The sequence below is a fragment of the Paenibacillus sp. EPM92 genome, assembly GCF_016586185.1.
GTDB lineage: Bacteria > Bacillota > Bacilli > Paenibacillales > NBRC-103111 > Paenibacillus_G > Paenibacillus_G validus.
Map to the genome: position 1 here is coordinate 1 of NZ_BCPS01000031.1, position 44,985 is coordinate 44,985.

45 protein-coding genes and 1 pseudogene are annotated in these 44,985 nt (G+C 52.1%); 35 read left to right on the top strand and 11 right to left on the bottom strand.

The features are described from left to right. Positions 1 to 114: 114 nt before the first annotated feature. On the bottom strand, positions 115 to 723 hold the full coding sequence (locus JMF85_RS05910; protein WP_127608906.1) for a P-loop nucleotide/nucleoside kinase family protein: 609 nt from the start codon (positions 721 to 723) through the stop codon (positions 115 to 117). A 324-nt stretch (positions 724 to 1,047) separates the two neighbouring features. Between JMF85_RS05910 and JMF85_RS05915 the strand changes: the two genes are divergently transcribed. From JMF85_RS05915 to JMF85_RS05935, 5 genes are read left to right on the top strand one after another with little or no spacing between them, the layout of a single operon-like run. Beyond that, positions 1,048 to 1,842: an IclR family transcriptional regulator gene (locus tag JMF85_RS05915; protein ID WP_054796479.1), complete on the top strand. Its 795-nt coding sequence runs from the start codon at positions 1,048 to 1,050 to the stop codon at positions 1,840 to 1,842. Between the two features lie 60 nt (positions 1,843 to 1,902). After that, a complete protein-coding gene (locus tag JMF85_RS05920) occupies positions 1,903 to 2,541 on the top strand; it encodes a bifunctional 2-keto-4-hydroxyglutarate aldolase/2-keto-3-deoxy-6-phosphogluconate aldolase (RefSeq protein WP_054796480.1) in 639 nt (212 codons plus the stop codon). Positions 2,542 to 2,587: 46 nt separating this feature from the next. Continuing rightward, complete coding sequence (locus JMF85_RS05925) at positions 2,588 to 3,064, top strand: tripartite tricarboxylate transporter TctB family protein (RefSeq protein WP_164751896.1); 477 nt, start codon at positions 2,588 to 2,590, stop codon at positions 3,062 to 3,064. A gap of 13 nt (positions 3,065 to 3,077) precedes the next feature. After that, a complete protein-coding gene (locus tag JMF85_RS05930; RefSeq protein ID WP_127608904.1) occupies positions 3,078 to 4,583 on the top strand; it encodes a tripartite tricarboxylate transporter permease in 1,506 nt (501 codons plus the stop codon). 41 nt (positions 4,584 to 4,624) lie between these two features. Continuing rightward, complete coding sequence (locus tag JMF85_RS05935) at positions 4,625 to 5,617, top strand: tripartite tricarboxylate transporter substrate binding protein (RefSeq protein WP_127608903.1); 993 nt, start codon at positions 4,625 to 4,627, stop codon at positions 5,615 to 5,617. Between the two features lie 106 nt (positions 5,618 to 5,723). Here JMF85_RS05935 and JMF85_RS05940 read toward each other — a convergent pair whose 3' ends face one another. Next, positions 5,724 to 6,659, bottom strand: a complete 936-nt coding sequence (locus JMF85_RS05940; RefSeq protein ID WP_201317906.1) for an aldo/keto reductase — start codon at positions 6,657 to 6,659, stop codon at positions 5,724 to 5,726. A 218-nt stretch (positions 6,660 to 6,877) separates the two neighbouring features. Between JMF85_RS05940 and rpoN the strand changes: the two genes are divergently transcribed. Next, a complete protein-coding gene (gene rpoN / locus JMF85_RS05945) occupies positions 6,878 to 8,185 on the top strand; it encodes an RNA polymerase factor sigma-54 (RefSeq protein WP_201317907.1) in 1,308 nt (435 codons plus the stop codon). Positions 8,186 to 8,218: 33 nt separating this feature from the next. Here the strand turns inward: rpoN and JMF85_RS05950 are convergent, their stop codons facing one another. Further along, positions 8,219 to 11,116, bottom strand: coding sequence for a transporter substrate-binding protein (locus JMF85_RS05950; RefSeq protein WP_236595748.1), 2,898 nt, complete (start codon positions 11,114 to 11,116; stop codon positions 8,219 to 8,221). A gap of 452 nt (positions 11,117 to 11,568) precedes the next feature. On the opposite strand from JMF85_RS05950, the gene JMF85_RS05955 reads away from it, so the two are divergent. From JMF85_RS05955 to ureG, 14 genes are all read left to right on the top strand, one after another. Beyond that, positions 11,569 to 12,810: a transporter substrate-binding domain-containing protein gene (locus JMF85_RS05955; protein WP_230876116.1), complete on the top strand. Its 1,242-nt coding sequence runs from the start codon at positions 11,569 to 11,571 to the stop codon at positions 12,808 to 12,810. A 71-nt stretch (positions 12,811 to 12,881) separates the two neighbouring features. Beyond that, a complete protein-coding gene (gene urtB / locus JMF85_RS05960) occupies positions 12,882 to 13,739 on the top strand; it encodes an urea ABC transporter permease subunit UrtB (RefSeq protein ID WP_054799448.1) in 858 nt (285 codons plus the stop codon). A 6-nt stretch (positions 13,740 to 13,745) separates the two neighbouring features. Continuing rightward, positions 13,746 to 14,819 (top strand): urea ABC transporter permease subunit UrtC, encoded by a 1,074-nt coding sequence (gene urtC / locus JMF85_RS05965; protein WP_127608900.1) that lies wholly within the window; start codon positions 13,746 to 13,748, stop codon positions 14,817 to 14,819. Positions 14,820 to 14,838: 19 nt separating this feature from the next. Continuing rightward, a complete protein-coding gene (gene urtD, locus JMF85_RS05970; protein ID WP_054796496.1) occupies positions 14,839 to 15,588 on the top strand; it encodes an urea ABC transporter ATP-binding protein UrtD in 750 nt (249 codons plus the stop codon). Continuing rightward, entirely contained in the window at positions 15,581 to 16,279 is a 699-nt protein-coding gene (urtE, locus tag JMF85_RS05975) for an urea ABC transporter ATP-binding subunit UrtE (protein WP_141334376.1), read from the top strand. Before urtD ends, urtE begins: the two co-directional genes overlap by 8 nt. A 48-nt stretch (positions 16,280 to 16,327) precedes the next feature. Beyond that, the gene (locus JMF85_RS05980; protein WP_127608897.1) at positions 16,328 to 17,374 is read left to right on the top strand and encodes an aliphatic amidase; all 1,047 of its coding nucleotides are present in this window, start codon (positions 16,328 to 16,330) and stop codon (positions 17,372 to 17,374) included. A gap of 133 nt (positions 17,375 to 17,507) precedes the next feature. Beyond that, positions 17,508 to 18,602: an AAA family ATPase gene (locus JMF85_RS05985; protein WP_127608896.1), complete on the top strand. Its 1,095-nt coding sequence runs from the start codon at positions 17,508 to 17,510 to the stop codon at positions 18,600 to 18,602. A gap of 18 nt (positions 18,603 to 18,620) precedes the next feature. Further along, a complete protein-coding gene (locus JMF85_RS05990; protein ID WP_127608895.1) occupies positions 18,621 to 19,439 on the top strand; it encodes an urease accessory protein UreD in 819 nt (272 codons plus the stop codon). 13 nt (positions 19,440 to 19,452) lie between these two features. Next, positions 19,453 to 20,121: an urease accessory protein UreF gene (locus JMF85_RS05995; protein ID WP_141334378.1), complete on the top strand. Its 669-nt coding sequence runs from the start codon at positions 19,453 to 19,455 to the stop codon at positions 20,119 to 20,121. A gap of 30 nt (positions 20,122 to 20,151) precedes the next feature. Then, positions 20,152 to 20,502: an urease subunit gamma gene (locus JMF85_RS06000; protein WP_054796501.1), complete on the top strand. Its 351-nt coding sequence runs from the start codon at positions 20,152 to 20,154 to the stop codon at positions 20,500 to 20,502. A gap of 15 nt (positions 20,503 to 20,517) precedes the next feature. Continuing rightward, positions 20,518 to 20,937 (top strand): urease subunit beta, encoded by a 420-nt coding sequence (locus tag JMF85_RS06005; protein WP_372814465.1) that lies wholly within the window; start codon positions 20,518 to 20,520, stop codon positions 20,935 to 20,937. Further along, a complete protein-coding gene (gene ureC / locus JMF85_RS06010; protein WP_141334380.1) occupies positions 20,927 to 22,639 on the top strand; it encodes an urease subunit alpha in 1,713 nt (570 codons plus the stop codon). Before JMF85_RS06005 ends, ureC begins: the two co-directional genes overlap by 11 nt. A 36-nt stretch (positions 22,640 to 22,675) precedes the next feature. Continuing rightward, a complete protein-coding gene (locus JMF85_RS06015) occupies positions 22,676 to 23,296 on the top strand; it encodes an urease accessory protein UreE (RefSeq protein ID WP_141334381.1) in 621 nt (206 codons plus the stop codon). A gap of 162 nt (positions 23,297 to 23,458) precedes the next feature. Beyond that, a complete protein-coding gene (gene ureG / locus JMF85_RS06020) occupies positions 23,459 to 24,073 on the top strand; it encodes an urease accessory protein UreG (protein ID WP_141334382.1) in 615 nt (204 codons plus the stop codon). A gap of 42 nt (positions 24,074 to 24,115) precedes the next feature. Here the strand turns inward: ureG and JMF85_RS06025 are convergent, their stop codons facing one another. Next, the gene (locus tag JMF85_RS06025; protein WP_305781541.1) at positions 24,116 to 25,078 is read right to left on the bottom strand and encodes a DNA-3-methyladenine glycosylase family protein; all 963 of its coding nucleotides are present in this window, start codon (positions 25,076 to 25,078) and stop codon (positions 24,116 to 24,118) included. A gap of 528 nt (positions 25,079 to 25,606) precedes the next feature. On the opposite strand from JMF85_RS06025, the gene JMF85_RS06030 reads away from it, so the two are divergent. The 3 genes and pseudogenes from JMF85_RS06030 (at position 25,607) to JMF85_RS06040 (ending at position 28,508) form a co-directional block, all read left to right on the top strand. Then, on the top strand, positions 25,607 to 26,542 hold the full coding sequence (locus JMF85_RS06030; protein ID WP_230876114.1) for a FecCD family ABC transporter permease: 936 nt from the start codon (positions 25,607 to 25,609) through the stop codon (positions 26,540 to 26,542). 1 nt (position 26,543) lies between these two features. Next, positions 26,544 to 27,566 (top strand): FecCD family ABC transporter permease, encoded by a 1,023-nt coding sequence (locus tag JMF85_RS06035; RefSeq protein WP_155614688.1) that lies wholly within the window; start codon positions 26,544 to 26,546, stop codon positions 27,564 to 27,566. 15 nt (positions 27,567 to 27,581) lie between these two features. Further along, a pseudogene (locus tag JMF85_RS06040) lies at positions 27,582 to 28,508 on the top strand (iron-hydroxamate ABC transporter substrate-binding protein). A 59-nt stretch (positions 28,509 to 28,567) separates the two neighbouring features. Here the strand turns inward: JMF85_RS06040 and JMF85_RS06045 are convergent. Further along, the gene (locus JMF85_RS06045; protein ID WP_141334387.1) at positions 28,568 to 29,380 is read right to left on the bottom strand and encodes an AraC family transcriptional regulator; all 813 of its coding nucleotides are present in this window, start codon (positions 29,378 to 29,380) and stop codon (positions 28,568 to 28,570) included. 216 nt (positions 29,381 to 29,596) lie between these two features. Between JMF85_RS06045 and JMF85_RS06050 the strand changes: the two genes are divergently transcribed. The 4 genes from JMF85_RS06050 to hmpA all read left to right on the top strand — a co-directional run bounded on the left by JMF85_RS06050 (position 29,597) and on the right by hmpA (position 33,409). Further along, positions 29,597 to 30,046, top strand: a complete 450-nt coding sequence (locus JMF85_RS06050) for an SRPBCC family protein (RefSeq protein WP_127608889.1) — start codon at positions 29,597 to 29,599, stop codon at positions 30,044 to 30,046. A gap of 312 nt (positions 30,047 to 30,358) precedes the next feature. Further along, positions 30,359 to 31,582 (top strand): ROK family transcriptional regulator, encoded by a 1,224-nt coding sequence (locus tag JMF85_RS06055; RefSeq protein ID WP_164751894.1) that lies wholly within the window; start codon positions 30,359 to 30,361, stop codon positions 31,580 to 31,582. A 274-nt stretch (positions 31,583 to 31,856) separates the two neighbouring features. Further along, positions 31,857 to 32,009 carry a (2Fe-2S)-binding protein gene (locus tag JMF85_RS28625; RefSeq protein WP_127608887.1) on the top strand — a complete coding sequence of 51 codons (153 nt, stop codon included), beginning with the start codon at positions 31,857 to 31,859 and terminating at the stop codon, positions 32,007 to 32,009. A gap of 140 nt (positions 32,010 to 32,149) precedes the next feature. Next, on the top strand, positions 32,150 to 33,409 hold the full coding sequence (gene hmpA, locus JMF85_RS06065; RefSeq protein ID WP_127608886.1) for an NO-inducible flavohemoprotein: 1,260 nt from the start codon (positions 32,150 to 32,152) through the stop codon (positions 33,407 to 33,409). Positions 33,410 to 33,416: 7 nt separating this feature from the next. On the opposite strand, the gene JMF85_RS06070 is transcribed toward hmpA, so the two are convergent. Continuing rightward, positions 33,417 to 33,926 (bottom strand): Crp/Fnr family transcriptional regulator, encoded by a 510-nt coding sequence (locus JMF85_RS06070; RefSeq protein ID WP_127608885.1) that lies wholly within the window; start codon positions 33,924 to 33,926, stop codon positions 33,417 to 33,419. A 267-nt stretch (positions 33,927 to 34,193) separates the two neighbouring features. Here JMF85_RS06070 and JMF85_RS06075 point away from each other — a divergent pair, with 267 nt between their 5' ends. From JMF85_RS06075 to JMF85_RS06105, 7 genes are all read left to right on the top strand, one after another. After that, on the top strand, positions 34,194 to 34,556 hold the full coding sequence (locus tag JMF85_RS06075) for a hypothetical protein (RefSeq protein WP_127608884.1): 363 nt from the start codon (positions 34,194 to 34,196) through the stop codon (positions 34,554 to 34,556). A gap of 23 nt (positions 34,557 to 34,579) precedes the next feature. Then, entirely contained in the window at positions 34,580 to 35,416 is an 837-nt protein-coding gene (locus JMF85_RS06080) for an electron transfer flavoprotein subunit beta/FixA family protein (protein WP_127608883.1), read from the top strand. A 17-nt stretch (positions 35,417 to 35,433) separates the two neighbouring features. Beyond that, the gene (locus JMF85_RS06085; RefSeq protein ID WP_127608882.1) at positions 35,434 to 36,555 is read left to right on the top strand and encodes an electron transfer flavoprotein subunit alpha/FixB family protein; all 1,122 of its coding nucleotides are present in this window, start codon (positions 35,434 to 35,436) and stop codon (positions 36,553 to 36,555) included. After that, complete coding sequence (locus JMF85_RS06090; protein WP_127608881.1) at positions 36,552 to 37,862, top strand: FAD-dependent oxidoreductase; 1,311 nt, start codon at positions 36,552 to 36,554, stop codon at positions 37,860 to 37,862. Before JMF85_RS06085 ends, JMF85_RS06090 begins: the two co-directional genes overlap by 4 nt. Next, a complete protein-coding gene (locus JMF85_RS06095; protein ID WP_054796509.1) occupies positions 37,859 to 38,143 on the top strand; it encodes a ferredoxin family protein in 285 nt (94 codons plus the stop codon). The genes JMF85_RS06090 and JMF85_RS06095 overlap by 4 nt, the downstream gene beginning before the upstream one ends. Positions 38,144 to 38,541: 398 nt before the next feature. Further along, a complete protein-coding gene (locus JMF85_RS06100; RefSeq protein WP_155614683.1) occupies positions 38,542 to 38,739 on the top strand; it encodes a hypothetical protein in 198 nt (65 codons plus the stop codon). A 24-nt stretch (positions 38,740 to 38,763) separates the two neighbouring features. Continuing rightward, positions 38,764 to 39,105, top strand: coding sequence for a hypothetical protein (locus JMF85_RS06105; protein ID WP_155614682.1), 342 nt, complete (start codon positions 38,764 to 38,766; stop codon positions 39,103 to 39,105). Here the strand turns inward: JMF85_RS06105 and JMF85_RS06110 are convergent, their stop codons facing one another. The 5 genes from JMF85_RS06110 to JMF85_RS06130 form a co-directional block, all read right to left on the bottom strand. Further along, positions 39,106 to 39,831 carry an ABC transporter permease gene (locus tag JMF85_RS06110; protein WP_155614681.1) on the bottom strand — a complete coding sequence of 242 codons (726 nt, stop codon included), beginning with the start codon at positions 39,829 to 39,831 and terminating at the stop codon, positions 39,106 to 39,108. Between the two features lie 28 nt (positions 39,832 to 39,859). After that, on the bottom strand, positions 39,860 to 40,588 hold the full coding sequence (locus tag JMF85_RS06115) for an ABC transporter permease (protein ID WP_127608877.1): 729 nt from the start codon (positions 40,586 to 40,588) through the stop codon (positions 39,860 to 39,862). Then, the gene (locus JMF85_RS06120) at positions 40,585 to 41,493 is read right to left on the bottom strand and encodes an ABC transporter ATP-binding protein (protein ID WP_054796515.1); all 909 of its coding nucleotides are present in this window, start codon (positions 41,491 to 41,493) and stop codon (positions 40,585 to 40,587) included. The genes JMF85_RS06115 and JMF85_RS06120 overlap by 4 nt, the downstream gene beginning before the upstream one ends. 82 nt (positions 41,494 to 41,575) lie before the next feature. After that, positions 41,576 to 42,979 carry a HAMP domain-containing sensor histidine kinase gene (locus JMF85_RS06125; protein WP_155614679.1) on the bottom strand — a complete coding sequence of 468 codons (1,404 nt, stop codon included), beginning with the start codon at positions 42,977 to 42,979 and terminating at the stop codon, positions 41,576 to 41,578. Further along, positions 42,976 to 43,695 carry a response regulator transcription factor gene (locus tag JMF85_RS06130; RefSeq protein WP_127608919.1) on the bottom strand — a complete coding sequence of 240 codons (720 nt, stop codon included), beginning with the start codon at positions 43,693 to 43,695 and terminating at the stop codon, positions 42,976 to 42,978. The genes JMF85_RS06125 and JMF85_RS06130 overlap by 4 nt, the downstream gene beginning before the upstream one ends. A 521-nt stretch (positions 43,696 to 44,216) precedes the next feature. Between JMF85_RS06130 and JMF85_RS06135 the strand changes: the two genes are divergently transcribed. After that, a complete protein-coding gene (locus JMF85_RS06135) occupies positions 44,217 to 44,930 on the top strand; it encodes a FadR/GntR family transcriptional regulator (protein ID WP_201317908.1) in 714 nt (237 codons plus the stop codon). The last annotated feature ends 55 nt before the right edge of the window (positions 44,931 to 44,985 follow it).

Consider the following 44,985-nt stretch of genomic DNA (forward strand, 5'->3'; position numbering starts at 1 on the left):
ATTCGCTTCTATACGGACTTTTTTATGTTACTCTCGCCTGGGCGCTATCTAGTCCCGAATGGCGAAGGCAGCCGTAATCAAGGCTTTAGACAAGGGTATCACATAGCCGTTCGTTCAGGGCCGCGGAGGGAGAGCGGAGGAACCTTGGGCAGGTGTAAAAGGCAATATGTGATATAGCTTGTCCAAGTCGACCGTTGCAGAACTATTATCAAATTGTAAGATTTCAATGCCTTCCCATAAACACTGCTTTTCTTGAATGCTTTGTATAAAGGTGTCCCAATTGCTGAATTTCCAAGCGTCTCTTTCCAGCGCGCGGGCTTGCATTCTTTCTTTCAATACTGAAAAATCAACGGTGACTTGCAGGACTAACGGTTTGACGTTCTGCCAGTCATACTTCTCTTTTAGCTCATGAATATAATTTCTGTTAGAAAAGTAGCCAAGGAAAGGGGCATCCAATACTACGGACCTGCCAAGTTGCAGGTTGTCATTGGCTATATCAAGCAAGGTTTGGTATTCAAGATCCATAACGACATCGCTGTAAAACGTGCAGCCGTCCCGCTCATGAGGCGAATACCCGTTCGATTCCAGGATGAGGCCGGTTAATTTGTTGCAAACCACATCTTTATCAAGATAACAACAATTGTACTTAGATGAGATCAGTTTACCGATAGTCGATTTTCCAGATCCCGCAGGACCAATCAAAAAAATGACGGTAGGTTCCAAGTTACGTTCCTCCAAGAAGTCATGTTAAAAGGCATCGGCGCTAATAAAGCGCTTCTTATTTGTTGTTCGCATATGTGAACTTAATTCGTGATTGTGAATCGTTATATATAGAGTATATCAATTCCACTAAGTATTTCAATCCCGTTTTACACTTTTCATATAGAGAACATGCATAATGTCCCAGCAGAACTCCGTAGAAATATTTTTGAAGGAGGATATTGAATTCATCAGTGTTTCTATTTATAATTACGTTGAAAGTTCTAAATGGCGAAATTGATTCACATATGCGAACCGAATGTATATCATGATTCAAAAGGAGAGTCTATGGAAAAGTTTCGTATGAATAAATCGGCTGAGAGGGTGGTAGATCTTTTATACTTACTTGCTAATAGTGGTTCTTCCTTAACCCTGAATGAAATCTGTACGGGGTTAGGCCTCCCTAAAAGCAGTGGTTTTGAATTGGTGCAAACCTTGCTCTATAAAGGTTTTATAGAGATGGATGACGTGCGGTTAAAAAGTTATCGTCTAGGGTTGGGTGCATTTGAAGTGGGCAGTAAGTATCTGTCCAACTTGGGACTTCCGCAGCGAGCAAGGCCTTTTCTGGAAGAATTAAACAAACAGACCGGCAGCACCGTTTTTCTGGGGATTGAAGACAAAGGTAAGATTGTTTACTTGGATAAAGCGGAAAATTACTCGGTCATGCGACCGACTGCCAAACTGGGTTCTCGACGATTCATGCACACTACAGGTCTTGGGAAAGCCTTGTTGGCAGCGTTTCCTACGGATAAGATTCAATACATCCTGGGTGATGGTGAAATTGAGGGGAAGACACCGTATTCGAAAGTGACTTTGCCGGATATTTTACAGGATATGAAGGAAATACGCGAACGAGGTTACTCGATTGATGACCGTGAAGATAATTTGGAGATGTATTGTATCGGTTCGGCCATATATGACCAATCGAATAATCCGGTTGCTGCGATTAGTGTGGCCAGCATCCGTTCTAACATGACGCCAGAGCGTGAAGAGATGATCGTGAAATTGGTCAAAGAAACGGCGTTGAAACTTTCTCGTCAGCTCGGTTACAGCGGCGAGAGGCTGTATATGGATCCTATGTAAGGTAAGCGGAAACGGATGGCATTATTCAAATGAAATATTAAACAACGTGGAGGACATACTATGTGGAGAAAGCTAGAGAACCTAAACAAGATTTATGAAAGCGGAATCGTCCTCATTATCCGTTCCGATAACGAACAGGAAGCGCTGGCTGTTGCGGAAGCTGCGATAGAAGGCGGAATTAAAGTACTGGAAATCACGATGAGTGTGCCGAATGCACTCCAAGTGATTCGCACGTTAGCTGACAAATATAGCGACGTTTTAATTGGCGCGGGTACGATTCTGGATGGCGAAACCGCCAGAGCGGCTATATTGGCGGGGGCTGAGCTTTTAGTAAGTCCGCAGCTGAATCCGGAAATGATCAAGATGGCCAATCGCTACCAGGCCATTACGATAAGCGGCGCTTTCACTCCGAAAGAGGTATTGGAAAGTATAGAAGCGGGTGCAGACATTGTGAAGCTATTCCCGGCCGAAGTAGTCGGACCGCAGTATATAAAAGCCGTCAAAGCTCCAGTACCGCAAGCTCCGATTGCACCGACAGGCGGAGTTACCCCACAGAATGTTCACGAATGGCTGCAAGCCGGCTGTGTAGGGGTCGGGGTAGGCAGCTATATTAGTAAAGCGGCGCAAAAGGATGGTGACTATCGCAAGGTTACGGCTGCTGCCAAAGAGTTTCTTCAGGCGGTTGCCGCAGCACGCTAGTCTTCCGATTCGACCTGAACCACATCAATAAAAGGAGGTGAACGGCTTGGATCATGCGAAAGAAAGCGGTTTAGTAAAAAATGCGGGATTTTGGACAGGTATTGTGTTGCTTATTTTCGCTTCCATTGTTTTTTGGCAATCCTTCTCTCTGAAATATTACACGGCTTTCGGACCTGGTCCCGGTATGTTTCCCAGATGGCTGAGCGGCATTCTGATCATTATTTCTATCGTTTATATCTGGCAATCGGTAAAAAAAGAAGTGTTCCAATTTAAAGATATTTTTCCCAAGGGTCGAGAGTTAGGAAATATTTTGTCCGTTCTGGCGTCGGTGGTTGTGTTTATGCTCATTGTGAATTTTACCGGCTTTATTATTGCAAGCACCGTATTGCTTTTTATTCTGCTTGTTCGCGAATATAAGTGGTATTCGGGGCTCGCCATCTCGGCAGTAACATCCATCATATTGTTTATAGTGTTCAAATCATTCTTTGATATTCCGCTTCCAGTCAACATGTTTGGATGGTAATAGGAGGAAGTAAATGGAATCTCTTATGCAATTGCTTGCAGGTTTCGAGACAGCGCTTACCTGGTGGAATTTGCTGTATTGCTTGATTGGCGTTACTGTAGGGATGTTTGTAGGCGTATTGCCCGGGCTTGGCCCGACAACGGCTACAGCCTTGCTGATTCCGGTAACCTTTGGGATGGAACCGGTTTCCGCCATTATTATGTTGGCTGGGATTTATTACGGCGGTATGTATGGAGGGACCGTCACTTCCGTTCTAATTAACACGCCCGGAGAGGCAGCATCCGTTATTACCTGCTTGGACGGCCATCCTTTGGCTAAGCAGGGAAGGGCAGGGGTTGCCCTTGGTGTGGCGGGGATCGGCTCCTTCATCGGAGGGACCGTATCGATCATCGGCCTGGCATTGATCGGCCCGGTCTTGGCGGACTTTGCCTTGCGGTTCGGTCCGCCGGAATTTTTCGCTCTGATGGTATTCGGTCTCATCATGGTCATTGGTTTAATGGGCAAGTCGCTCGTTCGGGGTTTGATTGCGGCGTTCATCGGGTTAACATTGTCTCTGGTCGGGATGGACCCTGTTTCCGGAGCGGTCCGGTTCACTTTCGGCGAGCCGTATTTAATGAACGGGTTTGATTTAGTCACTATCGCGATGGGCTTGTTCGGGCTCTCGGAGATCCTGCTTGGTATGGAGAACCTCACAAATTCGGAGAAACCGGCCAAAGTGAAAGGGCTTCTGCCCAGACGCGAAGAATGGAAACCGACGGTGAACTCTATAGGCCGGGGAACCGTGCTTGGATTTATAACGGGCTTGATCCCGGGCACGAACTCTGTCATCCCGGCTCTGCTTTCCTACTCATTGGAAAAGAAGATTGCCAAAGATCCTTCACGTTTCGGGAAAGGTGCAATCGAAGGTGTTGCCGGTCCTGAAACCGCCAACAATTCGTATTGCGGAGCAGCGCTTATTCCATTGTTCACGCTGGGAATTCCAAGCTCACCGACCATTGCGATTCTTTTGGGAGCTTTCATCATGCATGGGCTGACTCCAGGGCCAGTGCTGTTCCAGAATAACCCGGGCTTCGTCTGGGCGATTATCGCAAGTATGTTTATCGGCAATTTCTTTTTGCTGATCATGAATTTGCCTTTGGCGGGGATGTGGGCAAAAATTACGATGGTTCCTGCCAAGCTCCTGTATCCGATTATCCTGATCATTTCTGTACTAGGGGCATATACCGTCAATAACAGCCTCTGGGATGTTGGCGTCATGTTTGTTTTCGGCATCATCGGCTACGTCATGAAAAAACTCGACATTCCCATGGCACCCATTGTATTGACGTTTGTATTAAGCAAGCTCATGGAAAGCTCTTTATTGCAGTCGTATAAAATGTTTCATGGCAACTTGCTGGAGTTGTTTCAACGGCCGTTATCCGGCTCCTTGTTAGTCATTTCTCTTATTGTGCTAGTTCTTAGCGTCATCGCCGAAATCAGGAAAAAGAAATCCGGTTTTGCCGCGGATATCGAGATGTAACATGCATTAAACCATAAAAAACCTTCATGGGGGAACGAACAATGAAAAAAATCGCATTAATTGCAAGCTTGTCTTTAGGTTTGTTGGCTGGTTGTGGCACACAAGGTACACAGGGAACAGAGGGAACGCAAGGGGGACAAGCCTCACAAGCAGCATTCCCGGAAAAAGAAATTACGTTAGTTGTTCCATTCGCTGCAGGCGGCGCTTCAGACGCCACAGGCCGTATGGTTGCCAAGGGCATGGAGGAAAAACTTAAGAAGCCCGTAGTAATCGTAAATAAACCAGGCGGCACAGGCGGCGTAGGGATGTCCTTCGTTCAAGCCAGTCCCAAAGACGGATACACCATAGGATATGTTCCTGCGGAGTTCGCTATGCATAAACCATTAGGACTCTCTGATTTGGAGCCAAGCAAGTTCGATCTCATTGGGCAAGCAACGATGGTTCCTGCAGCCGTTACCGTTGCAGCAAACGCTCCTTATAACACGATTGAAGAGTTTATCGAATTCGCCAAGAAAAATCCGGAGCAAGTCAAAGTGGGCAATTCGGGATCAGGCTCCATATGGCACGTTGCCGCCAGCGCATTTGCCAATAAAACAGGCGTTAAATTCACCGATATTCCTTTTGATGGTGCTGCTCCCGCTGTAACCGCATTAATGGGAGGCCATGTCGATGCAGTCATGGTCGGCACCGGGGAAGTGAAAAGCGGGCTGGAAGCCAAGAAGCTGAAGGTTCTTGCCGTTATGACTGCTGAACGGGATAAAAATTTACCGGATGTCCCGACACTGAAGGAAAAAGGGATTGATGTTCAGTTTGCAGGATGGGGTGGATTTGTAGTGCCAAAAGGTACTCCGAATGAAGTGAAAACCGTGCTGGCTGACGCTTTGAAATATGCCGTTGAATCGGATGCGTTCAAAAAGTTTGCGGACGAACGGAGTATGCTCGCGATCTATAAAGGACCTGAAGATTTTGGCAAGTTTGCAGATGAACAATTCAAATATTTCTCTGAACTGATTCCTACTATGAAACTTAAGTAAATTAAGCTGAACCCCTTTCCAAATTGGAAGGGGGTTCTTTGCTGTACGCCCCGCTTGCAGCGTTCTTGTCGAAACCGCAAGCGGAGTCAGAGCCGCAGTTCGCGGGTTACGCCGGAAAAATTTGGTCGATATTCCTGATATCCTCGGGGGTCAGCGATACCTCTAGGGTTTTCAGGTTGTTAAGCACCTGCTCGGGTCTTTTCGCGCCGGGGATCAGCGCGTCGATCGAGTCGCGGGTAAGATACCAGGCGAGCACGACGTGCGCCACGTCCGCATGTTTGGCTTCCGCGATTTGACGGACCTGCTCCACCTTGTCCAGATTGCGGACAAATTCCTCGCCTTGGAACAGCGGGTTTTTGGCGCGGCTGTCCTCGAATTTCGAGTCCTTGTTGTATTTGCCGCCCAGCAGTCCGGCAGCCAGCGGGAAATAAGGGACGAACGAGATGCCGTTGGCTGCCGTATAGGGCAGGATTTCCTGCTCGACGCCGCGTTTGAACAGGTTGTATTCGCTTTGCAGCACGTCCACGTAGCCGTCCTTATTGGCTTCCTTCAGCTGTTCGATCGAGAAGTTGGATACGCCGATGGCGCGGATTTTCCCTTCATCCTTCAGCCGCTTCAATGCGCCCACGGCTTCGTCCTTAGGCGTATGCTCGTCGGGAAAGTGGATATAAAACAAATCGATATAGTCCGTTTGCAGCTGCTTCAGGCTGTTTTCGACCGCTTGCTTCAGGAAGGCGGGGGAGTTGTCCACCGTCATCTTGCCGTCGACCGGTTTGTGCGCGCCTTTGGTGGCGATAACGACATCTTCGCGGCGGCCCCGTTCTTTGAGCACTTCGCCGATCAATTGCTCCGAGCGTTCGGGACCGTATATGTAGGCCGTATCGATAAAGTTGATCCCGTTGCCGAGCGCGGTGCGCACCACTTCTTTTCCGGTTTCGTCGCTAAGATTCGGAAACAGGTTATGGCCGCCAACCGCATTGGCGCCGAGCCCGATCGGATTGACGTACAGCCCGGTTTTCCCCAAACGTGTCTTTGTTCCCATGTTACCACTCATCTCCTTTTTTTGGAATATATTCATTATACCAAAAAGAAGAAAGAAAACCGAAACCGGAAGGCTGTCATCTATTAATGTTATATATAATAACATAATAAGTTATTTTCTTCTTGAGATTGCGCCGAAAATGATTATAATTGATGTTAATTAATGAAGAAAAAGAGGGTTTATGTTATTTTCTTGTAAGAAAGGGGCCTGGGATCACTGTGAACAACAGACTCGTACTGACACAAACCCAGAAGCTGGCGGTCACCGCCAACATGCAGCAAAGCCTGTATATTCTCCAAAGCTCCAATATGGAGCTGATCGAATTTATCAATCAGCAGGCCGATGAAAACCCTGTTTTGGAAGCCGATTTCGGGACGATGCTCCATAATCGGGGGGTAGCGGGGAGCTCCGCAGCTGCTCCGGAATACGATCCCATTGCGATGGCGGCGAACGCTGCCCCCACGCTGGAGCAGCATCTGCTTCGCCAGCTGAACTGTCTGACAGGCCTCCCTGCGGGAGTGTACGAGGCGGCGAAGTATATGATCGGCAATTTGGACGATAACGGCTATTTGGCGCTGCCGCTCGAGCAGGTCGCCGGGGATCTCGGAATCAGTCCGGCGATCGTCGACCTTGCCCTTAACCGGGTGCAGGAGCTGGACCCCGCCGGCGTAGGGGCGCGGAATTTGAGAGAATGCCTGCTTATTCAACTGCGGCTTACGCACGGAGTGGACAGTCTCGTTTACCGGCTCGTCGAGGGACATTTGGAGGATCTGGCGGCCAATCGTATCAAGCGGATCGCCAAGGAGCTGAGGGCCGATGCCGACGAGATCCGCGAGGCGGCCTGCCGGCTTACGGCGCTGGTTCCCCGCCCTGGGGCGATATTCCAAGCCGACAAGCCCCACTATGTGATACCGGACATCGTCATCGAACAAAGGGAGGAAGGTTTCGATATTCGTGTCCGCTCGATATCCAAGTCCGTAAGGATCAACGGCTTTTACAAGGGAATGTCGGAGCTGGCGGCGGCGGGAGACCCGGAGCGGCAGTTTTTGAAGGAGAAGCTTTCTTCCGCCGAATGGCTTCTGAAATGCCTGTCCCAGCGCGAGAAGACGCTGCGGCTCGTGGCGGAAGCCGTCGTGGAAGCGCAGGCGGAGTTTTTCCGGACGGGAAAGGGCAGCCTGGCGCCCCTTTCGCTGAAGGAAGTCGCGGAGCGGATTGGCATGCACGAATCCACCGTCAGCCGTTCGGTTGCCGGGAAGTTCGCGCAGACGCCGAGGGGGATATTCGAGTTGAAATATTTTTTCGCATCGGGCGTTTATGCCTCAGAAGGGCAGGCCGTGTCGGCGGATCATATCAAGCGGAAAATCAAAGAGTTGATCCGGTTGGAAAACGCAGCCAAGCCCTTGTCCGACCAGCAGCTGGCGGAAGCTCTTCTGGCGGCCGGGCTCAGCATCTCCCGGAGAACCGTCGCCAAGTACAGGGAGGAGATGGGCATCGCCCCGTCGAGCCGGCGCGCGGCCCGCTCGTAATGTCTGCTCGGCGGCAGCGGCAAGGGGGGCAGTTCATTCCTTGCCGATCTTGATTTGGTACTCCTCCAGCTTCCGGTACAGTGTAGTTCGCGAGATCCCAAGGCTCTTGGCCGTCCTGCTGATATTCCCCTTGTTTCTTATCAACGCCTGGATATACACATTCCGCTCGCTTTCCTCTCCCTTTTGCTTGATTTCCTTGATGTGGTCGAAGTTTTGGAACATTTCCGCGAGATTCGGCTGATTTCCGGGCTGTTCGTTCTGCAGGCTGTGCACAATGTACTGCGGCAGATGGATGACCTTGATATGGGGCGAACGGTCGGATAAATAAAACGCCCGTTCCATCACATTGTGCAGCTCCCGGATATTCCCCTGCCAGCTATAGTCCATCAGCACCTTGATGGCTTCCGGGGAAATCTCTTTTGCCGGGCGGCCGGTTTCGATCGACAGTTCCTCGATGAAATGGGCGGACAGCTCGGCGACATCGCCGATCCGTTCGCGCAGGGGCACGAGCTCGATGGTAAACACGTTCAGCCTGTAAAATAAATCGCTGCGGAACGACCCGTTATACGCGATTTCCTGGTTCAGGTTTTTGTTGGTTGCCGCAATGATGCGGACATCCACGGGAATCGGCTTGTGCCCTCCTACGCGGATCACTTCCTTCTCCTGAAGGACACGCAGCAGAGTGGCCTGAAGCTCGAACGGCATATCCCCGATTTCGTCGAGAAATAACGTTCCCCCGTTGGCGGCTTCGAACTTGCCGGCATTTCCCCCTTTTTTGGCCCCTGTAAAAGCTCCCTCCATATAACCGAACAATTCCGCATTGATCAGCTCTTTGGGAATAGCGGCGCAATTGATGGCGATAAAAGGCTTATCTCTTCTCGCGCTTTCATTATGAATGGCGCGGGCGAACAATTCCTTGCCTGTACCGCTTTCCCCGAGCAGCAGCACGTTGGCGTTCGTCTTCGCTGCGGATTTGGCCAGGGATACGGTCCGCAGGAAATTGCCGTCAGAGCCGATCAGCTCTTTGGTCGTAAGCTTGTTTTTGTCCCTCCGGCCGGGTGTGGCGCGATGGCCCAACTGTTTGAAGTAGACATAGTGAAACTCCGTTTTTTTGACGATCTGAATTTCGTATAAGCTGTCGGAGTCCTGCTTTCTCATCATGTAGTTCGCTTCCTCGCGGTTGTCCGAAGCAATATCCGACAGAGCCGAATGCACCAGATCGCGTTTTCTCGATAACAAATTCCGGCCCGCCTCGTTATGGAACGCGATTTTTCCTTTGCGCAGCACGAACAGGCTTTTGGAAAGCTGGTCGGACACATCCTGCATCATTTTCGATAAGGAAAAGTAGTCGTCGTGTTTGCGGGTAAGCTCGGCGCAGGCTGCGGCTAACCGGGACAAGCTTTCGAGCGGGTAACCGGCATCGTCTTCGCCGCCCTTTTTGATAAAGACGCCGAGCACCCCCATAGGGACGGTGTCCGCTTCGCTTTTGACAGGCAGCCCCGCGGAGGTCCAGGACGGCAGCCCCGGTATTTCCCGCAAATCGGCGCTTGTGTAAGACGGCGTATGCCCGGTCAAGGCCAGGCCGATGCCGGATTTGTCCAACGGATGGCGAATCCACTGGCTGCCGCCCAGGCGCAGCAGTCGGAGCAGTTCCGGGTCCGGCGGTGTCTCGTCCGGAAAAACGTCCAGCAGTACGCCCTCGGGATCGAAAAAGGCGAAGGTGAAGGGCAGAAATCCGGTCGCCTTTTTTAATTCCTTCAGCAGAAACTCGTTGCGCGTCAACCGCTTCTCCAGTACGTCCCGGAACAGCTCCTCCTGTCCGGCGTCCGTCTGCTTCTGTTCCGCTTCAAAGAACGGAACGGGAGGCAGGGGCGTCTCCGATTCCCACACGATTTGAAACCGGCCGCTGTCATCGACCCGGGCGATACGGGAGTTTAACCACAAATGCTGGTTTTTGTGGTCGACGACGATTTGCCCCTGGGGCGCCTCGAGCTTGAGTCCGGACAGGGCGCGGCGGATGGCGTCCGTGGACGTTTCCTTGGACCGGCGCAGCGCCTCAGCCAGCAAAAACACCGAGTTATAGGCGTTTTCCATCACCGAGCTTATCGTATCCGTGCCGTAGGTGCGCCTGTATTCCGAAACGAACTGCCGGTTGGCGGGATTGTCGATTGTATTAAAGTAAGGAAAGCTGGAGTAATGTCCTGCGGCATAGGAAGGCTGGATCGCGGAGATTTCGGTTTCCGCCGTAATCGAACTGGCGATCGGCTGCTTGAAGCCGTATTGGTAATGCTGCTGGTAAAAGGCCCCTGCGCTGTCGCCGACCAGCGTGGAGAAGATAACGTCGGGACTGGCTCGGCGGATGTCCTGCAGGTGCTGGCTGAACTTCGTGTCCCCCAGGGCGACATAGGTTTCGCCGATTATCGATCCCCCGCAGCTGTCAACCAGGTGCCGGATATACCGGTTCGTTTCCCGCGGATAAATGTAATCCGATCCGATCAGATAAAAGCTTTTGCCCAGATGTCCGATAATCCAGGGGATAAAATGCAGCAGCTGCTGGTTGGGGAGTGAACCGCAGTAGAAAATATTCCGGTGCTGCTCGGCTCCTTCATATAAGGTCGGATAGAAAAGCAGGGTGTCGTGTTTCTCCAATACAGGGATAGCCATTTTGCGGCAGGCCGACGTATATAAGCCGACAATGGCGGCGACCCGGTCGGATACGATCAGCTTTTCCGCCTTTTGGGCCGCGAGGCAAGGGTCCGACGCAATATCCTCCACAATCGGAATGAGCCGTTTGCCGTTGGCGCCGCCCTGTTCGTTGATTTGCCGGATCGCCAGCAGGCTGGCCTGATACTGCCCCCGTTCCGTAATCCCCGTAGGTCCTGTGAGGGAAAACAAAATACCCACCTTCAGTTCCCCGCCCTGCATGTTCATGTCACATAACGCCCCTTTTTAGTTCGTAATAGGATATGACGCACTCTTGGTGTCCATGAAATGTAATAAAAGTGAAACACGGTAAAAAGCAATAATATTACAATGTGTCAGTTATTATAACACAACTTTTGTTCATTTTGTGTTCAATCCCTATTATTTTTTAATTTCGGCGTGGAGAGGGGTTAAAATTAAATAAATATATAACCTTTAATGTAATATATATTCCCGCATAAAAACTGTGTTTGGGAAGGGCGGAATCATTTTTTTTAATTTTTTTCAATTATTTCGATCGGTTGGCACAAGATTTGCTTATTAAATAGATCGAAAGCACAAATCGCCGTTTGTATCTAATCTGAATGCGTAAGATTAGTTAACAAATCAGGGAAGGGGTTTGCAGTGTGTTGTTAGAAAGGCTGGGCATAAAAAAGAAAATGGGAGTGGTACTTGTGAAAATGTTCAAAAAACAAACCGTATCGGCGCTTTTATCCATGATCCTGACATGTTCCGTCCTCGCGGGGTGCGCGGGAGGACAGAGCGGCACAGCCGCCACGAATACCGCAGCCGGCGGCGATGCGATCAAGGTGGGCGTCCTGTTCTCGTTGAGCGGCTCCCTGGCCGTAACGGAAAAAGGAATGGCGAACGCGGCCCTGCTTGCCATCGAGGAGATCAACAAAAACGGCGGCGTCAACGGAAAAACCATCGCCCCCGTACAGGAAGACTATGCCTCCGAGCCTTCCGGCGCCGCGACGAAGGCCAAGAAGCTGCTCCAGCAGGACAAGGTTACGGCGATCGTGGGCGGATACAGCTCCGCAAGCCGCCAGGCGATGCTGCCGATCGTCGAGCAGTACAAGGGCGTGCTCGTTTATCCGACCTACTATGAAGGCGAAGAATACTCCAAAAACATTATTTACACCGGCACCACACCCAATCAGCAGCTTCAGGATTTCGTTCCATGGCTGACCAAGAATGTAGGCAAAAAAGTTTATTTCATCGGTTCCGACTATGTATACCCGGTTGAAACCAACAAACAGGTAAAGGAGCTGCTGAAGCAAAACGGCGGCGAAGTGGTCGGCGAGCAGTACGTGCCGCTCGGCCAATCGGAATTCGCGTCCGTGATCAACAAAATCAAGGAAGCCAAGCCGGATGTGATTTTCTCCGATCTCGTCGGCGACAGCGTGGCCGCCTTCTATAAGCAGTACAAGAGCTACGGTTTGGACCCGGCCGTTATGCCGATCGCGAGTCCCGTTACCGCCGAATCGGAGATCGTATCGATGGGCGCCGACGTAGCGAAGGGGCACATCTCTTCGGCCGCTTATTTCCAAACGGTGGATACGCCGGAAAACAAAAAATTCGTCGATGCCTATCAGGCGAAATACGGCAAGACGGAGCCGATCACGCAGGTGATGGAAGCCTCCTACTTCTCGACGCTGCTGCTCGCCGAAGCTTTGAAAAAGGCGACGGATCTAACGAACTCCGAGACGATTATCAGCGCGTTTGCCGGACTTGAAATCAAAGCGCCGCAGGGAACGGTCAAAATCGATGCGGAAAACAACCACGCCTGGTTGAACTCGCGGATCGGTAAAATCAATGCGAGCGGCCAATTCGAAATCGTTCAAAGCACTACAGAGCCGATCTATCCCGAGCCTTGGGCCAAAGCTTTGTTCCCTAATCACGAAGAACCCTGGAAAAAGTAAAAGGGTGACGGACGGGGCGGAAAAGGAACATGCCTTTTCCGTACTCCCTTCCGAGCCGAAAGGAGGACAAGATGGGCATCATGCAGCAGTTTGCCGACGGAATCAGCGTGGCGGGTATTTTATTGATCGTCGCCATCGGTTTGGGAATCACCTTCGGGGTGATGAAAATTATTAATATGGCTCATGGAGAGCTCATCATGATCGGAGCTTACACGACCTATATGATCTGCACGGTGGGGCATATGCCGTTTGTCGTCGGCATGATCGTCAGCTTTATTGTGACGGCGCTGGTCGGATTGCTGCTGGAAAAGTTTGTGCTGCGCCGTTTGTACGGGCGACCGATGGAAACCTTGCTCGCCACCTTCGGTATCTCCATTTTTCTTCAGCAGCTGATCCGGATGATCTTCGGTCCCGATGGTAAATCCGTGACCAGCCCGTTCCAGGGCGTGATGAACGTGGGGGACGTAGCCTTGCCGTATTACCGGCTGTTTATTGCAGGGATCGCCTTATTGATGGTGCTGGCCACAGCCTTCGCCATGTTCAGAACGAAGTTCGGCATCCAGCTCCGTTCCGTGTCGCAAAACCGGGATATGTGCGAATGCCTGGGCATCAACACCTCCCGTATCGACGCCTATACCTTCGCTTTCGGAGCGGGGCTGGCCGGACTGGCCGGGGCGATTCTGTCGCCGATCAAGAGCGTGTCGCCCACGATGGGCCTCGACTATATGATCGATTCTTTCATGGTCGTCGTGCTGGGCGGCGTAGGGTCTCTCATGGGCGCGGTGTTCGGCTCCGCCGCAATGGGCGAAAGCAACCAGCTGCTGACCACATTTATGGGCGAAACCGGTGCGAAAATTGTCGTGTTCCTGCTCATTATTCTAGTCATTCGGTTTAAGCCGGAAGGTTTGTTCCGGATGGAAAGGAGGTAGAAGGCTGTGCCAACGAACAAATTCGGTCTCAACCATACTTTTGCGGCGCTGACTCTCGTATTCCTGGTCGTCTTTCCATTGTTCGCTTCGGAATTCCGCGTCGAGTTAATGGGAAAATTCATCGTGTTCATCCTGTTCGCCTTTTCATTGAACCTGATCTGGGGCTATACCGGGCTTTTGAGCCTGGGGCACGCCGTATTTTTCGGGCTCGGGGGTTATATGCTGGCCCTCGCTTACAGCTTGCAAAAAGGGATTCCGTCCTTTATGTCCCGCTTCAACATTACGGAAATTCCGCTGGTGATGAAGCCGCTGCAAAGCATTCCGATGGCGCTGATTCTCGGATTGGCGCTGCCGGCGGTGCTGGCGGCCCTCATAGGATTTTTCGTATTCAAGAGCCGGGTGAGCGGGGTGTACTTCTCCATCATTACGCTGGCGCTGGCCAAATTGTTTGAAATGCTGGTCATCAACCTGCAGGCCTATACGGGCGGCTTCAACGGATTGATGGGACTGCCGCGGTTTCCGATCAACGGCGAGCCGTTAAGTCTTACTTCCTATTATTATGTCGTGCTGGCCGTCACGGTCCTGGCCTTTTTCTTCACCCGCTGGCTGGCCCAATCCCATTTCGGCAAAGTCATCAAGTCGATCCGCGAGGACGAGAGCCGCATCCGCTTCCTGAGCTACAATCCGGCGAACTATAAAATTTTCATCTTTACGGTTTCCGGACTGCTGGCGGGGCTGGCGGGCATGCTGTACGTGCCGATGAACGGCTTTATTTCGCCGCAGGATACGGGTATCGCGATGTCGACGGGCCTTGTGATCTGGCTGGCGATCGGCGGCAGAGGCACGCTGATGGGGCCGATCGTCGGGGTGTTCGTGGTCAACTGGCTGTCGAACCTGCTGTCCGAGCAGTATCCGACGCTATGGCAGCTGATTCTGGGCGCCGTGATGGTGCTGATCGTGCTGTTCCTGCCGAACGGCATCTACGGAACGCTGGAAAATTGGTGGAACGACCGGAGTTTACGCAAGAAGAGCGCGACAGTGGAAGAGCCCCTTCTTTACGGCAAGGGCGAAGTTCTATAAAGAAAGCCAGGTGGCAAACATGGGCGACAAAATACTCGAAACAATCGGGCTGACCGTGCAGTTCGGCGGGTTCAAGGCGATCTCCGATTTGAACTTTTCGGTGAACCAAGGCGAGCTGCGGGTCATTCTCGGGCCCAACGGGGCCGGCAAAACGACGCTGATGGATCTGATAACGGGCAAAACGAAGCCGACGTCGGGGCGGATCCTATACGACAACCACGAAATTTCCGGTATGGAGCCCTATCAGACGGCCAAGCTCGGCATCGGGCGGAAATTTCAGAACCCGCACGTGTTCGACAACATGACGGTGATGGAAAACATCGAGGTGGCGTTCCGGGGGTTCGACCGCGTATTTCAAGCCCTTTTCTATCAAAAGAAGGCGGACATCAAGGACCGCATCGAGCATATTTTGTCCACGATCGGTCTGAAGAGCAAAGCCGACCGGATGGCGGCCAATTTGTCACACGGCGAACGGCAGTGGCTGGAGATCGGCATGCTGCTCGCCCAGGACCCCAAGCTGATCATCCTGGATGAGCCGACCGCAGGCATGACGGCGGAGGAAACCTACAAAACCGGCGAGCTGATTCTGACGGTGTTCAAGGATCGTTCCGTTATCGTAGTCGAGCACGATATGGCGTTTGTCCGCCAAATTTCCAATATCGTCACCGTACTGCACCAGGGGAAGTTTCTGGCCGAGGGGCCGCTTGCCGAAATCGAGCAAAACGCGAAGGTGCAGGAGGTTTATTTGAAGGAGGATGCCCATGCTTAACGCTAACGCACTCCAAGTCTCATACGGAAAAAGCCGGGTGATCAACGGGGTAAGCCTCGAGGTAGGCAAGAGCGACAAGGTTTGCCTGATGGGGCGCAATGGAGTCGGCAAGACCACGCTGCTGAAAAGCCTGATCGGCCTGCTGGCCCCCAAGGAAGGCGCCATTACCTGGGAGGGCAAGGAAATAACCCGTACCCGGGCCAACGAGAGATCGCGGATGGGCATCGCCTATGTGCCGCAGGGCAGGGAAATTATCCCGATGCTGACGGTCAAGGAAAACCTGGAGCTTGGGGCCATGGCCCATCATCCCAAGGAAACCGCCCGGCTGATGGAAGAAATGCTGGAATATTTCCCGGCATTGAAGGAGCATTTGCCACGGAAAGGGGGTGTATTGTCAGGGGGACAGCAGCAGCAGCTTGCCATTGGCCGCGCTTTGATGTCCAAGCCGAAGGTTCTGTTTCTGGATGAACCGTCGGAGGGCATCCAACCGAATGTGGTCGCCGAAATCGCCAGAACGCTGAACCGGGTCCATGAGGAAAAGTCGCTTTCGGTTTTTATCGTCGAGCAGAATCTGGACTTCGCGTTCAAGATCGCGGAGAGGTTTTACGTCATGGAAAAAGGGCAGATCGTCAACTCGGGAAATACCCGGGAGGTTTCCACGGATACGATTAAAAAGTATTTAACCATCTGATTTTCGATTTTCATCAAATAAACCATACATGTGAGAGGAGATTTTACAATGAGACATGGGGACATTTCGAGCAGCGCAGATACGGTAGGGGTAGCGGTAGTCAACTATAAAATTCCACGTCTGCACACCAAGGAGGAGGTTCTGGAGAACGCGCGTAAAATTGCGGATATGGTCGTCGGCATGAAAAAGGGTCTGCCGGGCATGGATCTGGTTGTATTTCCGGAATACAGCACGATGGGCATCATGTATGACAACGACGAAATGTACGCTACAGCGGCGTCGATTCCCGGCGAAGAGACCGCTATTTTCTCGGAGGCTTGCCGAACAGCGGGCGTTTGGGGCGTGTTCTCCCTGACCGGCGAGAAGCACGAGAACCATCCGGAAAAAGCGCCTTACAACACGCTGATCCTGATGAACGACAAGGGCGAAATCGTGCAGAAGTACCGCAAATGCATTCCGTGGTGCCCGATCGAAGGCTGGTATCCGGGAGACACCACTTATGTGACCGAAGGGCCGAAGGGCATGAAAATCAGCCTGATCATTTGCGACGACGGCAACTATCCGGAAATTTGGCGCGATTGCGCGATGAAGGGCGCCGAGCTGATCGTCAGATGCCAGGGCTATATGTATCCGGCCAAGGACCAGCAAATCATGATGTCCAAATCGATGGCGTGGGCGAACAATGTGTATGTGGCTGTCGCCAACTGCACCGGCTTCGACGGCGTATATTCCTACTTCGGGCACTCCGCGCTGATCGGCTTTGACGGACGGACGCTCGGCGAGTGCGGAACGGAAGAATACGGCGTGCAGTTCGCCGAGTTGTCGGTATCGCAAATCCGCGATTTCCGCAAAAACTCGCAGTCCCAGAACCACCTGTTCAAGCTGCTTCACCGCGGATATACCGGCGTGCTGAACTCCGGCGACGGCGAGCGCGGAATTGCCGACTGCCCGTTCGACTTCTACCGCACATGGGTGATGGACGCAGAGAAGGCGAGAGAAGACGTGGAGAAAATTACGCGCTCCACGCTAGGCACGGCCGAATGTCCGATCGAGGGCATTCCGAACGAAGGCAGGCTGCAGGAAGCGGGCAAGTAAGCCTCACGGTCATGAGGATAACGGAAGGAGCGGCTGCGCCAAGCGGCCGGTCCTTCCAGATCATGGCCGTCCTGTTTTATCTGAAAAGCCGGTTGGACCGAGCGAATGATAAGGTAAAAGGGGGAAACACCTTATGCCGTTTATTAACGACAAGCTTCAGGACCTGGAACAAAAGCGTTCCGCTTCCCCCGGCACAGGCAACAAGACGCAAACCCGCTTCAGGTTCGATGTGGAAGACGTCATGGGCAAAATGCGCAGCCGGATTTACGGGCAGGAGCAGGCGATGGAATCGATCGAGAACATGCTCAAAATTGTCCGGTCCGATATCGCGGACCCTGACAAGCCGCTGTATGTCGGCCTGTTTCTCGGGCCTACCGGCGTGGGGAAAACGGAGATCGTGCGCACGCTCGCGGAAATTATTCACGGCTCCAAGGACGGGTTCTGCCGGGTGGACATGAACACGCTGGCCCAGGATCATTACGCCGCGGCCTTGACGGGCGCGCCCCCGGGCTATGTCGGGAGCAAGGAAGGCTCCACCATTCTGAATAAAGAGAAAATCGAGGGCAGCTTCAGCAAGCCGGGCATCGTGCTGTTCGATGAAATTGAAAAAGCGGGCCCCCAGGTGCTGCTGACGCTGCTCAATATTTTCGATAACGGCATCATGACGATTTCCAGCGGCGATAAAGTCATCGATTTCCGGAATACGATAATTTTCATGACGAGCAATATTGCCGCTTCGGATATTTACCGGTTTACCGACCGGCAGCTGTCGTCGGCCCCGGCGTTATTCTCGTATTACGCCAATCCGGCCAACTGGGTCCGCCGCGAGCAAAACCTGCTCGAGAGGATCGTGATGAGAAAGCTGGAAAGGTTCCTCAAGCCGGAGTTTATTAACCGGATTGACGATATCGTCATCTTCAACTGGCTGGCGCAGCCGACGCTGGAGAAGGTGACGGGCGTGTTGACGGAGCAGCTGAACCTCAGGCTTCGCAAGCACCGCTGCACCCTGCGGATAGACAATGCCGCCAGGGACTTTCTGGCCGAGCAAGGCTATAACAAGAAATTCGGGGCCCGGGCTTTGAAGCGGGCATTCCGGACGTACATCGAGGTGCCGCTGGCGGAGCTGTTGATGGAGCGGCCGCCGGGAGAAGCGCCGGGCGTGTATACCGCAAGCTACTCACCGGGCGGGGCGCATGTCGTTTTTCAGCATTCATCGGCTTCGGAGTGACACGCGGGGAGGAACGGCATGCGCGGCACATTGGATTTGGGCATTACCGCAAACCGGCGGAATCAAAGCTTTATTTCCCGGATGAACTACACCTTTCCTTTAAAAGTATTGCGGCCCTTCTATCTGGACGGGATCGGCACCGCCTACATCTATTTGCTGGATACGGCGGGAGGGATGCTGGCCGGAGACAGCCTGGATTACCGGATTCGCGTGGAGGACGGCGCCCGGCTTTACTTAACGAACGCCTCCGCCTCCAAGTCGTACGTGATGAACGGGGGCGGGGCGCAAGTGCATCAGTTTTTTTCCGTCGGACGGCAGGCCAGCATGGAGTTTTTTCCGGAGGAGGTCATGCTGTTCAAGGATACGACCCTGGAGACGGCTACCCGCATCGAGGCCGAGCGCGATTCGGTGTTCGCTTTCTGCGACATGTACGCGTGCGGGCGGAAGCATAAGGGCGAACGGTTCGAGTTCCGGAGTATGGGAAATCTGCTCGAAATCGTGATCGACGGCAAGCTGGCCGTCTGGGAGAAGTACCGTGTGGACGGGCATCGGCTGCAGTCGGGCCAGCCCGGTTACCTGGAGGAATATACCCATTGGGGCACTTTATACATGTACAGCAGCGAGACGGACGGCGCTATGCTGCAGACCGCCCGGGAATGCCTGGCCGGCATCGGCGAAGGCGGGGTGTGGGCGGGCTGCTCGCTTCATCCGAGCGGAGTGCTGACCGTGAAAGCTTTAAGCGCGGAATACGAGGCGGTCAAGGACTGCTTTCAACAAGTATGGGCGCAGCTGCGGCCCCGGATGCTGAAGGAGGCGCTGCCTTATATCCGCAAATAACAGACCGAACGCTTTGCTGACCTGGCTGCAGCTTGCCGGGGGCACCTTCCCGACAGGCAGCTTTAACCATTCCTACGGTCTGGAAACTTATATACAATCGGGGCGGGTGCGCAGTGCGGCGGATGTGGAAGCGATCCTGCTCGCCTATATGGATGTGTACATCCAAACCGATCTGATTTTCGTGAAGCAGGCGTATGAGGCGATCCGCAGGAACGATACGGAGGCTATCGAAACGCTGCAGTCTTATTACTCCGCAACCAAGCCGGCCAGCGAGCTGCACGCCGCCAGTCTGAAAACGGGACGATCCCTGCTGCTCGGCGTGAGAAATCTGTATGCGGGCCAAGCGCCCGAGTCTTTCGGCCGCTTGAAAGATCCCGCGATGATGTACCATTACGCTTTGGCTTACGGTCTTTCGGCCGCCATTATGGAGCTGCCCTTTCATGAAACGGCGCAAACCTATATGTACGCGGGACTGGCCTCGCTCGTGTCCGTAGCGACGCGAATTATCCCGCTCGGGCAAAACGAATCCCAGCTGGTTTTGTTCCGGCTCGGCCGGCGGCTCTCGGAGCTGGAAATCGATGATCAAGAGCTGACGCTGGAGAAGATGAACACCTTTTCACCGGGGCTGGAAATCGCCTCCATGGCCCATGAAACCTTATATACCCGGTTGTGCATGTCTTGATAAACAAATCTGACGAGGCGGTGATGCAAGGTGCATCTTACTCCGAGGGAGAACGAGAGACTGCTTATTTATACGGCTGCCGAACTGGCAAGAAGAAGACTGAAGAACGGCATCAAGCTGAACCATCCCGAAGCGGTTGCGGTTATTTGCGACGAGCTCCTGGAGCAGGCCCGGGAAGGGAAAAAGCGTCTGGCCGACGTCATTGCGTTCGGCTCCCGGATTTTGGCTCAGGAGGAAGTGCTGGAGGGCGTGGAGCAGCTGATCCCGATGATCCAGGTGGAAGGGATGTTCCCGGACGGTTCCAAGCTGATCACGGTTCACGATCCCATCCGTTTCTCCACCCGCAAGGAAATGAACGAGACGGCATATCTGACATTGTAACGGAGGTTGCGGACGATGCATGCAGAGCGATTCGAGATCGGCGCTATGATCTACAGGGAAGAACAAATCGAGCTTCGTCCCGGACGCAGAAGAACGGATATCCGGGTTCGGCATTGCGGGGATCGTCCTATCCAGGTCGGTTCCCACTTTCACTTTTTTGAAGTGAACAAGGTGCTGGAATTCGACCGGCGGCAGGCCTTCGGCATGCATCTTGACGTGCTGTCGGGGACGGCGGTCCGCTTCGAGCCGGGCGAGGAGAAGGACGTCAGGCTGGTAGCTTACGGCGGTGCGCAAAAGCTGATCGGCTTTAACGGATTGACGATGGGCGACCTGAACGACGAAGCGGTCAAGGAGGCCGCATACGGGCGTGCCGAAGGCCGGGGTTACATCAAGGAATGCCGGGACGACGGACAAGGGGGACGCCATGCGGATTAGCAGAAAGCATTACGGGGAGCTTTTCGGGCCGACGGCCGGGGACAAGCTGCGGCTGGCGGATACGGACCTGTGGATCGAAATCGAAAAGGATTACAACGCTCCCCATTATGGGGACGAAGCCGTATTCGGGGGCGGCAAGACGCTGCGCGACGGCATGGGGCAGTCGAGCATACCGAATGCCGAAGGAGCGCTCGACTTTGTCATTACCAATGTCATCGTGATGGACCCGATACTCGGCATCGTCAAGGGCGATATCGGGATCAAGGAAGGGAAAATCGTCGGCATCGGCAAAGCCGGCAATCCGAACACGATGGACATTACGCCGGGACTGATCGTCGGACCCGGTACCGATATCATTTCGGCCGATCCGGGCATGATCGCCACGCCGGGCGGCATCGATACGCATGTGCATTTCGATTCCGCGCAGCTTGTCGCGGAAGCTTTAAGCAGCGGCATTACGACGATGATCGGCGGCGGCACAGGGCCGAAGACGGTGGGCATCGAGGCGCCGGGGGCGTTCAATATCCAGCGGATGATCGCCGCTTTCGAAGCGTTTCCGATGAATATGGGCATGCTCGGCAAAGGCAACGCCAGCGAGAAAGCGGCGCTGATCGAGCAGATCGAAGGCGGCGCGATCGGCCTGAAAATTCACGAGGACTGGGGCAGCACGCTGGCCGTTATCGATACCTGCCTGCAGGTGGCCGACGAGCTGGACTTTCAGGTGCAGATCCATACGGATACGTTAAACGAATCCGGGTTTGTCGACGATACGCTGGAGGCCATCGGCGGCCGAACGATTCACGCCTACCATGTGGAAGGGGCGGGAGGCGGCCACGCGCCCGACATCCTGAAAGTAGTCGGCTATCCGCACGTGATTCCGTCCTCCACCAATCCGACCAACCCGTTCACCGTCAACACAGTCGATGAGCATCAGGACATGATCATGGTCTGCCATCATTTGAATCCGGCAGTGCCGGAGGATGTGGCCTTCGCCGATTCGCGGGTTCGCGAGGAGACGATAGCGGCCGAAGACGTGCTCCACGATATGGGCGCGATCAGCATTATGGGCTCCGACTCCCAGGGAATGGGGCGGATCGGGGAAACTGTCCTGCGCGTCTGGCAGCTGGCCTCGAAGATGAAGCGTCAGCGCGGGCCGCTGCCGGAGGAGCAGGGGGAGAACGATAACTTTCGGGTTCTCCGCTATTTGGCCAAGTATACGATCAACCCGGCCACGGTGTTCGGCGTGCAGGATTACGTCGGCTCGCTGGAGCCGGGGAAGCTGGCCGATATCGTACTGTGGCGGCATACGTTTTTCGGCGCCAAGCCGGAGACGATTATCAAGGGAGGCTTTATCGCCTGGTCGACGATGGGTGAGGCGAACGGTTCGCTGATGACCTGCCAGCCGATTATGTATCGTCCGCAGTACGGCGCTTTCGGCGGCAATCCGAACAGCCTCTCGTATATTTTCGTGAACCGGGCCGCTTTGGATAAAGGCATCGCGCAGAAGCTCCCGGCTTCGGCGGGCAAGTTCGTGCCGGTTAAGAACACCCGGAATCTCGGCAAAAAGGATATGGTGCGCAACGATTATTGCCCGAATATCACCGTCGACCCCGAGCTGTACCGCGTGGAGATCGACGGGGAGCCGGTAACCTGCGAGCCGCTGGAAGAGGTTCCGCTGAGCAAGTTGTATTTTATTCGATGACATTGATTTCGACGAGCAGAAAAGAGGCGGACATCCATGATATGTACCGAAATATTGGGCAATTCCTTTGAGCTGGAGCTGGCGCAGGATAACGAAGAATTGTACGGATTCGAGATCGTGGCGTTGACGTGGGATGAATGCGCCAAGCGTATCCTGCGCAAGAATACCGATCTCGGCAAAGTGATCGGCATCTCCCTTCCGCTGCAAACGATGCTGCGGCACGGTGACATTTTATTCCGCGATGAGGAGCATACGGTGCTTGTTTTCGTTCAGCCCTGCGAGGTTCTGGTTATTTTCGCCGAATCGGTGCGGGAGCTGGGGACGCTTGCCTACGAGCTCGGAAACCGCCATCTGCCGCTGCAGGTTACCGAGAAGGGCGAGATCGTCGTCCTTCCGGACGATCCGACGGAGGCGCTGCTGACCAAGCTGGGCGCCCGCTATGAAAGGCAGAGCCGACGGTTCCAGCCGATTCCCAAGGGCGGCGGACACCATCACCACGATGATCGCACGGGCCACGGCAGCAGTCATGAACACAGTCACACGCATGCAGCCAGCCATGGTCACAGCCACCATCACGATCACAGTCATGCAGCCGGCCACGATCATGATCACGATCATCATCGAAACCGTGAAAACGGGCTTCGCGTCGGTTTCTGACGTGCAGGAGGCGCGGGTTTGGCCGAAAAAACAGCGGCCGAGAGGTGACAACGGTGCAGGGCAGCGGCATCCGCAGGCTTTCCGCGAGAAAGCCGCTTCGTAAGCTTGCGCTGCCCGTACCCGAGGTTTGTTCACCTCAATTTCCACAGGAGGAGTTAGCATATGGGTTATATACGAGTCGGAATCGCCGGACCGGTCGGTTCGGGAAAAACAGCGCTTGCCGAGAAGCTGGCCCGTCATATGTCCGGGCAGTACAGCATGGCGGTCGTAACCAACGATATTTATACGAAAGAGGACGCGGAATTTCTGGTGCGCAGCGGTGTTTTGCCGGCCGAGCGTATTGTCGGCGTAGAGACGGGCGGCTGTCCGCATACGGCTATCCGCGAGGATGCATCGATGAATCTGGAAGCCATCGACGGTCTTGTCCGACGTTTCCCGGATGTGGAGATCATCCTGGTGGAAAGCGGCGGGGACAACCTGTCGGCGATCTTCAGCCCGGAGCTGGTGGACGCCTTCATCTATGTGATCGATGTGGCCGAAGGCGACAAAATCCCCCGCAAAGGCGGCCCGGGCATCACCCGGTCGGATCTGCTGGTCATCAACAAAATCGATTTGGCCCCTTATGTAGGCGCCGATCTGTCGGTCATGGACCGCGATTCGCGGAAAATGAGGGGAGAGCGTCCCTATATTTTTACGAACCTGAAAAGCGAGGAAGGATTAGAGCAGGTCATCGCGTGGATTCAAAAAGAGGTGCTGCTGGAGGATTTGGCGGGCTAGGCCGAAGCCCGGCGGCGCCCGGCGTTTCAAGATGGGCTTATCCTAATAAAGAAACCTCCACAAGTAAAACGTGGCATAGGACTCCCAATTCGTCCATCCGGAGGACAGCTTCAAAATTTCATCCTTCGTCGGTTTCTTCTCCGTCCCCAGTAGAAATTTGATGGCATTATGCAAGCCGACATCGTCAATCGGAAAGGCGGAAGGCATCCGAAGGCAGCGCATGAGTACATAATTGGCCGTCCATGGACCGATGCCTCGAATGGCGACAAGCTTTTTTTCGACCTTTTTGATGTCGCCTGCGTCGATCAGCATGTCACGGGTCAGCTGCCCTTCCGCCATCAGCTTGGCCACGCCGATCAAGTATTCGCATTTCTTGACCGTCATGCGCAGTACATCCAGATCTTCCACCGTTAGAGCTGCAATAACCTGCGGGGTGGGGAATATCCAGTAGGTTTCCCCTTCGCACTCCACGCGTCGGCCAAAATTCTCGACAAGCCTCCTTTTCAGCGTGTACGCATAGGTCAGGTTGATTTGCTGTCCGATGATTCCCCAGCTGATCGCCTCGAACAAATCGGGAATGCCGACATTGCGCAGGCCGTAGAAGCGCTCCACCGCTTGTTTCAAGAGCCTATCGCGGCGCGCCATGCCGTAGAACGGAAGCAGATCCGTATCCAGATCAAACCAGTCCCTGACATAACGTGCGACCGCGGCCCGGACCCTCTGCTCCTTCGGGATCGTATCCCCCAAAAAACGGATGAGGATCGCACCGTCCTGATCCGCGCTTATTTCAACTACGGGCGTTTCCTGTTCCACCGGAATCGCTTTATACAGTCGCCGATCTTTCGTGTGAAACAAGCACTCGTTCGAGGCAGCCGCCAAATAGTTCAGATTTTCATCGAAGCTGAACTCGTTCGGCACGTGCAGCTTTAACTCACAGCCGTTATCTTCCCAGCAGCCTTGAGGCAAGCCGGCATCATGATGTTCCAATGTAATCCCCCATTCCACTCGGTATGCTCCCCCTTCTAGTTGTAACATAAAAAAGCAATTTCATAATTTCGTTATCTTGCTGTTCCATTCGGGCAAACACCCACACGTTCACGATTGGGGGTATAATAAGGGGCACGGAGGTGAACGAAATGACGAACCCGGATTCACTCACGGACGAGATGTGGCAGGCTATTCTCAACAATGACGCATCTTACGACGGGCAGTTTTTTTTTCATTGACAATAGAATGACAGGGGTTATAAAATCCTTGTTAGTAATGATAATCATTATCATAATAACAAAGCTTCCGGTATGTCAAACTAGCAGGGGGGAAATAAGAGAGAGTCAGGGAAGCCCGGTGTAGGGCAGTCATGGGTTTTACGTTTTTTTATTGATAATGATAATCGTTATTATTAAATGCAAAGGGACTATTTAAATGAGTGCGAGCTTCGTACATAAGATGTTTAGGAAAAATTCAACCTCTTTCGCACGCGCTTTTCCGCTAAGTCTGATACTGATTCTGAGTGGGTTGGGTTTGCTGCTGTCCATGTTTGTGGCGGTATCGTTCGGAGCCAAGGGGATGACGTTAGCGGCGGTATGGACAGCCATCGTTCATTATAATCCGGAGCTGACGACGCATCAGATTATTCATGAGCTGCGACTTCCGAGAGTGCTCGGGGCTGCTGTGATCGGGGCGGCTTTTGCGGTTTCGGGAGCCTTAATGCAAGGGGTCACGCGTAATCCGCTGGCTGATGCGGGGATTTTAGGAATTAATGCAGGCGCTACGTTTGTGGTGGCCCTTAGCTTCGCATTTTTTCCGAATTTGCCTTACTCCGCATTAATTTTGCTATCGTTTACTGGAGCTGTGCTCAGTACTTTATTTATCTTTGTGCTTGGTTCGAGCACAGCCGGCGGGTTAACGCCTTTACGGCTAACGATCGCAGGCGCTGTGGTTGCAGCGCTGCTGCACTCACTCAGCTCCGGGATTGCGATTTATTATGATTTAAGTCAGGATTTGGCGTTTTGGTATGCAGGCGGTGTTGCTGGGGTCAAGTGGTTACATTTGGAATTGCTGGCGCCGATTATATTGATTACTTTCGTTTGGACGCTGCTGCTGGGGCGCTCCATTTCGTTACTTTCATTGGGCGAAGAGGTAGCCGTTAATCTAGGCGTAAAAGCGAAACGGATTCGAATTCTCGGCATGACATCCGCATTGATCCTTGCCGGAGTTTCCGTTTCGGCAGTCGGTTCGATAGGCTTTGTCGGACTCGTCATTCCGCATATCTCGCGCAAGCTGGTTGGGGTGGATTACCGCTTCATTATTCCTGTGTCTGCTTTGTTAGGTGCGGTACTGCTGGTTTTGGCCGATTTAGGGGCACGGATGGTGAATCCACCGAGAGAGCTGGCCATCGGTGTAATGGTTGCGCTCGTCGGGGTTCCTTTCTTTCTTTATTTGGCTCACAAAGAGAGGAGGAATTTATAAAATGAAGCTCCACTTGCATACCAGGGAGAAGAGAGCTTTCACGGTGGGCCTCATCCTGCTGATGATTTGCGTTAGCGCTGTGATCATCGGTTTAAATACAGGGTCGATGCGTCTTCCTCCTTCGACGATCCTTCAAACCTTAATGGGAAACGGCAGCAAGGAGGACACGATGGTTTTATTCGAGTTTCGGCTGCCGCGTATTCTCATTACCATGCTTGCCGGAATCGGTTTAGGGGTTTCCGGGGCGATATTACAAGGAATATCCAGAAATGCGTTGGCGGATCCAGGCATTCTTGGCATTCATGCCGGCGCCTCGTTTGGTCTTATTGTTTTTATGACCTACTTTCATTCGATGAATAGCGCAGCCTCGCTTTTGATACCTTTGTTTACGTTTACCGGCGGGGCGCTGACGGCTTTCCTGATTGTTTGGTTAGCGTACGACCGGAACAGAGGCTTACTGCCGATTCGGCTATTATTGATCGGTATTGCTATTGCAGCCGGGTTCAGCGCCGTTACGCTCTATTTATCACTGAGCCTTGACGAAAAAACGTACGCGTTTACCTCGAGGTGGTTGGTGGGGAACGTGTGGGGGAGAGATTGGATCAACGTCTATGCCTTGTTCCCCTGGATAGTGCTCTTGGTTCCCTATGTCTTGTTTCAATCCAAGACCTTAAATGCGCTCTCTCTTGGCGATGAGCTGGCGCTCGGCATTGGGACTTCCGTGCGCAGACAGCGATTGCAGCTGTTGGCCGCTGCCGTGGCTCTATCATGTGCCAGCGTATCGATGGCGGGAGGGATCGGTTTCATCGGTTTGGTTGCGCCTCATCTTGCGCGTCGCCTTGTTGGGCCAATGCACCAGCATTTTTTACCGATCGCAGGGCTCATCGGTTTAGTTATTCTGGTAATTGCGGATACAATCGGCCGTTCCTTGTTTCAACCTAACGCAATTCCGGCAGGGGTGGTTGTTGCCGCTGTCGGCGCACCTTATTTTCTTTATTTACTTCGCAGAACAAAATTCAACTAAGATTGAGGAGACATTATGAAAAAGACACTTCTGATTGTGCTAAGCATGGTTTTCCTGCTTGTTTTATCGGCTTGCGGGGAGAAGGCCTCCCAGCAGGACAAGGCTGCCCAACAAGGGGCGGCAGGCGGAGAGAAGACGACCGGCGAAGCGCCTAGAATTGCTTCATTATCGATACATTTGACGAACAACCTGCTTGCGCTGGGCATTACTCCCGTCGGCTCTGTGGTAGGCGGTGACTTAAAAACGTTCCTTCCTCACGTAGCGGATCGGCTAACCCAAACGAAACAGTTGGGAGTAGCGACGGATCCCGATATGGAGGCATTGTTAGCATTAAAGCCTGACGTCATTTATGTCGATCAGCAATATGGCGGCAAGGATATTGCCAAATATGGAAAAATAGCCAAGACGGTTGTATTCAATCTCGACGAGGGAACATGGCGGGACCATTTGCGGGAAATTGGAAAGCTGGTGAATCGCGGGCAGCAAGCCGAAGATTTTATCAAAGAATATCAAGCGCAGACTGAACGTGTAAAGACGCTTATTCATAATAAGATCGGCGACGGTACTGTCATGGCGGTACGCGTCACAGCGAAAGAGCTCTGAGTCTTCAGTAGGAGACGTCCCATGGGACCGATCTTGTTTGAAGACCTGGGCTTAAAGCCTGCCAAAGGAGTCGATCAGCTCAGTAAGGACAAGGCCTATGAGCTGATTTCACAGGAAGTGCTTCCTGACTATGACGCCGATGCGATCTTCGTCGTTGTTAACAGAGATGATGGAGCCCAAAAGTTATACCAGCAAATCCAAAGCAGTCCCATTTGGCAAGGATTAAAGGCCGTCAAAGCAAACCACGTATATGCCATCCCCGATCAGCCATGGCTCGATTACTCAGCATTAGGCAGCAAAATGGCACTGGATGATGCGGAAAAAATGTTTGCGAAGTAACCCGCTCTTTGAGCGGGTTTTTCCGTGTTGCGCGCGCTGCGCTGTACGCTATAAAAGCATCAGGTCGATGCTGTACGCCGTCTGACATACTCCTCCGGAGTCATACCGATGGTGGCTTTGAAATCTTTGATAAAATGCGATTGGTCGTGATAGCCGAGATCCATCGACAGCTTCGCCCAGTCGTGGTTTGGATGAAGATCCATCGTTTCTGCCGCATTTTGGAGCCGGTAAAGTTGAATGACCCATTTCGGGCTGACTCCGACATATTGATCGAAGAGGCGCTGCAGCGTTCTTTTGTTAAGACTGAACGCGGTACAAATGTGATCTACTTTAGTCATATCCCGTTCTTCGATGATCCGGTCGATGATTTGATTAATCAGCGTGATATGGGGATCCTTATCCGGAAGTTTCGGCCGAATAAAACGCTCGGCATGTTCGACCATCTTGGCTTCATCTTCCTGAGAAAGAATGGCGCTCTCTAACGTTTGGGCATCTACGTCTAACACGCTGCCGACGTCCATGGGATGTTGGGATAACCTCGACACCGGTTGTTTAATAAACGGATAAAATCCGCCCGGCTTGAATTTCACGCCTAACACGCACCCTTTTCCCTGGATGAGATAGGAGTACTTACTTTTTGCGGCGCCGTAGAAGGCTGTCCGATTCGGTTCGATCACCAAATTCACACAAGGATTCGGGACGACATCTTGCAAATACGGCTCCTGCCCTGTTAAATCCCAGCTGACGATCCAGAAGTGCTTGACGAAAAAACCAAGATCGCCGGAGGGCGCATAACGGGAAAGCTGGAATTTTTTTTCGCCTCCATTTAAATGCAATACGCCCATACTGGGCTTTGGGACATTTGAAATCACTTTCAGTCACTCCAGTCCATTGTTTTCGGGAAGAGGGTTCCGCCAGGATGAAGGGTTTATCCGGTTGAGTTATGCCGGTCGGTTCTCTTGTCGCGTTTTTACAATACTTGCAGCCAGTACGCAACTATAATCATCTTAGCACATATGAGCTGCCTATAGGCGGAACCGCGGACAAGACCAGGTAGGATCAGTTCAAATCACGAAGGAGTGGACAATGTGGAACTCAAATACGAATTTTATATCGATGCACAGCCCGAGGACGTATGGAACACGTTGGTGTCCCCGGAAGGAACGCGCAAAACCTTTTTCGGCAGCGTGATCAGGTCAACGTTCAAGGCAGGCGATGCCTTGGAGTATGTAGGTCCGGGCAACGATGGCGACGAAACCGTTCATGTATATGGCACGTTATTGGCTTACGAACCTCATCAAACGCTAAGTTTTATCGAACATCCCGGTCCGTCCTACTTTCCGAACCATGCAGAGCTTGAGTCTAGGGTAACGTTTACGCTGGAAACGGTGGGCCAATGTACCAAACTGACGTTGGTCAATGACCAGTGGTCAGCGAATCATCCTTCTTATCCTAATGCTCAATCGCATTGGTGGATGATCCTCAGCAACATCAAGACTTTTACCGAGACCGGAAGGACGCTGGACTTTGGTTGGTAAAGGAATATAACAGAACGCCGGTTTCCAAACAGGGAAACCGGCGTTCTGTTGTTAGGGGTCCGCAAGCGGGTTGCCAGGATCTTCGCTGCTGTTTAGAAGGAGCCGAATGGCACCGTTTGCGGTCCTATAAGAACATCTTGACGTTCTGACCATAAACTGGTAATATCCACTTGGTATTGTGTGAGCAAAGCTTGATCGTTTGTAATCATGTTTTCCATTTATTAGAATACATATAGGCAGGCTTCGTTAATCCGATTGAATAAATCGGATTATTGTCTATTTTCCGTATTATGAATGAAAGTGGTGATTGAATTGCATTCCGTAACAGCTCGCGTTCTTCAAATCATTAGAAGATCTAAAGATCCGCTATCCAAAACAGACATTGCTGCGGAATCAGGTCTATCCTTGTCGGCCGTTAACGATCATATTGAACGCTTGATCAGCGACAAATTAATCATCATTTCAGAGATCGGAAATTCGAGCGGAGGACGCAAACCACGGCTGTACGCTCTGAATAAAGACGCCGGGCATGTCATTTCTATTGAACTCGGGGCTTCCAGCGTACAGTTTGCCATCTGCGATTTCGACTGTAATCTGAAGTTCTCCGACCGTGCTTCCATCGAGCTTGGTCAAGGTCCGGATGAAGTCCTGGAACAAATCTACAGGCGGATCAGCTCATTAATGGAAATGAACCGGATCTCTAAGACTTCGATTAAAGGGATTGGTATCGGTATTCCAAGTCCTGTAGAATTTATTTCCGGTCTGCCTATTTCTCCGCCGATTATGCCTGGATGGGACAGGTATCCCATCCGCGACTTTTGGGCTAAATATTTTGACTGCCCGTGTTATGTCGATAACGACGTTAATATTATGGCCTTGGGCGAGCATGCTAAAGGGTTGAACTTTGAAGTCGATAATCTGATTTATATCAAGATTGGATCGGGAATCGGCGCCGGTATCATCAGTCACGGGCAGTTATACCGCGGCTCCAACGGAAGCGCAGGGGATATCGGCCATATTGACGTTGGCAGCGATGTGTTATGCTGGTGCGGAAACCGCGGCTGTCTGGAAGCTATCGCGGGAGGGAAAGCACTGACCGCAAAGGCGAAAGAGCTGGCTTCTTCCGGACACAGTTCGTTCCTTATGGAAACGCTTAAAGAAAAGAACGACATTACGCTTAAAGATATAAGAGCCGCCATTCAACAGCCCGATCCCTTGTCCGTGGAATTAATTCGTGACAGCGGCGCGACGATTGGACGCGTTATCGCATCGTTAGTGAACTTCTTTAATCCATCCTTAATTTCGATCGGCGGCAGCGTGTCCGAGTTTGGGGATATTTTCCTCGCCTCGTTAAGACAGGGGGTATACCAGCGGTCGCTTCCGCTCGCCACGCGCGATCTTCGTATCAATAAGTCGACACTCGGGAGGCCGGCCGGGCTCATCGGCGGAGCGTTTATGACCATCAGCCAATTGATCGTCAACAGCACGGACAGTGATACGGACACCGTCCTGGAACGGAAACAAAGTCACCTGTGAACCCGTCTGTGATCTTAAGCCTGATAAGCATGGTCAACGGACTTAGCTTCATCGTGCTGCGAGCCGAGTGCATACGTCCTACGAGCTGAGAATCCTTGTATGCAGGGTTCTCGGCTTTTTCATTTGGCCGCAGGTCGCTCAAGCGGGCTGGCCTTGCGATTGCACGTCGGTGATGGATAGGATGCTGCAGCCGGGAGAGCCCCGGGCTATGAATTGTATGTCTTTCTGTATATAATGAGAATAATTCTCAATATATACAGAAGGGCTGATCCCAATGAATAACGTCAAACACCTCGCAAGATTTGACAGCCCGAAATGCATAGTCCCGGCTTCAGATCAACCGATCCGCATTCGGAAAACCTGCTGCTATTATTATATGATTTCCGACCATGAGAGCTATTGTCCCTCCTGTCCGAAAGTAAATTAAGGCCCTGCGGCAGGGCGGCAGGCGTCTTGCGGGTCCGTCACAGAACCTTGCGTATTCCTGTGACTCTAATCACACGGGCGGTACATCCTTTTGTTTATACTTGGTTCATATCAAGCAAACGCGAAAGCGAGGAGATCATCATGCTGCGTGTGGAAACGATTGAAACCATTAAATCGACGGTACCCGTGTTGGAGGTTCATGGGAAGGAGATTACCAAGCGCTTCTATCAAATGATGTTTACCCATCATCCTGAGCTGCTGAACGTATTTAATCACGCCAATCAGAAGCAGGGCAGACAGCAAACTGCACTTGCCAACGCGGTGTATGCCGCGGCCGCCAATATAGACAAACTGGAGGCCATCCTTCCGGTCGTCAAGCAGATTGCACATAAGCATCGCAGTCTGGGTGTGAAAGCCGAGCATTATCCGATCGTCGGGCAGTATTTGCTCGCTGCGATCAAGGACGTACTGGGCGATGCGGCAACCGACGACATCTTACAGGCCTGGGCGGAGGCTTACGGCGTAATAGCCGACGTCTTCATGGGCATAGAGGCGGAGATGTACGAGAATGCCGAACGTCAGGAGGGCGGCTGGCCATCCTTCCGGGCGTTTCGGGTGGAGCGTAAAGTGAAGGAAAGCGAAGTGATCACTTCTTTTTACTTGGTGCCGGACGATGGTAAGGCGATCGCGGCCTTTGAACCGGGGCAATATGTGAGTGTAAAGATAGAAATTCCCGGGGAGTCCCATACCCATATCCGTCAGTACAGCCTCTCGGGAGCGCCGGGGCGCCCTTATTACCGGATTTCCGTGAAACGGGAGGATGCGATAGAGGGGCGGCCTGCAGGGAAGGTGTCCGTTTACTTGCATGAGCAGATCGAGGAAGGCGAGATTCTTTGGCTTTCTGCGCCGGCCGGTGAGTTTACGCTGGATCGTACCGATACGCGGCCTGTTGTTCTGATTAGCGGCGGGGTCGGGTTGACGCCGATGATCAGCATGCTTGACACGCTGGTGGAAACGGATCCGAAGCGCCAGGTGACGTTCATCCATGCCGCCCGGAACGGGAATGTACACGCGATGAAGGCGCATGTGGAGGAAATCGCCGCCCAACACCCGCAGGTGTCGGTGTCTTGGTGCTATGAACAACCGACCGAACTCGATAAAGCGGAGGGCGCTTTCCAGAAGGAAGGATTTATCGATTTGCCCTGGCTGCAAACCGTCATACCGACCCGCGATGCCAGCTTCTATTTCTGCGGTCCCGTTCCGTTCATGAAAGCGTTGAACCGCGCGCTGAAGGACTGGGGGATTATGGCGTCGGATATTCATTATGAGTTTTTCGGTCCGGCCGGCGATCTGGAACAGCCCTCCGAAACGGGTGAGGCCGAAGTCAGCCGTCAGCGATAACGACCGATTAATTATCGGAGCTGGATTGAGCGCGCAGCAGCCGGTTCACCGTTTCACGGCGAAGGCCGATGAACTGGCCGATCTCGTCCTGCGTCAGCAGCTGGGTTAAGGAGGCGGGCGCAGCATAGGAGCGGAGCCATATTTGAAGCTTCCTGAGCCTCTCGGCGGGAGCGACTTCGGTTAATTGGTCGATCCGCTGCTGCATCATTCGAAGCTTCTCCTGCAGCTGCAAGGCGATGCTGCGGCATCGATCCGGGCTGCGCTCCAATTCCCGATACCATTCCGCCGCAGACAACACTTCGATCTCGCTTGTCATCAGTGCAATCGCCGTTCCATAGTACGGATTCGGGCTAATGAGAGAATGGTGCGGAATGACTTCATTCGGCACGATAATATTCACTAAGATCGTTGTACCGTCTTCGTGAACGCGAACAATTTTCAGCAGTCCGTTCTTCAGGTGATAAAGCGGTCCCGTTTCACCCTGACGAAATAAGGTTTCGCCCTTATGCAGAATCATAATATCCTCCCTAAATGACGAAGCGAAAGCCATTCCCACCAGGCGTTCGCTTTGTTTCATTATAGCATAGTTCGAAAGTCAGCTCCCTCCTACGATACCCCTGCATGTTTTGAAATCCGCGAAAATACGAGAGGCGGACAGGGAAATATTTGTGAAAGTCGGCATATGATATAACAGAACATGCAATATTTGTTGCGCCAAGGCTTGAAAACGCTTAAACATCAACTTGTTTGAACTCCACCATGAGACTCATGAGGGGGCGGCCTGATGTTCCATTATTTTAATCTTGTGGACCTGTTCCCAAGACCCGCGCTTCCTATAGGACAGCAGGATAAGCATGAGCTGGAAGATATGTACACCTCCAAAGAGGGAAAGTCCATCAGGTTCACACACTGGCTGGTCGTATTGTTGTGGTATGCGGAGCAAGAGACTAACGGCTGGAAGGTCATGGTATTCCCGGTATCGGAGGAGAGGGTGTTCTGGACGGTGCCCCCGCTGTTTCATACGCTGGCGCCCTCCTCCTTCGAGAAAGCTTGGAAACTGTCCGAGGCTATACAAGCAAGCTGTCAGAGCGATCAGCTCACTTTGAAGTTCGTCCATCCGTATTGGGACAATTGGGCTGCAATCTAAGTTACCGTCAAGGAGGCAAGGGCATGCTCCACCTTATCGTTTGCATCAAGCAGGTCCCCGATAGCCGCGAAATCCGCATAGATCCTGTGAACAACACGTTAATCCGGCAGGGCGTTCCGAGTATCGTCAATTTTTACGATTTGCACGGGCTTGAAGAGGCGCTGCGCATCAAGGATGAGCATGGCGCCAGGGTTACAGTCGTCACCATGGGGCCGCCTCCGGCTGAGAAATCGCTCAAGGAATGCATTTCCCTGGGGGCCGATGAAGCGGTGCTTGTGACCGACCGTAAATTTGCCGGCGCGGATACGCTGGCGACCTCCTACGTGCTGGCCAAAACGATTGAAAAGGTAGAGCAGGAATGGGGGAAGGCGGATATTATTTTTTGCGGAAAGCAGACGTTGGACGGCGATACCGGACAGGTTGGCCCCGGCATTGCTTGCCGCCTGGATGTGGAGCAGCTTACGTATGTCGGCAAAGTGTCCGAAGTAGACCCTGCGGCGCGCAAAGTAACCGTGCACCGGTATTTGGAGGACGGCACCGAGGTGGTTCAGTCTGCCATGCCCGTGCTTGTCACCGCGTTGAAGGAGCTGAACACCATCCGCAGAGCTTCGCTGCCGGGGATGATCCGGGCTGCCCGATATAAGCCGACCGTATGGACAACGGCCGATTTTCCGGATTTGGAAGTGGCCAAGATTGGGCTGAAGGGGTCGCCAACGATCGTAAGTAAAACCTGGGTGCCCGAACTTCGCAAGATTAACGGGCAAGTCATAGGCGGCGATAAGCCGGAACAAATCTCAGAAGAGCTCATAGAGAAATTGTGGGGAAGCGATCTGCCGGAAAGATTAGGCTGGACTTCATAAAAAAGGAGGAGAAGCCGGTGTGCGCACGAAAAGAGACGGAACCAGCACCCGATTGGTCCGATTACCGGGGCGTGTTTGTTTATGTGGAACAGCGTGGAGGGGAAGCGAAGAAAGTTTCCTGGCAGCTGCTGGGCGAGGGGAAACGGCTCGCCAATAAGCTTGACGTCGATCTGATAGCGCTTGTTATCGGGGATGAAGTGGAGCATTTGGCCAGAGAAGCGATTTATTACGGAGCGGACAAAGTGTTCTTGTGCGAGGCGCCGGAGCTCAAAGCTTATCGAACCAGGCCGTACAGCCGGATTGCGATGAAGGTCATCGGCGAGGCCAAGCCTGAGATATGCTTGTTCGGGGCTACGGGCACCGGCCGGGATTTGGCTGGAGCCATCGCGACGCACCTGCCTACCGGCTTGACGGCCGATACGACCGAATTGGATGTGGAACCGCCGCCTTCCCGGCTCCTGCTGGCAAGCCGGCCGGCTTTCTCGGAGAAGATGATGGCGACTATTCTGTGCAAGCAATATCGCCCCCAGATGGCTACAGCCCGTGCCGGCGTGTTTCTGGCCTTGCCGCGCGACGTGTCCCGGCAAGGGGAAATCGTTCGGGTGGCAAATGGGATGAGCGAAGAACAAATGGCCACACAAGTGCTCGATTTCATTCAAGGGCAAGCAACGCTGAATTTGGAAGAAGCGGAGATCATTGTCGCCGGCGGCCGGGGATTAGGGGGGCCGGAGCCTTTCGCCATGCTGAAGGAACTGGCCGATGCTCTGGGAGGCGTAGTGGGCGCGTCGCGGGCGGCCGTTGACGCCGGCTGGATCAAGCATGCGCATCAGGTCGGACAAACCGGCTGTACGGTGAGGCCTAAGCTGTACTTTGCCATAGGCATTTCCGGGGCGGTTCAGCATACGGTGGGGATGTCGGGTTCGGAGGTGATCGTGGCGATTAATAAAGACCCGGAGGCGCCGATTTTTCAAACCGCTCATTACCGGATCGTCGGCGATTTGTTCAAAATCGTACCTGCCCTTACGGAGCAAGTGAAGAAGAAGCGGGCGGCGGGCATGCCTGGTAAAGCGGATCAGACCGGTTCTGCCAGCGTGAAACCGGAAGAAGCCTTGTTGTCGGAAAGGGGCGAGGGACGATGAATGAAAAGTTTGACGCGGTGGTCGTCGGCGCAGGTCCGGCCGGCGCGGCGGCGGCCTTGACGATGGCCAGGGCCGGTCTTTCGGTTGTTCTGCTGGAGCGGGGCGAGTTTCCCGGGGCAAAAAATATTTTTGGCGGCGTCTTGTACAGAAAAATGTTAGAGGATCTGATCCCCGAGTTTTGGACGGAAAAAGGGTTTCCGATGGAGCGGCAAATCGTGGAACAGCGGATTTGGATGATGAGTAAACAATCCGTCGTCACGTTCGGGCACCGGAATGAAGCTTACAAAGAGCCGTTCAACTGTTTTACCGGACTGCGGGTCAAGTTCGATCAATGGTTTGCCGACAAGGCGGTGCAGGCCGGGGCTATCCCGGTTTACCAGACGGTCGCAACCGAGTTCCTGAAGGAAGGAGACCGGGTTGTCGGAGTCAAGACGGACCGGGCCGACGGGAATCTTTACGCCGATGTCGTGGTCATCGCCGATGGGGTCAACTCGCTGCTCGGCAAATCGCTCGGCATCCATAAGGAATGGCGGCCCGATGAGGTGTCTCTGGCGGTGAAGGAAGTGATCGCCCTTCCCAGGGAGAAGATCGAAGACCGGTTTCAGGTGGAAGGGGACGAAGGGGTTACGATCGAGTTTATGGGCGAAACGTCACTGGGGATGGCCGGGCTGGGATTTTTGTATACCAACAAGGAGACGCTCTCCCTGGGCGTCGGGGTCATGGTCGATCAGCTGCGGGAGAAACGGATCAAGCCCTATGCCCTGCTGGAAGCGGCCAAACAGCACCCGATGATCCGCAAATTAATCCAGGGGGGAGAAGTCTTGGAATATTCGGGACATCTGATCCCCGAAGGCGGATACCATTCCATTCCGCCTCTGTCCGGAGACGGCTGGTGTATCGTCGGCGATGCCGCGCAGCTGATTAATTTCGTACATCGGGAAGGTACGAACCTCGCGATGACCTCGGGGCGGTTAGCGGGCGAAGCCATTGTCCAGGCCAGGGAGAAAGGCGACTATTCACGAGATACGCTAAAGGCATACGATGACAAGATCAGGAGCTCTTTCCTCGAGAAGGATCTGAAAAAATACAAAGGCATGCATCAGTTCCTGAAAGAGCAAGACCCGGAGCTGCTGTTCGACAAGCTGCCGCAGGCTCTGAATGAAGCCGCCTATCACATGTTTCTGGTGGATGGCGTATCCAAGGCGGATAAGCAAAAGCTAGCCGTTAAATTAATCAAAGATGCTGCCGGCGGAACGATGAATTTGATGAAATTAGGCTATAAAAGCTGGAGGGCGATGAATGGATGAGCGATTCCATATCCGACAAATTGTTTACGATCCGCTTCAAATGCGATGATGTGTCCCATTTGATCATCAAGGAGCACGCGAACTGTCTGCAATGCGTGAAGAAAGATTGCAATTATTTTTGTCCGGCCGATGTGTATGAATGGGAGAAGAAGCAAAAGATGACGACGGTCGCTTATGAAAACTGCATCGAATGCGGCACCTGTCGTATCGCCTGTCCTTACGACAACATTGAATGGGTTTATCCCAAGGGGGGACACGGCATCACCTACAAATTTGGCTGACCGCAGCGAGATCGTCATGGACTTGCACAATCAAATACGTGGACAAATAGGGACGGAACAAAAGCCGAAGGAGCAGTTTCCCGCTGCTTCTTTGGTTTTTGTTCCGTTGTTTTTTGACGCATGGCTTATCCTGTAACGGGGTGACAGCAGATTATTGCTCTGTCTGAATTTCGTGTTTGCGTTTTCCACCTCCATATCAGGGCTATTCTTATCGATTTATTTGTGGAGATTAACGGAGAGTTGGATCGTCAACGGTTTGTTTCATATTTCGATGTTCGTCTTTGTCGTGGTTGGATTTATTGCCGGAGGCTGGGTATCCAAACAAAAGGACCGGAGAAACGTTTCGCGCCCAAACCCTTCTTTTTGCTTTCATTTTTAAAAGGAGTCTAAAACAGCGAATGTGGATCAGCCATTTTTTGGGCTGGCTCATCATGGGATTAAGAGAAGGAGTGATCCTGTTGCTTCCTCCTATTCTTCTTTATCACATCGTACAAAAAGAAAGCACGGTTGGTTTGTTAACCGTACTGTTTGGAGTCGTGAGTATTTTATCGAATCACTGGTTAGGCCGTTTTGGGAAAAAAGAAAACTATCACTAGTATACATTGGGAGCTGCAATCGGTTTGGTAGTCACGACAGGGGTGCTCATGTATGAAATCAGCATGGTCACCCTCTTGATCTTCATGATTGGAAATGCTTTTTTTAACCCGCCCATAAGAAATTCGTATACAAGCCATATGTATTTATTAATGTCCAGTCTGCCTAATAACGGGAAAAAATTAAAGACGGAGCTGATCGTTACCCGTCAAATATTTTTATCCATCGGCCGCATAGTTCCCATCGTCTTTTTTATGCTGTTTGCTGATGGAATGGATTATCATCTGGTTGCCTGGATATTGATGATTACGGCTGTTACCCAGTTGGTGCTTTATTACGGAATCGTGCAAAAAAATGTCAAATTGTGATTACATAACATCTTTCTTCCTAAAGTGAATCAAGCCCGCGCCCAGACTGAGCAAGAAGAGCAGCAGGGAGCTGGAGAACATGGCCGGGCTCCCATGAAATTGGTTTAGCGTACCGTTAAGGGAAGCGACCATCGGGTACGTCCAGGGGTCGAATATCCAATATTTAGAGTTGGCCACAAGCAGGTTGGGCAGCGATAATCCCGCGGCGATTGCCAAAGGAATGCCCACTTGGGCGAACGTGACGCTCAACCAATATTGAATGGACATGATGGGCATAGCGGCCGCAAAAGCGAGAAGCATAGGAAGAAAAATCCGGTCATAAGGAATAGGTCCTTCCGCCTGAACGATGAATCCGCCCAATAGGATGCAGACGCACAGCATGCCTATGCTTAGGAACGTTAAAAAAACACCGATGGCAAATTTCATCAAATAGAAGGGCGCTCTGCCGATGGGCAAAGCTAAACACTGCTTCCAGCCATTATGGCTGTGTTCGATGCGCGCCATCATGACCATAAGCACAGCAATGAACAGGGGCAGCATAAGCGACGAATAAAAAATAAAGCTTTGTTCAATAAGGACGGTCCAGGCATCCCGCGTCCAAATATGCTTATACCTCATGAAGTTGGCCGTGCCTTGCGCTGAAATCAATACGGGCGTAAGCAGAACGAGCCACATCAATTTGGAGTGTCTTAATTTGCTCCATTCCGCCCTCAATAAGTGGGTCATTGAACCCCATCTCCTCTCATTCTCTCATTCACATCATGTCTTTGGATTGAAACTCCAGCATTCCCAGCGCAATGCCTCCGATGCCAAATCCTAACCCGCTAATCAGTGCAATGTTCTGATTGGTGTCCAGGAGCGGCAGCGCAGCAAGAGCGGAGGCATATGGCATGTACTGCGTCATTTCGGATTGCGCCAAAAAGAGTGCGCAAACACTTCCTGTAATGCCGATAGCGACTGGAATCATCGTATTTTTACATTTGGAACTAAGCCAGTGCTGTATGCTGGAGATACCCAGACCGGATACGAATAAGTACAGCCCGTACTCGCCGTAAAGAAGGATAGGAAACCGCTCCGGAAATCCGAAGATCAGCCCCGTAACCCATATCCCCGCCAGGAAGACAAGGATGGACATGCCGGTCAACAGGATCAGAAGGAACCATTTGGTCAAATAAATGTGGGAACGTGCAACCGGCATACTGAGCAGCTGCTTCCATACATCGTCTTGAAACTCGCAGAAGTGGATCATAGCCGCGAGCAGGGTCACGCCGATGGGGAAGAAAAAAGACCATAAGAAAAAGATTTCGCGCATGGCAATTTCCCAGGACGTCATGGGAGCGAACTTCATCATAAGATAGTCGTAACGCAGAAACAAATTAACAAACAGCAATAGAACGACAAGCAGAGGGCCTGCTGTTGAAAGAATCCATACCATTTTCTTTTGTTTCTGGCATTCGGACAAAAAAATAGCGCCCCATTTCACCAGCTTTCGCCCCCTCTTGTCATGTTCAAGAAAATATCTTCCAGCGATTCCTTGCTTTCGCTGAGATGAGATACCCGAAAGCCGGCCAGCACCAAATCCTGATTAATCGTGGAAATCCGTTCGCTCGGGGCGTCGATAAGCAAATGATCCCCATCCCGTTTCAAGGTGTAGCCAAGCCTGGACAACAAGGCGGCCGATTCTTCAACCGGCGCTGCGGCGACCCGGATGCCTGAATACCCTTTGCTCCTTAATTCGCTTAAGGAACCTTGAAATAGCAATTCACCCTTGTAAATAATGCCGACTTCGCTTGCCATAAGCTCGATTTCTTTTAAAATATGGCTGGAAACAAGCACTGTAATTCCTTGTTCAACAGGCAAGCGGGTTATCAATTCCCGGATTTCCTGGATACCGGCCGGATCCAAGCCGTTCGTAGGTTCATCTAAGATCAGGAGCTCCGGATTGCCTAGCAAGGCCTGAGCGATGCCCAATCTTTGCTTCATCCCCAGCGAATAGGTCTTTACCTTCTTGTGCTGCCATTCCTGCAAGCGAACAATACCCAACACATGCCCGATATCACGTTTGGCTGCTCCGCGCAGCTTACGCACGATCTCCAAATTTTCGTATCCGCTAAGATGACCGTAGTAGGATGGAGATTCTACCATGGAACCGACCTTGTTCAAAATTTCCAGGCGGTGCTTCCGAACATCCTTGCCGAATATAGAGATCGTTCCTTGTGTTGGCTGAATCAAGCCTAATAGCATGCGAATGGTAGTCGTTTTGCCTGCGCCGTTCGGGCCCAGGAAACCGTACACGCCACCGCGCTTCACCTTCAAATCAATGCCTTTCACTGGATAAAAGGACTTGAACGACTTGGATAAATGCTTCGTTTCCACTAAGAAACTCAAAAAAAATCACGCTCCCTGTAGATATCGTACAGAGAGCATGATACGAGTTGGCGTTTAAGGCTGCTTTTAGCTTACCTTAAATCTAGCTTAATTGTTTGGGCAAACGTACGTTCAGGAGGGTGCCGCTGCCTGTATGGCTTTGTACGCCGATGGTACCGTGATGGGCCTCAATAATTTGCTTGGCAATGGCTAACCCGAGGCCGCTTCCTTCGTGATCCATCGTATTCGTACCTCTGTAATACCGCTCGAACAATCGGCTAATTTCTTGCTCCTGGATACCGTTGCCGGTATCCCTGATCTGAACAAACACTTCTCTGTCGGTAGATTGAATCTGAATGCGTACCTGGGCCGGGTACGGATTATGAATCAGCGCATTGCTAATCAGATTTTGAAAGGCGCGTCGCAGCAGCTTGGAGTCGCAGGCCAGGAATACGGGCGGGCCGTCCTTTTCAATCAGGATAGTCCTTGATTGAAATCGGGGATGGTTTAGCAAGAGTGTTTGCAGTCCTTCCAGCAATTGAACGATATTTTCTTCCTGCTTGTGGATCGGAAGGGTCTGATTTTTTAATTGAAACGTAAGCTTGAAATCTTGAAGCAGCTCCTCCATATACGCCGCTTGCCGGACGATGACCTTAGCGAATCCGATTTGTTCCCGTCGTTCCAAATCGTACTCCTCATCGGCAAGCAATTCCGAATAGCCTTTAATGGAAGACAAGGGCGTCTTCATGTCATGCGAAAGATTGGATACCCACTCTTCTCGAAGCTGGTCCGTTACTTTCCTGTGTTCGGCGAGGAAATGGAGCGTTTGCGACAAATGGTTGAGGCTGAGATACACGTTTTTATATAAACCCTTCGGCTTCAGGTTTACCTGATAGCGGCCTTCCGCCAGCTGCTTGATGCTTCCGATGATTAACCATACCGGGTTCGACAACCACCTGGAAAATAAATAACCTACGAGCACAATGGCGGCGATGGCTGTTCCCATAAATAAGAGCAGGCCCTTGTGCCACATCGTGAAAAACTGTTCGGGGCCGAAGTAAAACGTGAATTTCGAGATGGCCATTTCGGGAAACCCGATCAGATAGCTCCAATGGTAACCTTCTCGTTCGGTTCGCCCGGTAAACACCGTATATCCTCCTACGGAAAATTTATTCATGAAAACAATTTCACTAGGCGAATAGTGGCTCTGAGCGTGACCCGGCAAGTTGTAATGATAAGCTTCCGACCCATTCGTATCGAGGATTTGAATCCACGCTTGTTTTGAATCGAGCAGTTGCATGCCTTCGTCTGTCACATAGGGCAGGTGATCCCGAAACGCGATCTGACTTTCAAAATCAAGGACCAGCCGTTCGACACCCTGCAAGGTACGGTTGCCGCTGAAAAAAGGATTGAAGACAAAGTGCACGGCGGCTATGATGAGGATGACAAGAAGGATGGCCAGGGTGGAGATAGCCGTTAAAAATTGAAATATAATTTTCCACTTCATCGGCTTTCATCCTGCGGAAGCAATTTATAGCCAAGCCCTCTTACGGTTAGGATCAGCCTTGGATTCGCCGGGTCGTGTTCAAGCTTTTCGCGCAAATGATGAATGTGTACCATGACCGTATTGTCGTAACCGCTTAGCAGACTTTCTCCCCATACCGCTTCATACAATTCCGATTTGTTAAAAATGCGGGAGGGGTGCTTCGCCAAATAAACGAGAAGCTGGAATTCCTTCGCCGTCAATGGAACGAGGGCGCCATCTTTCCGCACTTCGCCCCTTTGCTCGTCGATCTGGACATTCCCGAAGACGCAAGGCTCCCGCTCAGACTGCCTGGAGTAGACGAGGCTTCTACGGAGATGCGCTTTAATCCGATACGCAACTTCCTTTGGGCTGAAAGGCTTGGTGATATAATCGTCTCCGCCTAAAGCAAGGCCCACAATTTTATCGGTGTCGTCGTCTCTGGCGGACAAAAAGAAGATGGGGCATAAAGAAAATTGGCGTATTTGTTTACAGAGCGTAAACCCGTCCATGTCAGGGAGCATCACATCCAAAATAATCGCATCCGGCTTAACCTCCCGGCAGCGCTCAATTGCCGATATTCCCGAATATGCGTGATAGATATGCAGGAACCCTTCTTTCAACAGGACCGTTTCCAATAAATTAACGATATCGGGCTCATCGTCAACAATCATGATTTTTAACGGTTTGAGATTAACCATTTCCACTGAAATTGTAAGCCTCCTCAATCTGCAGCTTGCCTTTCGGGTGACAGGAATATATGACCATTATAAGAACTAGTACATGCATGTACAATTTTATTTGATTTCAACTATGGATAATTTATTGACGGAGAAGAAGAGAAGGGGAAATCGTGACGGGTTCGAATACGATGCTGGAGAAGATCAACTTGATTTCACCATGGAGGAAGACGGCACAGGTTTAGGTCTCGTTGTTTGTAAGCGGATTCTCGATAGCTTGCGGAGGCGGGCTGCTCATAAATAGCGAGCGGGAAGCGGAAAGCAGGTGACGGTTCAAATCCCATGGGTATCACAGGGGTGACGCCGAAAGGGAATAGGTTTGCGCTTTGGGCGATGGCGGGAGTTACAATTCGTCAGAGTTATGGTATATAATATCACATGTGGATTGGATAGGACGCCATATATAGTTATCTATGTAAAATAAGTGAAAACTTAGAAAAGAGATGCGGACACGGAAGGTTAACCGGCAGGAGGTGAACGAAGTGACAGCGGTCAATAAAAACCATCGCATGTTTGAACAAGTATTGCACCAATTCCGCGAGTATACTTCTTCGCGCAATTTGGCGGCAGGAGATAAGTTGATGACGGAACGTGAGATGGCGGCCTATTTGCAGGTGAGCAGATCTTCGGTGCGGGAAGCTTTACGGATCCTTGAAATGTTCGACGTCATTTATTCCAAACCGGGAGAGGGGACCATTCTTAAAACCCCCCATATCCCTAAAATATTGACGACGATGCTCCAATTTTTCACGATTCCTACGGAAACATCCATTGAATTGCTGGAATCGAGGAAGGTTCTTGAGGGCGGCGTTGCAAAGCTGGCGGCCAAACGCAGAAAAGAAGCTGATATCCGGCTGCTGCAAAATGCGGTGGAGCGTATGCGTTCGGCCAGTGATTTGCAGGCTCAAATCCAAGCGGACTTGGATTTCCATCTATTCCTTGCGAAAGCTGCCTACAATAATACGTTATCGGATATTTTGGTGCTCGTCTCCGATTTGGTAACGCCGAATCTGTACACCACACGTTTACAGACACAAGAGATCGCTGGAGTTAATGACGATTTTGCCCGTCAGCATCAGACGATCCTGCAGGCTGTTATTGACAAGAACGGGCATCGCGCGGCAGAGGAAATGGAAAGGCATATCGAGCATACGATTGATTTAATGAAGGCGTTGAATCGATTCCCTGCCGAATAAAAGAAGTATAACGATTTGTTGAACAGGAAAAGGCCGGAAGGCCTTTTTTGTTTTT

Coding starts and splice junctions, on each gene's coding strand:
- ureC (WP_141334380.1), top strand. CDS start 20,927: ATGCGGATTAGCAGAAAGCATTACGGGGAGCTTTTCGGGCCGACGGCC.
- JMF85_RS06100 (WP_155614683.1), top strand. CDS start 38,542: ATGTGGATCAGCCATTTTTTGGGCTGGCTCATCATGGGATTAAGAGAA.
- JMF85_RS06030 (WP_230876114.1), top strand. CDS start 25,607: ATGTTTGTGGCGGTATCGTTCGGAGCCAAGGGGATGACGTTAGCGGCG.
- JMF85_RS06125 (WP_155614679.1), bottom strand. CDS start 42,979: ATGAAGTGGAAAATTATATTTCAATTTTTAACGGCTATCTCCACCCTG.
- urtB (WP_054799448.1), top strand. CDS start 12,882: ATGGGCATCATGCAGCAGTTTGCCGACGGAATCAGCGTGGCGGGTATT.
- JMF85_RS06070 (WP_127608885.1), bottom strand. CDS start 33,926: ATGATTCTGCATAAGGGCGAAACCTTATTTCGTCAGGGTGAAACGGGA.
- JMF85_RS05915 (WP_054796479.1), top strand. CDS start 1,048: ATGGAAAAGTTTCGTATGAATAAATCGGCTGAGAGGGTGGTAGATCTT.
- JMF85_RS05935 (WP_127608903.1), top strand. CDS start 4,625: ATGAAAAAAATCGCATTAATTGCAAGCTTGTCTTTAGGTTTGTTGGCT.
- JMF85_RS05940 (WP_201317906.1), bottom strand. CDS start 6,659: ATGGGAACAAAGACACGTTTGGGGAAAACCGGGCTGTACGTCAATCCG.
- JMF85_RS06090 (WP_127608881.1), top strand. CDS start 36,552: ATGAATGAAAAGTTTGACGCGGTGGTCGTCGGCGCAGGTCCGGCCGGC.
- JMF85_RS06035 (WP_155614688.1), top strand. CDS start 26,544: ATGAAGCTCCACTTGCATACCAGGGAGAAGAGAGCTTTCACGGTGGGC.
- JMF85_RS06015 (WP_141334381.1), top strand. CDS start 22,676: ATGATATGTACCGAAATATTGGGCAATTCCTTTGAGCTGGAGCTGGCG.
- JMF85_RS06130 (WP_127608919.1), bottom strand. CDS start 43,695: ATGGTTAATCTCAAACCGTTAAAAATCATGATTGTTGACGATGAGCCC.
- JMF85_RS06005 (WP_372814465.1), top strand. CDS start 20,518: ATGCATGCAGAGCGATTCGAGATCGGCGCTATGATCTACAGGGAAGAA.
- hmpA (WP_127608886.1), top strand. CDS start 32,150: ATGCTGCGTGTGGAAACGATTGAAACCATTAAATCGACGGTACCCGTG.
- JMF85_RS05980 (WP_127608897.1), top strand. CDS start 16,328: ATGAGACATGGGGACATTTCGAGCAGCGCAGATACGGTAGGGGTAGCG.
- JMF85_RS06110 (WP_155614681.1), bottom strand. CDS start 39,831: ATGACCCACTTATTGAGGGCGGAATGGAGCAAATTAAGACACTCCAAA.
- JMF85_RS06080 (WP_127608883.1), top strand. CDS start 34,580: ATGCTCCACCTTATCGTTTGCATCAAGCAGGTCCCCGATAGCCGCGAA.
- JMF85_RS05985 (WP_127608896.1), top strand. CDS start 17,508: ATGCCGTTTATTAACGACAAGCTTCAGGACCTGGAACAAAAGCGTTCC.
- urtE (WP_141334376.1), top strand. CDS start 15,581: ATGCTTAACGCTAACGCACTCCAAGTCTCATACGGAAAAAGCCGGGTG.
- JMF85_RS05990 (WP_127608895.1), top strand. CDS start 18,621: ATGCGCGGCACATTGGATTTGGGCATTACCGCAAACCGGCGGAATCAA.
- JMF85_RS06095 (WP_054796509.1), top strand. CDS start 37,859: ATGAGCGATTCCATATCCGACAAATTGTTTACGATCCGCTTCAAATGC.
- JMF85_RS05920 (WP_054796480.1), top strand. CDS start 1,903: ATGTGGAGAAAGCTAGAGAACCTAAACAAGATTTATGAAAGCGGAATC.
- ureG (WP_141334382.1), top strand. CDS start 23,459: ATGGGTTATATACGAGTCGGAATCGCCGGACCGGTCGGTTCGGGAAAA.
- JMF85_RS05955 (WP_230876116.1), top strand. CDS start 11,569: ATGTTCAAAAAACAAACCGTATCGGCGCTTTTATCCATGATCCTGACA.
- JMF85_RS05930 (WP_127608904.1), top strand. CDS start 3,078: ATGGAATCTCTTATGCAATTGCTTGCAGGTTTCGAGACAGCGCTTACC.
- urtD (WP_054796496.1), top strand. CDS start 14,839: ATGGGCGACAAAATACTCGAAACAATCGGGCTGACCGTGCAGTTCGGC.
- JMF85_RS28625 (WP_127608887.1), top strand. CDS start 31,857: ATGAATAACGTCAAACACCTCGCAAGATTTGACAGCCCGAAATGCATA.
- JMF85_RS06075 (WP_127608884.1), top strand. CDS start 34,194: ATGTTCCATTATTTTAATCTTGTGGACCTGTTCCCAAGACCCGCGCTT.
- JMF85_RS05950 (WP_236595748.1), bottom strand. CDS start 11,116: ATGAACATGCAGGGCGGGGAACTGAAGGTGGGTATTTTGTTTTCCCTC.